The 55389-nt window shown below is 68.0% G+C and carries 55 protein-coding genes and 1 tRNA gene (2 of these 56 running past the window's edge); 28 read left to right on the top strand and 28 right to left on the bottom strand.

All coding sequences use genetic code 11. The features are described from left to right. Positions 1-843, top strand: the end of a protein-coding gene (locus ACYVG2_RS17795) for an acetyl/propionyl/methylcrotonyl-CoA carboxylase subunit alpha (RefSeq protein WP_460782201.1). 924 nt of this gene lie to the left of the window's left edge; only the last 843 of its 1767 coding nucleotides appear in the window; its start codon lies beyond the left edge, outside the window; its stop codon occupies positions 841-843. A 16-nt stretch (positions 844-859) separates the two neighbouring features. Here the strand turns inward: ACYVG2_RS17795 and ACYVG2_RS17790 are convergent, their stop codons facing one another. After that, positions 860-2308 (bottom strand): NAD(P)H-quinone dehydrogenase, encoded by a 1449-nt coding sequence (locus ACYVG2_RS17790; RefSeq protein WP_206476279.1) that lies wholly within the window; start codon positions 2306-2308, stop codon positions 860-862. 49 nt (positions 2309-2357) lie between these two features. On the opposite strand from ACYVG2_RS17790, the gene ACYVG2_RS17785 reads away from it, so the two are divergent. From ACYVG2_RS17785 to ACYVG2_RS17770, 4 genes are read left to right on the top strand one after another with little or no spacing between them, the layout of a single operon-like run. Next, entirely contained in the window at positions 2358-3191 is an 834-nt protein-coding gene (locus ACYVG2_RS17785; protein ID WP_206476277.1) for a purine-nucleoside phosphorylase, read from the top strand. Continuing rightward, positions 3188-4864 carry a phospho-sugar mutase gene (locus ACYVG2_RS17780; protein WP_460782200.1) on the top strand — a complete coding sequence of 559 codons (1677 nt, stop codon included), beginning with the start codon at positions 3188-3190 and terminating at the stop codon, positions 4862-4864. The genes ACYVG2_RS17785 and ACYVG2_RS17780 overlap by 4 nt, the downstream gene beginning before the upstream one ends. A 13-nt stretch (positions 4865-4877) precedes the next feature. After that, positions 4878-5603 carry a TSUP family transporter gene (locus ACYVG2_RS17775; RefSeq protein WP_460782199.1) on the top strand — a complete coding sequence of 242 codons (726 nt, stop codon included), beginning with the start codon at positions 4878-4880 and terminating at the stop codon, positions 5601-5603. 19 nt (positions 5604-5622) lie between these two features. Beyond that, positions 5623-5889, top strand: coding sequence for an HPr family phosphocarrier protein (locus ACYVG2_RS17770; protein WP_206476271.1), 267 nt, complete (start codon positions 5623-5625; stop codon positions 5887-5889). 5 nt (positions 5890-5894) lie between these two features. Here ACYVG2_RS17770 and ACYVG2_RS17765 read toward each other — a convergent pair whose 3' ends face one another. After that, a complete protein-coding gene (locus ACYVG2_RS17765) occupies positions 5895-7817 on the bottom strand; it encodes a BglG family transcription antiterminator (protein ID WP_448967669.1) in 1923 nt (640 codons plus the stop codon). A 126-nt stretch (positions 7818-7943) separates the two neighbouring features. Between ACYVG2_RS17765 and ACYVG2_RS17760 the strand changes: the two genes are divergently transcribed. The 7 genes from ACYVG2_RS17760 (at position 7944) to ACYVG2_RS17730 (ending at position 14802) form a co-directional block, all read left to right on the top strand. Beyond that, positions 7944-8273, top strand: a complete 330-nt coding sequence (locus tag ACYVG2_RS17760; protein WP_206476267.1) for a PTS sugar transporter subunit IIB — start codon at positions 7944-7946, stop codon at positions 8271-8273. Beyond that, entirely contained in the window at positions 8270-8554 is a 285-nt protein-coding gene (locus ACYVG2_RS17755; RefSeq protein WP_448967667.1) for an HPr family phosphocarrier protein, read from the top strand. The genes ACYVG2_RS17760 and ACYVG2_RS17755 overlap by 4 nt, the downstream gene beginning before the upstream one ends. Continuing rightward, on the top strand, positions 8551-10236 hold the full coding sequence (gene ptsP, locus ACYVG2_RS17750) for a phosphoenolpyruvate--protein phosphotransferase (RefSeq protein ID WP_460782198.1): 1686 nt from the start codon (positions 8551-8553) through the stop codon (positions 10234-10236). Before ACYVG2_RS17755 ends, ptsP begins: the two co-directional genes overlap by 4 nt. After that, on the top strand, positions 10233-11858 hold the full coding sequence (locus ACYVG2_RS17745; protein WP_460782197.1) for a PTS mannitol transporter subunit IICB: 1626 nt from the start codon (positions 10233-10235) through the stop codon (positions 11856-11858). Before ptsP ends, ACYVG2_RS17745 begins: the two co-directional genes overlap by 4 nt. Beyond that, complete coding sequence (locus ACYVG2_RS17740; RefSeq protein WP_448967664.1) at positions 11855-12289, top strand: PTS sugar transporter subunit IIA; 435 nt, start codon at positions 11855-11857, stop codon at positions 12287-12289. Before ACYVG2_RS17745 ends, ACYVG2_RS17740 begins: the two co-directional genes overlap by 4 nt. Continuing rightward, positions 12286-13431 carry a mannitol-1-phosphate 5-dehydrogenase gene (locus tag ACYVG2_RS17735; protein ID WP_460782196.1) on the top strand — a complete coding sequence of 382 codons (1146 nt, stop codon included), beginning with the start codon at positions 12286-12288 and terminating at the stop codon, positions 13429-13431. Before ACYVG2_RS17740 ends, ACYVG2_RS17735 begins: the two co-directional genes overlap by 4 nt. A gap of 78 nt (positions 13432-13509) precedes the next feature. Continuing rightward, positions 13510-14802, top strand: a complete 1293-nt coding sequence (locus ACYVG2_RS17730; protein WP_460782195.1) for a flavin-containing monooxygenase — start codon at positions 13510-13512, stop codon at positions 14800-14802. Positions 14803-14807: 5 nt separating this feature from the next. Here the strand turns inward: ACYVG2_RS17730 and ACYVG2_RS17725 are convergent, their stop codons facing one another. The 9 genes from ACYVG2_RS17725 to ACYVG2_RS17685 form a co-directional block, all read right to left on the bottom strand. Next, positions 14808-15668, bottom strand: a complete 861-nt coding sequence (locus ACYVG2_RS17725) for a carbohydrate kinase family protein (RefSeq protein ID WP_460782194.1) — start codon at positions 15666-15668, stop codon at positions 14808-14810. 11 nt (positions 15669-15679) lie between these two features. Further along, a complete protein-coding gene (locus ACYVG2_RS17720; RefSeq protein ID WP_460782193.1) occupies positions 15680-16798 on the bottom strand; it encodes an adenosine deaminase in 1119 nt (372 codons plus the stop codon). A gap of 57 nt (positions 16799-16855) precedes the next feature. Further along, positions 16856-18151 (bottom strand): thymidine phosphorylase, encoded by a 1296-nt coding sequence (locus ACYVG2_RS17715; RefSeq protein ID WP_460782192.1) that lies wholly within the window; start codon positions 18149-18151, stop codon positions 16856-16858. Continuing rightward, positions 18148-18546, bottom strand: coding sequence for a cytidine deaminase (locus ACYVG2_RS17710; protein WP_448967658.1), 399 nt, complete (start codon positions 18544-18546; stop codon positions 18148-18150). Before ACYVG2_RS17710 ends, ACYVG2_RS17715 begins: the two co-directional genes overlap by 4 nt. Before the next feature lie 21 nt (positions 18547-18567). Beyond that, positions 18568-19848, bottom strand: a complete 1281-nt coding sequence (locus ACYVG2_RS17705) for an ABC transporter permease (RefSeq protein WP_460782191.1) — start codon at positions 19846-19848, stop codon at positions 18568-18570. After that, positions 19845-21152: an ABC transporter permease gene (locus ACYVG2_RS17700; RefSeq protein ID WP_448967656.1), complete on the bottom strand. Its 1308-nt coding sequence runs from the start codon at positions 21150-21152 to the stop codon at positions 19845-19847. Before ACYVG2_RS17700 ends, ACYVG2_RS17705 begins: the two co-directional genes overlap by 4 nt. Next, positions 21149-22705: an ABC transporter ATP-binding protein gene (locus tag ACYVG2_RS17695; RefSeq protein ID WP_460782190.1), complete on the bottom strand. Its 1557-nt coding sequence runs from the start codon at positions 22703-22705 to the stop codon at positions 21149-21151. Before ACYVG2_RS17695 ends, ACYVG2_RS17700 begins: the two co-directional genes overlap by 4 nt. 112 nt (positions 22706-22817) lie before the next feature. Then, on the bottom strand, positions 22818-23909 hold the full coding sequence (locus tag ACYVG2_RS17690; protein ID WP_448967654.1) for a BMP family lipoprotein: 1092 nt from the start codon (positions 23907-23909) through the stop codon (positions 22818-22820). 166 nt (positions 23910-24075) lie between these two features. Beyond that, entirely contained in the window at positions 24076-24858 is a 783-nt protein-coding gene (locus ACYVG2_RS17685) for an SDR family NAD(P)-dependent oxidoreductase (protein ID WP_460782188.1), read from the bottom strand. An 83-nt stretch (positions 24859-24941) separates the two neighbouring features. Between ACYVG2_RS17685 and ACYVG2_RS17680 the strand changes: the two genes are divergently transcribed. Further along, positions 24942-25538, top strand: a complete 597-nt coding sequence (locus ACYVG2_RS17680; RefSeq protein WP_460782187.1) for a TetR/AcrR family transcriptional regulator — start codon at positions 24942-24944, stop codon at positions 25536-25538. Between the two features lie 66 nt (positions 25539-25604). On the opposite strand, the gene ACYVG2_RS17675 is transcribed toward ACYVG2_RS17680, so the two are convergent. Further along, positions 25605-26720 (bottom strand): mannose-1-phosphate guanylyltransferase, encoded by a 1116-nt coding sequence (locus ACYVG2_RS17675; RefSeq protein ID WP_460782186.1) that lies wholly within the window; start codon positions 26718-26720, stop codon positions 25605-25607. 167 nt (positions 26721-26887) lie between these two features. Here ACYVG2_RS17675 and sdhC point away from each other — a divergent pair, with 167 nt between their 5' ends. From sdhC to ACYVG2_RS17635, 8 genes are read left to right on the top strand one after another with little or no spacing between them, the layout of a single operon-like run. Beyond that, a complete protein-coding gene (sdhC, locus tag ACYVG2_RS17670; RefSeq protein ID WP_460782185.1) occupies positions 26888-27322 on the top strand; it encodes a succinate dehydrogenase, cytochrome b556 subunit in 435 nt (144 codons plus the stop codon). Next, positions 27322-27774, top strand: a complete 453-nt coding sequence (locus ACYVG2_RS17665) for a succinate dehydrogenase hydrophobic membrane anchor subunit (RefSeq protein WP_460782184.1) — start codon at positions 27322-27324, stop codon at positions 27772-27774. The genes sdhC and ACYVG2_RS17665 overlap by 1 nt, the downstream gene beginning before the upstream one ends. Positions 27775-27791: 17 nt before the next feature. Continuing rightward, entirely contained in the window at positions 27792-29597 is a 1806-nt protein-coding gene (sdhA, locus tag ACYVG2_RS17660; protein WP_460782182.1) for a succinate dehydrogenase flavoprotein subunit, read from the top strand. 1 nt (position 29598) lies between these two features. Further along, positions 29599-30360, top strand: coding sequence for a succinate dehydrogenase iron-sulfur subunit (locus ACYVG2_RS17655; protein WP_448967647.1), 762 nt, complete (start codon positions 29599-29601; stop codon positions 30358-30360). Positions 30361-30408: 48 nt separating this feature from the next. Further along, entirely contained in the window at positions 30409-31614 is a 1206-nt protein-coding gene (locus tag ACYVG2_RS17650) for a YihY/virulence factor BrkB family protein (protein ID WP_460782181.1), read from the top strand. A gap of 10 nt (positions 31615-31624) precedes the next feature. Beyond that, complete coding sequence (locus tag ACYVG2_RS17645; RefSeq protein WP_460782180.1) at positions 31625-32464, top strand: exodeoxyribonuclease III; 840 nt, start codon at positions 31625-31627, stop codon at positions 32462-32464. Positions 32465-32506: 42 nt separating this feature from the next. Next, positions 32507-33514 (top strand): tryptophan--tRNA ligase, encoded by a 1008-nt coding sequence (gene trpS, locus ACYVG2_RS17640; protein WP_460782179.1) that lies wholly within the window; start codon positions 32507-32509, stop codon positions 33512-33514. 35 nt (positions 33515-33549) lie between these two features. Then, positions 33550-34170, top strand: a complete 621-nt coding sequence (locus ACYVG2_RS17635; RefSeq protein ID WP_460782178.1) for a hypothetical protein — start codon at positions 33550-33552, stop codon at positions 34168-34170. Positions 34171-34179: 9 nt separating this feature from the next. Here the strand turns inward: ACYVG2_RS17635 and pth are convergent, their stop codons facing one another. Beyond that, positions 34180-34761 (bottom strand): aminoacyl-tRNA hydrolase, encoded by a 582-nt coding sequence (pth, locus tag ACYVG2_RS17630; RefSeq protein WP_460782177.1) that lies wholly within the window; start codon positions 34759-34761, stop codon positions 34180-34182. Between the two features lie 102 nt (positions 34762-34863). Beyond that, positions 34864-35487, bottom strand: a complete 624-nt coding sequence (locus tag ACYVG2_RS17625) for a 50S ribosomal protein L25/general stress protein Ctc (protein ID WP_448967642.1) — start codon at positions 35485-35487, stop codon at positions 34864-34866. 223 nt (positions 35488-35710) lie between these two features. Between ACYVG2_RS17625 and ACYVG2_RS17620 the strand changes: the two genes are divergently transcribed. Continuing rightward, positions 35711-35836: a hypothetical protein gene (locus tag ACYVG2_RS17620; RefSeq protein ID WP_448967641.1), complete on the top strand. Its 126-nt coding sequence runs from the start codon at positions 35711-35713 to the stop codon at positions 35834-35836. Here ACYVG2_RS17620 and ACYVG2_RS17615 read toward each other — a convergent pair. Continuing rightward, a complete protein-coding gene (locus ACYVG2_RS17615; protein WP_460782270.1) occupies positions 35821-36306 on the bottom strand; it encodes a gluconokinase in 486 nt (161 codons plus the stop codon). The genes ACYVG2_RS17620 and ACYVG2_RS17615 overlap by 16 nt on opposite strands. Positions 36307-36540: 234 nt before the next feature. Here ACYVG2_RS17615 and gndA point away from each other — a divergent pair, with 234 nt between their 5' ends. Continuing rightward, positions 36541-37995, top strand: coding sequence for an NADP-dependent phosphogluconate dehydrogenase (gene gndA, locus ACYVG2_RS17610; protein ID WP_460782176.1), 1455 nt, complete (start codon positions 36541-36543; stop codon positions 37993-37995). A gap of 54 nt (positions 37996-38049) precedes the next feature. Here gndA and ACYVG2_RS17605 read toward each other — a convergent pair whose 3' ends face one another. The 7 genes from ACYVG2_RS17605 to ACYVG2_RS17575 form a co-directional block, all read right to left on the bottom strand. Next, a complete protein-coding gene (locus ACYVG2_RS17605; protein ID WP_460782175.1) occupies positions 38050-39282 on the bottom strand; it encodes an FAD-binding oxidoreductase in 1233 nt (410 codons plus the stop codon). A 55-nt stretch (positions 39283-39337) separates the two neighbouring features. Beyond that, positions 39338-40576 carry a D-mannonate dehydratase ManD gene (gene manD, locus ACYVG2_RS17600; RefSeq protein WP_460782174.1) on the bottom strand — a complete coding sequence of 413 codons (1239 nt, stop codon included), beginning with the start codon at positions 40574-40576 and terminating at the stop codon, positions 39338-39340. A 24-nt stretch (positions 40577-40600) separates the two neighbouring features. Next, on the bottom strand, positions 40601-41752 hold the full coding sequence (gene dgoD / locus ACYVG2_RS17595) for a galactonate dehydratase (RefSeq protein WP_460782173.1): 1152 nt from the start codon (positions 41750-41752) through the stop codon (positions 40601-40603). Beyond that, positions 41749-42276: a gluconokinase gene (locus ACYVG2_RS17590; RefSeq protein ID WP_460782172.1), complete on the bottom strand. Its 528-nt coding sequence runs from the start codon at positions 42274-42276 to the stop codon at positions 41749-41751. Before ACYVG2_RS17590 ends, dgoD begins: the two co-directional genes overlap by 4 nt. 3 nt (positions 42277-42279) lie before the next feature. Continuing rightward, positions 42280-43161 (bottom strand): carbohydrate ABC transporter permease, encoded by an 882-nt coding sequence (locus ACYVG2_RS17585; protein WP_460782171.1) that lies wholly within the window; start codon positions 43159-43161, stop codon positions 42280-42282. Beyond that, a complete protein-coding gene (locus ACYVG2_RS17580; RefSeq protein WP_448967634.1) occupies positions 43161-44087 on the bottom strand; it encodes a carbohydrate ABC transporter permease in 927 nt (308 codons plus the stop codon). Before ACYVG2_RS17580 ends, ACYVG2_RS17585 begins: the two co-directional genes overlap by 1 nt. A gap of 68 nt (positions 44088-44155) precedes the next feature. Further along, positions 44156-45466 carry an ABC transporter substrate-binding protein gene (locus tag ACYVG2_RS17575; RefSeq protein ID WP_460782170.1) on the bottom strand — a complete coding sequence of 437 codons (1311 nt, stop codon included), beginning with the start codon at positions 45464-45466 and terminating at the stop codon, positions 44156-44158. A 135-nt stretch (positions 45467-45601) separates the two neighbouring features. On the opposite strand from ACYVG2_RS17575, the gene ACYVG2_RS17570 reads away from it, so the two are divergent. From ACYVG2_RS17570 to ACYVG2_RS17560, 3 genes are all read left to right on the top strand, one after another. Next, positions 45602-46369 (top strand): FadR/GntR family transcriptional regulator, encoded by a 768-nt coding sequence (locus tag ACYVG2_RS17570; protein WP_460782169.1) that lies wholly within the window; start codon positions 45602-45604, stop codon positions 46367-46369. Between the two features lie 76 nt (positions 46370-46445). Continuing rightward, complete coding sequence (locus ACYVG2_RS17565; protein WP_448967631.1) at positions 46446-47174, top strand: response regulator transcription factor; 729 nt, start codon at positions 46446-46448, stop codon at positions 47172-47174. An 11-nt stretch (positions 47175-47185) separates the two neighbouring features. Continuing rightward, on the top strand, positions 47186-48679 hold the full coding sequence (locus ACYVG2_RS17560) for a sensor histidine kinase (RefSeq protein WP_460782168.1): 1494 nt from the start codon (positions 47186-47188) through the stop codon (positions 48677-48679). 98 nt (positions 48680-48777) lie between these two features. On the opposite strand, the gene ACYVG2_RS17555 is transcribed toward ACYVG2_RS17560, so the two are convergent. The 6 genes from ACYVG2_RS17555 to ACYVG2_RS17530 form a co-directional block, all read right to left on the bottom strand. Continuing rightward, positions 48778-50298 (bottom strand): FAD-dependent oxidoreductase, encoded by a 1521-nt coding sequence (locus tag ACYVG2_RS17555; RefSeq protein WP_460782269.1) that lies wholly within the window; start codon positions 50296-50298, stop codon positions 48778-48780. A 69-nt stretch (positions 50299-50367) separates the two neighbouring features. After that, positions 50368-51234 (bottom strand): FAD:protein FMN transferase, encoded by an 867-nt coding sequence (locus ACYVG2_RS17550; protein WP_460782167.1) that lies wholly within the window; start codon positions 51232-51234, stop codon positions 50368-50370. A gap of 5 nt (positions 51235-51239) precedes the next feature. Then, entirely contained in the window at positions 51240-51695 is a 456-nt protein-coding gene (locus ACYVG2_RS17545; RefSeq protein ID WP_460782268.1) for an FMN-binding protein, read from the bottom strand. Positions 51696-51752: 57 nt separating this feature from the next. Further along, entirely contained in the window at positions 51753-52787 is a 1035-nt protein-coding gene (locus ACYVG2_RS17540) for a ribose-phosphate diphosphokinase (protein ID WP_448967628.1), read from the bottom strand. Positions 52788-52794: 7 nt separating this feature from the next. Continuing rightward, positions 52795-54225, bottom strand: a complete 1431-nt coding sequence (gene glmU / locus ACYVG2_RS17535; RefSeq protein WP_460782166.1) for a bifunctional UDP-N-acetylglucosamine diphosphorylase/glucosamine-1-phosphate N-acetyltransferase GlmU — start codon at positions 54223-54225, stop codon at positions 52795-52797. A 1-nt stretch (position 54226) separates the two neighbouring features. Next, positions 54227-54298: transfer RNA gene (locus ACYVG2_RS17530), tRNA-Gln, on the bottom strand. A gap of 91 nt (positions 54299-54389) precedes the next feature. Between ACYVG2_RS17530 and ACYVG2_RS17525 the strand changes: the two genes are divergently transcribed. After that, positions 54390-54884 (top strand): MarR family winged helix-turn-helix transcriptional regulator, encoded by a 495-nt coding sequence (locus ACYVG2_RS17525; protein WP_448967626.1) that lies wholly within the window; start codon positions 54390-54392, stop codon positions 54882-54884. Positions 54885-54920: 36 nt separating this feature from the next. Further along, a protein-coding gene (locus ACYVG2_RS17520) for a pseudouridine synthase (protein ID WP_460782267.1) crosses the window boundary here: on the top strand, positions 54921-55389 show its 5' portion. It continues 479 nt past the right edge of the window; 469 of the gene's 948 nt are visible here — the first part of the coding sequence; its start codon is at positions 54921-54923; its stop codon lies off the right edge, out of view.

The raw sequence follows: 55389 nt of genomic DNA, 5'->3' as shown, positions 1-55389 counted from the left end.
GATCTGGTGCGCGAGCAATTCCGCATCGCCGCCGGCGGGACCATCGCCTACGACGACCCGACGCCGAACGGTCACTCGTTCGAATTCCGCATCAACGGTGAAGACCCCGGTCGCGGCTTCCTCCCGCAGCCCGGTCCGATCCACGTGTTCAAGACCTTCGGCGGGCCGGGCATCCGCCTGGATTCCGGCGTCACGGCCGGCGATGCCGTCTCCGGCGCCTTCGACTCGCTGCTGGCGAAGATCATCGTCACTGGCCGGGACCGCGCCGAAGCGCTCGAGCGCGCCCGCCGTGCTCTCGACGAGTTCGAGGTCGCAGGCCTGCCGACCGTGCTCCCGTTCCACCGCAAGGTCGTGCGCGATCCCGCCTTCACCGCGGAGAACGGCACGTTCGGTATCTTCACGCGCTGGATCGAGACCGAGTTCGACAATGACATCCCGGCCTGGGACGGCGAGCTGGATGCTCCAGCACCCGCCGAGAGCCGCCACACGGTGGTCGTCGAGGTCGCAGGCAAGCGACTCGAGGTCAGCCTGCCCGATCGCGTGGCCGTCGCCTCAGGCGTCTCCGGCCGTCCGGCCGCCGTACCGCCGTCCAGGCGCAGCCACGCCACGTCGGTGTCGGCAGGCGCTTCGGGAGACGCGGTGAAGTCGCCCATGCAGGCCACTGTGGTCAAGATCGCCGTCGAGGAGGGCCAGCACGTCGTCAAGGGCGACCTGGTCGTCGTGCTCGAGGCGATGAAGATGGAGCAGCCCCTGCAGGCCCACAAGGACGGCGTGATCGGCGGCATCAACGCGACCGCCGGTGCGACTGTCTCTTCAGGACATCAGCTGCTGCTGATCTCCTAGCCGGGCGGAGCCGGCGTCAGCTGATGTTCACCAGATGCATCGCGCGCGACGCGTCGGTGATGCTCGACGACAGCGACGGGTACGCCGCGAACACACGCGAGACCTGGTCGACGGTGAGGCGGCGTTCGACGGCGACGGCGATCGGGTAGATCAGCTCCGACGCCTTCGGCGCCACGATCACGCCGCCGATGACGGTGCCGGAGCCCTTGCGGGCGATGATCTTCACGAAGCCGTCCTTGATGCCCATCATCTTCGCGCGCGGGTTCGCCGCGAGTGGCAGCTTGTAGACGAGTCCGTCGGCGACGCCGTCCTCGACGTCCTTCTCGCCCCAGCCGACCGTGGCGATCTCGGGAGCCGTGAAGATGTTCGAGGTGACCTTGATCTTCTCGAGCGGGATGACGATGTCGCCGAGCGCGTGGAACACCGCGGTGCGACCCTGCATGGACGCGACGGATGCGAGCGGCATGAAGTTCGTGCAGTCGCCGACGGCGTAGACGTTGGGCACCGATGCCCTGGCGACGCGGTTCACGCGCACGTGGCCGGACTCGGTGAGCTCGACACCAGCCTCCTCGAGACCGATGCCAGCGGTGTTCGGAACCGAGCCGACCGCCATCAGGCAGTGGCTGCCCTCGACGGTGCGCCCGTCGGAGAGAGTCACGAGCACGCCGGTCTCCGTGCGCTCGACCTTGTCGGCTCGCGACTTGGACAGCACGGTCATGCCGCCGCGCTTGAAGACCTTCTCCAGCACGCGGGCCGCGTCCTGGTCCTCGCCCGGCAGCACCTGGTCGCGACTGGAGATGAGGGTCACCTTGGCGCCGAGGTTCATGTACGCCGAAGCGAACTCGGCGCCGGTGACGCCGGAGCCGACGACGATGAGGTGCTCGGGCAGCGCCTTCATGTCGTACAGCTGCGTCCAGGTGAGGATGCGCGTGCCGTCGGGCTTCGCGCTGTCGAGCTCTCGCGGCGATGCACCGACCGACACGATGATCGTGTCGGCCTCCACGCGATCGAAATCGGTTCCACCGGGGCCGGTGGCCACCACGATCGCGTTCGGGCCCTCGAGTCGTCCGTGACCGGACAGGATGCGCACCCCCGCCTCGAGCAGGGTCTCGCGCATGTCCTCCGACTGCTGCCCTGCCAGGGCGAGCAGCCGCTTGTTGACCGCGGCGAGGTTGATCGCGATCTCGGGCTTGAGCGGTTTGCCGCTCGCACCCTTCGCGTAGAACTGCACACCGAGGTCGCTGGCCTCGGAGATGGCGACCGCGGCATCGGCCGTCGCGATCAGGCTCTTCGAGGGCACGACGTCGGTGAGCACGGCCGATCCTCCGACGCCGACGCGTTCGACGAGCGTCACCTCAGCACCGAGCTGGGCTGCGGCGAGCGCCGCTTCGTAACCGCCGGGACCGCCGCCGAGGACGGCGACCCGCTGAGTGCGCTCGAAAGGAGTGGAAGACATGACCCCCATTCTTCCGCAATCCTGAGTGCGTTGCCGTCACCACTCTTAGAGTGGATCCATGACCGACATTCACGACAACCCTCTCGACGACCCGAACGCCGATCCGTTCCAGGTCGCAGCCCTCGCCGCCGCGGACATCGCGCGGCTCAGCGGCGTCGAGAAGCACGACATCGCCCTCACGCTCGGAAGCGGATGGGGCAAGGCCGCCGACCTGCTCGGGGAGACCATCGCGACGATCCCGGCCACCGAGGTCACCGGCTTCTCCAAGCCGGCTCTCGAGGGCCACGTCGGCACGCTGCGCAGCATCCGCACGCCCGGAGGCAGGCACGTGCTCGTCATCGGCGCGCGCACCCACTACTACGAGGACCACGGCGTCCGCCGTGTCGTGCACAGCGTCCGAACCGCGGCCGCCACGGGTGCGGCGATCATGGTGCTGACCAACGGCGCCGGCGGAATCCGCGAGACGTGGAAACCCGGCCAGCCAGTGCTCATCAGCGACCACATCAACCTCACAGCGGACTCTCCGCTGGAGGGAGCGAACTTCGTCGATCTGACCGACCTCTACTCGGCGCGGCTGCGCGAGATCGCACGCACGATCGACCCGTCGCTGGACGAGGGCGTGTACACGCAGTTCCGCGGACCCCACTACGAGACCCCCGCCGAAGTGCAGATGGCGAAGACCATCGGTGGCCACATCGTGGGCATGTCGACCGCGCTGGAGGCGATCGCCGCCCGCGAGGCGGGCATGGAGGTGCTGGGCTTCTCGTTGATCACGAACCTCGCCGCCGGCATCCAGAAGACACCGCTCAGCCACACCGAGGTCATCGAGGCCGGTCGTGAGGCCGAGCCCGTGATCTCGGCGCTGCTGGCCAGAGTGGTGGAGGCGCTGTGAGCGAGCAGGCCGAGGCTCGACTGGCACAGGCGCGCGCGTGGCTGCGGCAGGATCCGGATCCCGCGACCCGCGACGAACTGGCCGGCATCGTCACCAGGGCGGCGTCCGGTGACGCCGCGGCGATCGCCGACCTGGAGGACCGCTTCGGCGCCCGCCTCGCCTTCGGCACCGCCGGACTGCGCGGCGCGCTCGGCGCGGGAAGCAACCGGATGAACCGGGTGCTGATCGCCCAGGCCGCCGCCGGCTTCGCCGAATACCTGCGTGAGCACGTGGCAGGCACCCCGACCGTCGTGGTCGGATACGACGGTCGCCGCAACTCCCGGCAGTTCGCCCTCGATTCGGCCGAGCTGTTCGCGGGCGCCGGCCTTCGCACGATCCTCCTGCCGCGCCTGCTGCCCACGCCGGTGCTCGCGTTCGCCGTGCGTCATCTCGACGCGGATGCCGGCGTGATGGTCACCGCGAGCCACAATCCGCCGGATGACAACGGCTACAAGGTCTATCTCGGTGGTGCGAACGCCGGGTCGCAGATCGTGGCCCCCGCCGACGCCGAGATCGCCGCGCACATCCAGCGCGTCGCCGACCGCGCTGATGTGACGGCTCTGCCGCGCTCGGCGTCGTACGAGACGGCCGCGGAGGATGTCGTGTCCGCCTACATCCGCGAGACGGCTGATGTCGCTCCTGCTCCGGATTCCGCGAAGGGCCTCAACTGGGTCTACACCGCAATGCACGGCGTGGGCTGGGAGACCTTCTCGCGCATTCTCCGCACCGCCGGCTACCCCCAGCCGAAGACGGTCGGCGAACAGCTGCACCCCGATCCGACCTTCCGCACCGTGTCGTTCCCGAACCCGGAGGAGCCCGGTGCGATGGATCTCTCCTTCGCGACGGCGAGGCGCACGCGCGCCGACTTCATCATCGCGAACGACCCGGACGCGGATCGCCTGGCCGTCGCGATCCCCGATGAATCGGCGGAGGGCGGATGGCGCCGGCTGAGCGGCAACGAGGTGGGCCTGCTGCTGGGCGCTCGCGCGGCACGTGCGGCGGAGGGCACGCCCGGCGCATCACTCGCGTGCTCGCTGGTCTCTTCGCCCGGCCTCGGGGCGATCGCCGCGCATCACGGGCTCGACTTCCACGAGACCCTCACCGGCTTCAAATGGATCTCGCGCGCCCCCGGCATGGTGTTCGGATTCGAGGAGGCGCTCGGGTACCTGGTCAATCCGGAGACCGTGCGCGACAAGGACGGGATCTCCGCGGCGATCGCCGTGCTCGGTCTCGCCGCAGAGGCTCGGGAGCGCGGAGAGACCCTTGCGACCCTCGTCGCGCAGCTCGGCGAGACGTACGGCCATTTCGCCAGTGGCCAGGTGTCGATCCGCGTCGACGATCTGTCGATCATCGACGGGATCATGCTCGCGCTGCGCACGCTGCCGCCGAGCCGTATCGGGAGCACGGCGATCGATTCCGCCGAGGATCTCCTGCAGGCGGCGGAGGGGCAACCGTCGGGAGACGTGCTGCGGTACCGCCTCGCCGACGGCTCGCGGGTGATCGTGCGGCCGAGCGGCACCGAGCCGAAGCTCAAGGTGTACATCGACGCACGGGCCGACTCGGCGGAGGACTCCCTACGCGCCGTCGCCGATCTCGAGGCCGGTGTGCGCGCACTGCTGGAGGAGCGCTCCTGATCAACGTCGTGCGATGACTCTCGCCCTTCTGTGCGTCGCGGCCGTCGTCGCGGCGGTGATCCAGCGCGTCACCGGTCTGGCGTTCATCCTCGTGCTGATCGGCCCTGCCGTGGTCGTGTACGGGCCGATCCAGGGTGTGACCGTCGCCGTACTGCTCGCGATCATCGCCTCGGCGATCGCGCTTCCCTCAGCCTGGAATCAGTTGGACTGGCGACGCATCCTGTGGCTGCTCGGCGCCGGACTCGTGGCCGCACCGTTCGGCGCGCTGCTGACCCGGCTCCTGCCGGAGCCGGCTCTGCTGCTCATGATCGCGGGCATGGCGGCGCTGGCGCTGCTCGCGCACCGGCTGGGCGGAGTCGTCGCCGCCTCTCTGCGCGGCAGACGGGGTGCGCTGCTCGCCGGCGGGGTGGCCGGCTTCATGCACGCCTCCAGCGGTCTCTCCGGCCCCGCCCTCGCCGCGTTCGCGGTCGGGGACCGCTGGGATCAGCGCCGCTTCGCCGCCAGCGCCCAGGTGATCCTCCTCGGATACGGGCTCGTCTCGGTGCTTCTGAGAGGAATGCCCTCGATTCCGGTGACCGATCTGGCCGTTCTCGGAGTCTGCACCGCGGCGGGAATCATCGGCGGTGCGCTTCTGACACGGGTCATCCCGCTCTCGCTCGCCAGATGGGCGATGCTGTCGTGCGCCTGGGCGGGGACGGTCGTCGTGTTCATCCGCGGGCTCCTCGCCCTCGCGGCGTGAGCCCGGCTAGCATCGCTGTATGCCCACCCGACACGTGATCATCAGCGCGCACAACGGTGTGCACGCCCGACCAGTCGCCGAGCTCGTGCGCTTGGCGCAGTCCCACCGGGATCCGATCACTCTTCGGACGAAGGGCGGTGCGGAGGTCGATCTCAGCAGCGTGCTCGCCGTGATGGATCTCGCGCTGGCGCAGGGTGATGAGGTCACGCTGTCCACGTCGGAGTCATCGGCGGCGGCGGGAGTGCTGGATGCCATGACCGAAGTGCTCGTGCGCCACGACCGCTGAATCGATCACCCGTCGATCACGGCGACCAGCTCATCCAGGAACGCCTCGAACGTCGTGCCACGGCGCACGATGCGCTGCACGCTCTCACGTTCACTGAAGACCTCGACCAGCTGTTCGAACACCGTCTGGAACGCGGTGCGGTCGCTCTCGCTGAACGCCGCGAGCGCCACCACCTGCACGCGTCCCTCGCCCCATGACACGGATCCGTCGGCGACTCCGATCGCGATCGCCGTGCGCTGCGCCGTCATCTGCAGTGCGTGCGGCACCGCCAGGGCATCGGTGAAGGCGGTCGACGACATCCGCTCCCTGACGATCGTGTTCTCGACGTAGTCACCGCCGATGAGTCCGGCGTCCACGAGCAGACCGCCGAGCCGACGGATGACGGCTTCCTCGCCCTCATCCGGCAACGGCCGCACGAACGCATCGGCGACGAAGTAACGCGACAGCTCCGCGCGCAGCCGGTTCAGGCGTCGCGCACGGCGCATGCGCGCGGCTGCCTGCGACACGCGCTCCACATCGGCGTCGGTGAGGAACGGCTGGATGCGCACGTAGCGGTCGCCGGTCGCACCGGGCTCGATCGTGCTCAGCACCAGGTCGGTGTCGATGGCATCCCAGTCCGGATCGACGCTCGTGACGACGCTGGTGACCTCGACCGACGAGCCGAGTGAGCGATCGACGCTCGAGCGCAGCAGCTCGTGCAGTTCGTAGTAGCCGGGGCAGACGATCGTCGCGGTGAGGATCGATTCGGCCTTGCGGCTGCGCTCCAGGCGCCCGCCGATGTGCATCGCGATGTAGGCGATCTCGTCGTCGTGGATCGGTGCGCCCAGCCGGTCGTGCAGACCGCTGGCGATCGACACGGCGACCTCGAAGATCATCGGGTAGGAGGATTTCAGCGACCGTGTGAGCGGATTGCGCGTCCATGCCTGCTCCTCGGCGCGCCGCAGGAGATTCTGCACGTGCAACGCGAGTCGCAGGATGAACGCCTCATCGACGAGGTCGACCTGATAGTCCGCCGCTGCCTGGACGATCTCGGCGCGCACAGCCGCCTCGACGAGCTGATCCACGCCGCTGCGCGCCGCATCGTGCCCGATGCTCTGACCCGGCGCGATCGCCCTCGTCAGCACGAGGGTCGCGAGGTGCGCACTGTCGCCCTCTCCGAGCGCCACGCCGAAGTGCTCCTCGGCGAGTTGCGTGATCACACCGCCCAGCTTCGGGATCTCCTCCGAGGCACCCGCCTGCGGGGTGTCGAGCGCACGCCCCGCCGAGACGCGATCGGCGGCGATCGCGATGTGCAGCAGCACGTCGGAGATCGCGAGCTCGTTGACGTAGTAGCCGAGGGCGCCGAGTTCGCGCACCAGCGCGGTCTTGAACGGCGCCACGGCATGCGCGGCGACCGCGCTGCCGGTGAGCGCGCGGCGGATGCTCTCGGGATGGAACGATCCGGCATCCATCTCGTCATGCGCGAGCCGGCTCAGCAGCCGGCGCTGCGCGATCTCGGTCCCCTGCAGGCGGACGATCTCACGATCGCGTCCGAGCCGGAGATCGGTGCCGTCGAGCAGGCCGCGTACACGGGCGAGATCGGATTCCAGGGTGGCCTCGCTGACGTGCAGCCGATCGGCCGTGGCGTACACATCGATGCCGTCGGACTCGTCGAGCAGCATCCGCACGACGGTGTGCAGGCGATCACGCGGTGCAGACTCCCCCGTCGCCCGCGCGCGCAGGGTCGCGTGCGCGCCCGCACCGGCGCGGTATCCGGCAGGTCCGGACTCGACCGCGTCGCCGCCTGCCGCGCGGGCGTTGAGGGCGGCCACGTAGGAGCGGATGCTGCGCGGCGTCACACCGAACAGATCGGCGAGGCTCGCCGCCGTCGCCCACTCGTCCTGCCGGAGAAGGGTCTGCAGGAGCTGATCCTGACGCTGGCGCGACATGCTCCCATGATGCCAGCACCGTCGCACGGCCGGGGCGCGGCGGAAGGTTCCGCAGGGGCGGAAAGGAACCTGGTGGCGCCGCTCACAGCCTCTTCCCAGAATGGAGGACAGGAAGAGGTGGCATCGATGAGGATCCTGGTGGTCTGCGGCGCTGGTGCGTCCAGCACATTCGTCGCACAGCGACTGCGGCGCGCGGCATCCGCCGCCGGCCTCGACTGGGACACCTCCGCCGGCACCGAGCAGACGATCTCCACCGCGTTCGCGGATCTCGTGCTCGTCGGTCCGCACCTCGCCGACCGGCTGGACGCCATCCGCTCCGCGTCGTCCGCGCCGGTGGCCGTACTGCCCGACGACGTCTTCGCCGACCACGACGGCGTCCGCACGCTCGCCGCCGCCCGTGCGTCGCTCCCCTCCTCGACGAACGAACCACCGTCCACCGCGAAAGGAACATCATGACCGAGATCTCACGCACCGTCCGCATCGGCTCCTCCCACGGGTTGCACGCGCGCCCGGCGAAGCTGTTCGCGCAGGCTGCCAAGGACTCCGGCATCTCCGTGACGATCGCCAAGGACTCCGGCAAGCCGGCCAACGCGGCGAGCATCCTCGGAGTCATCGCCCTGGCCGTCGAGTACGGCGACTATGTGACGCTCACGGCCGACGGCGAAGGCGCAGAGGGTGTGCTCGACTCGCTCACCGAGCTGCTGACGACCGATCACGACCAGGAGGCGGCCGGATGACCGAGCTGCGCGGCGTCGGTGTGGGCCGCGGTATCGCCCAGGGGCCCGTCGTACGCATGGCGGAGCCGCTTCCCGCCCCCGAGAACACGCCGAGCACGATCGGCGCGGATGCCGAGCGCACCCGTGCCAGGGAAGCCGTCGCCGCGGTCGCGACCGAGCTGCAGCAGCGTGCGGACACCGCGGGCGGCGCAGCGCAGGAGGTGCTCGAGGCGCAGGCGATGATCGCCGAGGATCCGACCCTGCAGGACGAGGTGGACTCCCGCATCGATGACGGCGGCACAGCCGAGTGGGCCGTGCACGACGCCTTCGCGGGGTTCCGCGCCACGCTGGAGGCCGTCGGCGGCTATCTCGGCGAGCGCGCTGCGGATCTGGATGACATCGCACAGCGCGTGCTCGCCCATCTGCGCGGCGTGGATGCGCCCGGCGTGCCTGATCCGGGGCATCCGTTCGTGCTCGTCGCTCGCGATCTCGCCCCCGCCGACACGGCGCTGCTCAACCTCGAGCAGGTGCTCGCGCTGATCACGACGGACGGTGGCCCCACCTCTCACACGGCGATCCTCGCGAGGGAGAAGGGCATCGTCGCGATCGTCGGTGCGACGGAGGCCGCGGCGCTGACCACGGGGACGACAGTGATCGTCGATGCCGCTGCAGGCACCGCCACGACCGACCCCACGACCGAACAGCTCGAACGCGCATCGCAGCGAGCAGCAGCGCTGGACGCCGCAGAAAGCGCCCCCCTCACGGCGGGTGCCCTCGCGGACGGCACCGCCGTCGCGCTGCTCGCGAACCTCGGCAAGCCGGCGGATGCGGCGGATGCCGTGGCGCGAGGAGCGGAGGGCGTCGGGCTGTTCCGCACCGAGTTCCTGTTCCTCTCCTCGGCCCAGGCGCCGACCGTGGCGGACCAGCGGAAGTCGTATCGCGAACTGCTCTCGGCGTTCCCCGGCAAGAAGGTCGTCGTGCGGATGCTGGATGCCGGTGCCGACAAACCGCTGGCGTTCCTCAACGATGCGCATGAGGAGAATCCCGCGCTGGGCCTGCGGGGCCTGCGGTCGCTGCGCGCCAGCGAGGACATCCTGCGCGAGCAGCTCACTGCCCTCGCCGAGGCCGACGCCGAGACCGACGCGGATCTGTGGGTCATGGCACCCATGGTGGCCACCGTCGAGGAGACGAAGTACTTCACGGCACTCGCCCGCGAGTACGGGGTGAAGACCGCAGGCGTCATGGTGGAGATCCCGGCCGCCGCGCTGCTGGCGGACCGGGTGCTCGCGCACACCGACTTCGCCTCCATCGGCACGAACGACCTCACCCAGTACACGATGGCCGCCGACCGCATGCTCGGCTCGGTCGCCGGCTTCCAGGACCCGTGGCACCCCGCGGTGCTGCGGCTGGTCGGAGAGGTGGGCGCGGCAGGCGCCCGCCTCGGCAAACCGGTCGGCGTCTGCGGCGAGGCCGCAGCGGACCCGCTCCTGGCGGCGGTGCTGGTCGGCCTCGGCGCCACCAGCCTGTCGATGGCATCGGCGGCCCTCGCCGATGTACGACTCGCGCTCTCCGAGCGCACCCTCGACGAGGCGAAGCACCTCGCCGAGGTGGCACTGGCGGCAGATGATGCCGCGAGCGCCCGCAATGCCGTGGCTGAAGCCGCCGCGGCCCTCCCTTCACACCAGAAAGAGACGACATCATGACGACGACGTCAACAGCGGCCCCGAAGCAGAACGGGCTCAGGGTGGGCGTGCAGCGACTGGGCACGTTCCTCTCGGGCATGATCATGCCGAACATCGCAGCCTTCATCGCCTGGGGCTTCATCACGATGCTGTTCATCCCCGCCGGGTTCTTCGGCGCCGACAGCCCGTTCGGATGGCACTGGGCTCCCGTGGCCGAGATCATCGGCGGCGGTGGCGACTCCGCGCTCATCAACTGGCCGGGCGCCATGACGGCGCTGACCGAGGGCGAAGGCGGCACCTTCCAGGGCTACGTCGGCCTGGTCGGTGCCATGGTGACCTACCTGCTGCCGCTGCTCATCGCGAACACGGCCGGCCGCCTCGTATACGGCGAACGCGGCGGTGTCGTCGCGACCATCGCGACCATGGGCGTCATCGTCGGCACCAACATCCCGATGTTCCTCGGCGCGATGATCATGGGCCCGCTCGCGGCATGGATCACCAAGCAGATGGACCGCCTCTGGGACGGCAAGATCCGCCCCGGCTTCGAGATGCTGGTGAACAACTTCTCCGCAGGCATCCTGGGAATGATCCTCGCGATCGCCGGTTTCTTCGCGTTCGGTCCCGTGATGCTCGGCATCAGCACCGTGCTCGGCGCAGCCGTCGACTGGCTCGTGCAACTGCAGCTGCTGCCGCTCGTCTCGATCATCGTCGAGCCGGCGAAGGTGCTGTTCCTGAACAACGCCATCAACCACGGTGTGTTCACCCCGCTCGGCATCGAGCAGGCTAGCGAGACCGGCAAGTCGATCCTGTTCCTCATCGAGGCGAACCCCGGCCCCGGCCTCGGGCTCCTGCTCGCGTTCACCTTCTTCGGCGTCGGCGCCGCCAAGGCATCGGCACCCGGTGCCGCGATCATCCAGTTCTTCGGTGGAATCCACGAGATCTACTTCCCGTACGCACTCAGCAAGCCGACCACGATCCTTGCTCTGATCGCCGGAGGCGCAGCAGGCGTCACCACCAACATGCTCCTCGGTGGCGGACTGGGCTTCCCCGCCGCTCCCGGCAGCATCATCGCCGTGACCGCAGCGGCGATCGGCGGCGGCATCTGGAACCTGGTGGTCGTGTACCTGTCGGTCATCATCGCCGCTGTCGTGACGTTCCTGATCACCGCGGTCATCCTGCGGGCATCGCGCAAGCGTGATCTGGCCGCCGAGGGCGACACGTTCGGCGCGGCGATCGCGCAGACCGAGGCGAACAAGGGCAAGAAGTCCGAGCACCTGTCCAACCTCGCCGCCTCCGCGGCCGCGGGTGGTGCCGGTGCGACGACGACCACCGCCGTGGCCACGACGCCGATCCAGAACATCGTGTTCGCGTGCGACGCCGGCATGGGCTCGTCCGCGATGGGTGCGAGCGTGCTGCGCAACAAACTGAAGAAGGCGGGCATCGAAGACGTGAAGGTCACCAACCAGGCCATCGCGAACCTCGACGGCACCGCCGATCTGGTGATCACCCAGCAGCAGTTGACCGATCGAGCGAAGGGCAAGTCCCCGAATTCACTGCACGTCTCGGTCGACAACTTCATGAATGCGCCGCAGTATGAAGAGGTCGTCGAGATGGTCAAGTCTCAGAAGGAGGAAGAAGCATGAGCGTGCTTTCCATCGGACAGGTCCGCATCCACCCCGGCTCCGCCACCCAGGAGGAAGCGCTGCAGGAGGCGACCGACATCCTGGTCGCCGCCGGCGCCGTCACCCCTGCCTACGTCGACGCCATGCGTCAGCGCGAGGAGACGGTGTCGACGTTCATGGGCAACGGACTCGCGATCCCGCACGGCACGAACGAGACGAAGGACGCCATCCTCGACTCCGGCCTCTCGGTCGTGCGGTACGACGGCGGAGTGGACTGGGCTGGAGAGAACGCCACGTTCGTGATCGGCATCGCTGGGCGCGGTGACGAGCATCTCGAGATCCTCTCCCAGATCGCGATCCTGTTCTCCGACGAGGACGACGTCGCGAAGCTCAACGCCGCTGCGACGCCCGACGAGCTGTACGCACTGCTTTCGGCGGTGAACGAAGGATGAAGGCCGTCCACTTCGGCGCCGGCAACATCGGGCGCGGCTTCGTGGGGATGCTGCTGCACGAGGGCGGCTATGAACTCGTCTTCTCCGACGTCGCCGGCGCCCTGGTGGACGCCATCAACGCCACGCAGTCCTATACGGTCCACGAGGCGGGTCCGGGAGGCGTCGACCGGACGGTCACCGGGTACCGCGCCGTGAACAGCGGCACAGACCCTGAAGCCGTGGCCGAAGAGGTCGCGACCGCCGACGTCGTCACGTGCGCCGTCGGTCCGACCGTGCTGCGCTTCATCGCGCCCGCGATCGTCGCCGGCCTCAGCCGTCGCTCCCCCGAACTCCCTCCGCTGACGATCATGGCGTGCGAGAACGCGATCGGCGCCACCGATCAGCTGCGCGCCGAGATCGAGAAGCTCGACACGTCGGTGAGCGAGCGCGCCGTCTTCGCGAACACCGCGGTCGATCGCATCGTGCCGGCGCAGCCCGCAGGCGGCGGCGTGGACGTGACCGTGGAGCCGTACTTCGAGTGGGCGATCGAGTCGCGCCCGTTCGGCGGCGATCTGCCGAACATCCCTGGTGCGCACTTCGTCGACGACCTCGGCCCGTACATCGAGCGCAAGCTCTTCACCGTGAACACGGGGCATGCGGCGACCGCGTACTTCGGGGCGCAGGCCGGCCACGAGCGCATCTCGGATGCCCTCAGCGATCCGTCGATCGCCGCACGTGTGGGCGCGGCGCTGGAGGAGACCTCCGCGGTGCTCAGCGCCGTGCACGGGCTCGACCCGGCAGAGCTCGCCGAGTACCGCGCCACGATCCTCGAGCGCTTCCGCAACCCGGAACTGGTCGACACGGTTCAGCGCGTCGGGCGCCAGCCGTTGCGCAAGCTCTCGCGCAACGAGCGCTTCATAGGTCCTGCGGTCCAGGCGGCGGAACACGGGCTGTCGACGTCGGCACTCGTCGTCGCCGTCGCCGCCGCCATCGCCTTCGACGATGAGACGGACGAGCAGTCGGTGGAAATGCAGCGGATGCTGCGCACCGAGGACGCCGACGTGCTCACCGCCACCGTCACCGGGCTGGAGCCGGAGCATCCGCTCTTCGACGCCGTGCACGCGGTCTTCGCCGCGCGGCAGGAGGAGCTGCACACACTCTGACGACTTCCCGCACGACGGTGCCGCTACGATCGAGCCTGGGGGGCGACAGATCGAGCACAGCGTCGTGCGGGGAGCACCATGAGCAGATACGCCGTCATCGGCGCAGGGCCGTCCGGCCTGGCTGTCGCGCGTGCACTGCAGATGCAGGGCATCGAGGTCGACGGCTTCGAGGCGTCGCACGACGTCGGCGGACTGTGGGACATCACCAACCCGCGCAGCACGGTGTACGAGTCGGCGCACCTCATCTCCTCCCGCACGACGACCGAGTTCGCCGAGTTCCCGATGGCTTCGAGCGTGGACTATCCGAGCCACCGCGTGCTGCGGGATTACTTCCGCTCCTACGCGGAGCGCTTCGGGCTCGCCGGGCTGTTCCGCTTCGACACCAGCGTCACCCGGCTCGACCCGCGTGACGGCGGATGGGACCTCACGTGCATGGGATCCGACGGTGTCGGAACGCACCGGTACTCGGGCGTCATCATCGCCACCGGCACTCTCGCCGAGCCGAACACGCCCGCCTTCGAGGGAGAGTTCGCCGGTGAGCTCATGCACACCAGCGCGTACAAGGACGCATCGCAGCTCGACGGCAAGCGGGTCCTCATCGTGGGTGCGGGCAACTCGGGGTGCGACATCGCCGTGGACGCCGTGCACCACGCGGCATCCGTCGACATGAGCGTGCGTCGCGGCTACTACTTCGTGCCGCGCTACCTGTTCGGCCGGCCGAGCGACACGCTCAACCGGGGCAGGCCGTTACCCGCACGCATCAAGCAGGCCGTCGACTCGCGCGTGCTGAAGGCGTTCACCGGCGATCCGGTCCGTTTCGGATTCCCCGAACCCGACTACCGCATCTACGAGTCGCACCCGATCGTGAACACGATGGTGCTGAACCACCTCGGGCAGGGCGATCTGCACGTGCGCGCCGACGTCGACAGGTTCGACGGGCACACCGTACGTTTCCGCGACGGATCGAGCGGCGACTACGACCTCGTGCTGCTCGCGACGGGCTACCGACTGGACTATCCGTTCGTCGATCGGGAGCACCTGCAGTGGCGCGGCTCCTCGCCGAGGCTTTTCCTGAACATGTTCCCTGCGAGTTTCAACGGCCTGTACATGATGGGCATGATCGAGGCTTCCGGGATCGGATGGCAGGGCCGCTTCGAGCAGGCGGAGCTGCTGGCGAGCTACCTCGCCGCCGCCGACCGCGCACCCGAGAGCGCCGAGCGGTTCCGCGAGCGGGTGACCGGCAGCCGGTGGCCGGACGTCACCGGGGGCTACCGCTACCTCGGCCTCCCCCGGATGTCGTACTACGTGAACAACCACGCCTATCGGGCTGCGGTACGCCACGAGCGCGACGCACTGGAGCGGTCACGATGAGCTGCTCAGAGAACGATGCCGTCCAGCAGCGGATGCAGGTGCCTGCTGCCGAGGGCTCTCGAGGCCGCTGCCGCGCCGGATTCCAGGGCCTGCGGCAGCGCCGCACCGGCCAGCCGTGCGGCCAGCACTCCGGCGAAGAACGCGTCGCCGGCACCGTTGGTGTCGAGGACCTCGACCTGCACGGCATCCACGCGGTGCGTCTCGCCGTCGGCATCCACGGTCACGGCGCCCTCGGCGCCGAGCGTGCAGACCGCGAACGACGCCCCGGCGTCGACGCGTGATCGCAGGAATGCCACGGGATCGCTCAGCCTGTCGGCGTTGCAGAAGACCGCATCGGCCGCTTCGAGGAACGGGCGATGGAAGTCCGCCTCACCGTCGTAGTCGTGCACGTCGACCCACACGGGTCTGCCGCTCGCCGTCGCGAAGGGCAGCAGCCGCAGCGGCTCCGCCGCGAGATCGAGCACGACGACCTCGGCATCCGTCATCGCTGCGCGCACGTCGTCGGGTACCGGCCCTGTCTGCGCGGACACTCCGGACAGGTAGAGCGACACGCGCTCGCCCGCCGGCGTCATCAGGTTGAGGTGCCGCTCGGTCGTGGCGCTCGATCCCCACAGCACGTCGAGTCCGGCGGCGCTCAGCGCGGCGTCGATCCTGCGTCCGTGCTCGTCGTCGCCGATGAGCGCGTACAGCACGGCCGGCGTCGCGAGCGCCGCGAGGCTCAGCGCCTTGCCCGCACTCGTCCCACCGACCGTCTCCCAGCTCGCCTCCGCGAACTGCATGTGCGGCGACGGCTCCGGCAGCCGATCCAGGACGACGATCGAGTTCCAGGAAGCAGGGCCGGCGATGAACACGGCGGGCGCGGGCATGATTGCGCCCGTCAGTCGTTCTGGAAGCCCTCGGCGATCATCTCCACGAGTTCCTCGCGCTCCTCGACGGGGAGGAACGCCGCCGACGCCGCGTTGAACTGGAACGCCTCGAGATCATCGAGGTCGTACCCGAAGGCGTCGACGAGCAGCGCGAGCTCGCGGGTCAACGAGGTGCGGCTCATGGTGCGATTGTCGACGTTCACCGTGACGGAGAATCCGAGCTGATACAGCAGATCGAACGGGTGATCGGCGAGCTCGGTGCCCCAGGCCTCGATCGCACCGGTGTGCACGTTCGACGAGGGCGACAGCTCGAGAGGGATCTCGCGGTCGCGCACCCACCGGGCGAGATCGCCGAAGCGCACCTGGACCTCATCGCCCTCGCGTTCGATCACGTCGAGATCACTGACGATGCGCACGCCATGACCGAGGCGGAGGGCACGACCGTCGAGCAGCGCGCTGCGGATCGACGCGAGACCGGCCGCCTCTCCCGCGTGCACGGTGACCGGGAAGAAGTTCTCGGCGAGCAGTTCGAACGCCTCACGATGATCGGAGGCGGGGTATCCGTCCTCCGGACCCGCGATGTCGAAGCCGACGACGCCGGCCTCGCGGTTGTCGAGCGCGAGCTCGGCGATCTCGAGCGATCGGTCGCTCTGGCGCATCGCACTGAGGATCTGCCCGACGCGGATGCTGCGCCCAGAGCGATCCACGGCATCCTCGCCGTCCTCGATGCCCTGCTGCACCGCCTCGACGGCCTCGTCGAGAGACAGTCCCCCTGCGAGGTGCTGCTCGGGCGCCCATCGCACCTCGCCGTAGATCACGCCGTCGTCGGCGAGGTCCTCCACGAACTCGCGGGCGATGCGCGTGAGGTTCTCGGCGGTCTGCATGACGCCGACGGTGAGCTCGAACGTCTTCAGGTAGTCCACGAGCGATCCGGAGTCGCTCTGCGCGGCGAACCAGTCTCCGAGCGAGCGCGCATCGGTCGCGGGCAGCTGCAGCCCCGCGTCGGCAGCGAGCTCGACGATCGTCGACGGGCGCACGGCACCGTCGAGGTGGTCGTGCAACGAGATCTTCGGCAGCGAGCGCAGCGAGACTCCCTGCACCTTCTTGTCACCGTCGGCGGCGATCGACATGGGATGGTGTCCTCTCGGAATCGGCGCCTCGACAGACTCGGCGAAGGCGCCTCCAGCCTACGCGGTGATGCGCTCGCGGACGAGTGGCCCGATCTCGGGCGCGGTGTCTCCGATCGACCATGCGTCCTCGAGCGCCTCGAGGGCACGGGGGAAGCGTGCCGCATCCTCCGCGGAGAGCGTGAACAGCGCCTGACCTGCGGTCACGCGCTCTCCTGGCTTGACGTGCAGATCGATGCCGGCCGCGTGCACCACCTGGTCTTCGGCGCGAGCCCGCCCCGCACCCAGGCGCCACGCCGAGATGCCGAACGGCAGGGCGTCCATGCGCGTGACGACGCCGTCGGCATCGGCCGTGACGACATGGCTCTCACGAGCGATCGGCAGCGCGGCATCCGGATCGCCGTCCTGTGCGCGGATCATCGCCTTCCAGCTGTCCATGGCGCGGCCGTCGTCCAGCGCCGCCTCGACGTCGGCGTCCGGCTGACCGGCGAGGGCGAGCATTTCGCGCGCCAGCGCGACGGTCAGCTCGCGCACGTCTGCAGGTCCTCCCCCTGCGAGGATCTCGACGGACTCCCGCACCTCGTTGGCGTTGCCGATCGCGAGGCCGAGAGGCACGTTCATGTCGGTGAGGAGCGCCGTGGTGGCGACACCGGAATCGGTGCCGAGCGCGACCATGGTCTGCGCGAGCTCGCGAGCGCGGTCGATGTCCTGCATGAACGCGCCAGAGCCGAACTTGACGTCGAGGACGAGCGCATCCGTACCCTCCGCGATCTTCTTCGACATGATGCTCGACGCGATGAGCGGGATCGCCTCGACAGTGCCCGTGACGTCACGCAGCGCGTAGAGCTTCTTGTCCGCCGGCGCGAGACCCGAGCCCGCCGCGCAGATCACGGCGCCGACGTCGCCCTGCATCTGCGCGAACATCTCCTCGTTGCTGAGCGCCGCGCGCCAGCCGGGTATCGACTCGAGCTTGTCGAGCGTGCCTCCCGTGTGCCCGAGGCCGCGGCCGCTGAGCTGCGGGACTGCGACGCCGAAGCACGCCACCAGGGGTGCGAGCGGCAGGGTGATCTTGTCACCGACGCCACCGGTGGAGTGCTTGTCGACCGTCTTCTTGCCCAGGGATGCGAAGCTCATCCGCTCGCCCGATGCGATCATGGCGTCGGTGAGCACGCGGATCTCATCGCGCTGCATGCCGCGCTGGAACACCGCCATCGCGAACGAGGCCATCTGCGCGTCCGAGACGTAGCCGCGCGTGTACGCGTCGACCATCCAGCGCAGTGCCGGCTCAGGGACCTCGCCGCCGTCGCGCTTGGCGCGGATGACGTCGATGGCGTCGTACGGCTCCGGTGCGCTCATCGGACATCCTCCAGGTCACGCGGACCGAACGCGTCGGGCAGCACCTCGTCGATCGTGCGGATGCCGGAGACGGTCTCCAGCAGCATCTCCGGCATGGAGTGCTCGAACAGCAGCTGACGGCAGCGGCCGCACGGCATGATCGTCTGCCCGTCGTTGTTGACGCACACGAACGCCACGAGCCGCCCGCCGCCGGACATGTGCAGGTCGCCGACCAGGGCGCACTCCGCGCACAGTCCGACGCCGTACGAGGCGTTCTCCACATTGCATCCGGCCACGATCCGGCCGTCGTCCACGAGGGCCGCGGCCCCTACCTTGTAGCGCGAGTACGGCGCGTAGGCCTTGCGCATGGCGTCGGTGGCGACCTGACGCAGCTCGTCCCAGTCGATGTCAGTCATTGTTCCTCAGGTCTCGATGCTTCAGCTCTTGATGTACGGTTCGCCGGATGCCGCAGGTGGACGCGATCGGCCGACGAGCCCCGCGACGGCGAAGATGGTCACGACGTACGGCAGCATCAGCATGAACTGGCTGGGCACCGGCGAACCGATGACCGACAGCACGCCCTGCAGGTTGGTCGCGAAGCCGAACAGCAGCGCGGCCAGCGTGGCGCGCACCGGGTCCCACTTGCCGAAGATCACGGCGGCCAGCGCGATGTATCCCGCACCGGCCGTCATCTCGCGGCCGAACTGCGGGTTGGTGACCAGCGTGTAGAACGCGCCGCCCATGCCGGCGATGGCGCCGGCGAGCATCATGTTCCAGTAGCGAGTGGGGGCGACCTTGATGCCCACGGTGTCCGCGGCCTGCGGGTGCTCGCCCACTGCGCGAAGGCGCAGTCCCCACCGAGTGCGGTACAGCCCGAACCAGACCAGGAACACCGTGATGTACATCAGGTACACGATGATCGTCTGGCGGAACAGCACCGGACCCAGCACCGGGATCTCACTGAGCAGCGGGATCGGGATCACCGGGAACAACGGCGGGGAGTTCAGCCTGGCGGGGTCGGCGCCCAGCACCTGGCGGTAGAGGAAGGTCGTCAGGCCCGCCACGAGCACGTTCAGCACGACACCGACGATGACCTGGTTGACGTAGTAGGTGATCGCGAACACCGCGAGCACGAGCGAGACCAGCACGCCGGCGACCATCGCGGCGATGAGGCCCGCCCACGGGCTCCCCGTGGCCGAGCCGACGAGTGCGGCCATGAAGGCTCCGGCCAGCAGCTGCGCCTCGATCGCGATGTTGACGACGCCGACCCGCTCGCCGATCACGCCGCCCAACGCACCGAAGATCAGAGGCGTCGCGAGCGCGAGTGCACCGCCGAGCAGACCGATCATCGGGAGGGTGCCGCCCGCGGATGCCCAGGCGAGGAACCCGACGAGCAGCACGATCACGTAGACGACCGTGAGCCACAGCGGCAGTCGGCGCTGCGCGCGCGTCCACACCGCGGACAGCGCAGTGATCGCGGCGAGCACGACGACCGCGACCCACGCCGTGGCGTTGGCCGGCAGCACGAGCTCCGGCAGCTGGATGGCCGCGTCGGCGGAGCGCACGAGCCGGAAGGTGCTGTCGCCCTCGCGCGGCACGATCAGAGGCAGCAGCGCGAACAGCACGGTGAACAGCCCGAAGATGATCGGGGTCTTCCAGGAGGTGATGGTGACGCGACGCTGTTCGTCGCTGACCACAGCTTCAGCCGTGACGGTCATGCGGACACCTCCTCGGTGATCTGCGCCGCGTTCTTCTTCGGCTTCCTGGGTTTCGTCGGCTTCTTCCTCGCGCCAGGCTGCGGCAGCCCGAAGATCGCGCGCACCAGCGGCGGAGCAGCGATGAACAGCACGATCAGCGACTGGACGACGAGCACGATCTCGATCGGCACGTTCTCGGATGCCTGCATCGCGAACCCGCCGGCCTTGAACGCGCCGAACAGGATGCCCGCAGCCAGGATGCCCAGCGGCGTCGAGCGCCCCAGCAGGGCGACCGTGATCGCATCGAACCCGATGCCCGCGTCGATGTCACCGCCGAACCCGCTCGTGACGGTGCCGAGCATCTGGCTGACGCCGGCGATGCCGACGAGTCCTCCGGCGATCAGCATGACGTAGAAGTACATCCTGCCGACGCTGATGCCGGCCACCTTCGCGGCGCTGGGGTTCTCCCCCACCGCGCGGAATCGGAAGCCGAGGCTCGAACGCTCCAGCAGCCACCAGGTGAAGGCGACGGCGATCAGGGCGAGGATGAAACCGGCGTGCAGCTTGTACTGAGGGCCGAGGATGCCGGGCAGCACGGCGGAGTCCGCCATCGCCGCCGTCTTCGGGTTGTTGGATCCTGGCGCCTGCAGGATCCCCTGCGTCGCCAGCATCCACGCCAGCAGGTATACCGCGATGTGGTTGAGCATGATCGTCACGATCACCTCGTGCGCACCGGTGCGCGCCTTCAGGATGCCGGCGATACCGGCCCACACGCCTCCGGCGACGACACCCGCGGCGATGGCGACCAGCATGTGCAGCGGCCACGGGAGGTCCATGCTCGTGCCGACCCAGCCGGCGGCGGCGGCGGCCATCAGCATCTGGCCCTGACCGCCGATGTTGAACAGACCGGCACGGAAGGCGAGGCCGACGCCGAGCCCTGCGGCGATCAACGGCGTGGCGAACTTCAGGGTCTCGGTGAGCGGGCGGATGCCTGCGGCGAAGCCGTCGACGCGGAAGTTGTAGATCGCCCCCTGGAACAGGGCGACATAGGCGCCGGAGATCGAGCTCCACACCGCGGCGAGCATGTCGCCCGGCCGCGCGAAGAAGTACCCTGCGGTGCTCTGCACCTCTGGATCGGTGAAGGCGATCATGATCGAGCCGGCGATGAGTGCCAGGATGACCGACAGCACAGAGATCAGACCGTTGCCGGTGACGATGCGGCGGAAGGCGCCGTGCCACCGGGAGGGCTCTGGGTCCGCGACCTTGGAGTCGCTGCCGAAGTCCGCGGGGGCCGAGGGGATCGGCTTCAGCTCTGGGCCGGTCATGCGCTCGTCTCCTCGGTGTCGGCTGACGTCGCGGCGGCCACGGCCGTCGTATCGGTCTCGATCATGCCCGCCATCATCAGGCCGAGCTGCTCGCGCGTGGTGTCGCCCGGAACGATGCCGACGACCTTGCCTCGATACATCACCATGATGCGGTCGGCGAGCGCGGCCGCCTCGTCGAGCTCGGTCGAGATGACGATCACGGGGATGCCGGAGTCGCGGGTCTCGATGATGCGCTTGTGGATGAACTCGATCGAGCCCACGTCGACGCCGCGCGTCGGCTGCGCCGCGACGAACAGTGAGAGCTCGCGGCTGAGTTCGCGGGCCAGCACGACCTTCTGCTGGTTTCCGCCGGACAGGCGTCCCGCCTGCTGCGCCGGTCCCTGCGTACGGATGTCGAACTCGGCGATCTTCTCGCGTGCGAACTCGTCCAGCGCGCCCAGCTGCAGCGTGCCCGCCTTGACGAAGGGAGCGCCGACAGAGCGATCGAGCATGAGGTTCTCGGCGATCGAGAACTCCTTCACGAGACCGTCGACGCTGCGATCCTCGGGCACGAAGCCGACACCGTCGTCGAGGATGTCGCGCACGGAACGCCCGACAAGCTCCTCGCCGTTGAGCCGCACACTGCCCTCGACGCGTGGCTGCAGTCCGACGATGGCCTCGGTGACCTCGGTCTGGCCGTTGCCCTGCACACCGGCGATCACCAGCACCTCGCCACCGCGCACCGAGAACGAGACGTCGTCGACGAGCACCGTCCCGAGCGGATCGGTGACAGTGAGCTCTTTCACGACGAGCGACTCCTCGCCGAGCTTCGGGGCGTCCTTGTGCACCTTCAGCTCGACGGCGCGGCCGACCATGAGGGACGCGAGTTCTTCGTTGCTGGCCGTCGGCGACGCCTCGCCGACGACCTTGCCGAGACGGATGACCGTGATGCGGTCCGCGACCTCGCGGACCTCGCGCAGTTTGTGGGTGATGAACACGATCGAGGTGCCGCTTTCCTGGAGCTGACGCATCGTCGCCATCAGCTCGTCGGTCTCCTGCGGAGTGAGCACCGCGGTCGGCTCATCGAACACGAGCACCTTGGCGTCGCGCGAGAGCGCCTTGATGATCTCCACGCGCTGCTGCACGCCGACGGGGAGGTCTTCGACCACGGCATCCGGGTCGACCTGGAAGCCGAAGCGGTCGGAGATCTCGCGCACCATCGCGCGAGCCGCGGCGAGGTCGAGGCGTCCTCCGAAGGTCGTCTTCTCGTGGCCGAGCATGACGTTCTCGGCGACGGTGAACACGGGGATCAGCATGAAGTGCTGGTGCACCATGCCGATGCCGGCCGCCATCGCGTCGCCGGGTCCGGCGAAGTGCTGCTCGACGTCGTCCAGCAGGATCTCGCCCTCGTCGGCCTGGTAGAGGCCGTAGAGCACGTTCATCAGCGTCGACTTCCCGGCGCCGTTCTCCCCGAGGAGGCAGTGGATCTCCCCCGGTTCGATGGTGAGATCGATGTGGTCGTTGGCCGTCAGCGCGCCGAACCTCTTCGTGATGCCGCGCAGTTCTAGCTTCATGTGTCAGATCCTAATCAGCAAAGGTGCTTCGTCCCAGGTTCCTGTGGGAGCCCGGGCAACGGCGAGGGGAGGTCGGCGGGTCGCCGACCTCCCCCTGTGTCTCGTTACTCGATCAGCCGAGGTACGAGGTGACGGTGACCTCACCGTCGATGATCTGCTGCTGCAGGTCCTGGACAGCGGTCCACAGCTCGGGGTCGACCTTGTCCTCGAAGTTGTGCAGCTCGGCGATGCCGACGCCCTTGTTCTCGAGCGTTCCGACGTACGCCTCGGCGTCGAACTCCTCGTTCGCGCTGCTCATGGTCGCCTCGTAGACCGAGAGCTTCATGTCCTTGAGGATCGAGGTGAGCACGAAGTCCTCGGTCGTCGGGTCGGTGACGAACAGGTCGGCGTCCGCGCCGATCAGTGCGATGTCACGGCCGGACTCCTTGATGGCCTGCAGACCCGACTGGTAGATCGGTCCGCCGACCGGCAGGAGCACGTCGACGCCCTGGTCGATGATGTTCTGCGCGACCGTCTTGGCCTCGGGACCGGCTTCGAAGCCACCCGTGAACGAACCGGCCTTGCCGTCCCATCCGACGACCTCGACGGCGGTGCCGTTCTGCTCGTTGTAGTAGTTGACGCCCTGGTAGAAGCCGTCCATGAAGATCGTGACGGTCGGGAACTCCATGCCGCCGTAGGTGCCGACCTTGCCGGTCTCCGAGTATCCGGCGGACAGGTAGCCGGCGAGGAACGCGGCCTGAGCCGTGTCGTACAGCAGGGGCTTGACGTTCTCGGCATCCTTCTCGCCGTCGAAATCGTTGTCGGCGGCGTCGTCGACGAGGATGAAGTCGACGCCCTCGTTGGCGGTCGCGGCCTCGACGGTCGCCGCCGACAGCGCGAAGCCGACCGAGACGATGGCGTTGCAGCCCTGCGAGACGAGGCTCTCCAGGTTCGGTGCGAAGTCGGTCTCGCTGTTGGACTCGACGTTCTTGTATTCGACGCCGAGTTCGTCGGCGGCCTGCACGACGCCTTCGAACGAGAGCTGGTTGAACGACTTGTCGTCGAATCCGCCTGCGTCGGAGACGATGCAGGGCAGGAAGTCGATCGTCTCGCCGCCGGCGCCGGCGCCGTCGTCCTCCGGAGCGGCTCCGCAGCCTGCGAGTGCGACGGCGACGCCTGTCGCCACGAGCGCGGCGAGAGCGCGCTTCTTGGTGGAAATGGTCACGTAAGCCTCCACGACTACTGGCCTGCGCCAATCGCAATGCCCGTTGAGACAAGTTACCCAGTGTTACGGCATCCGACATCACGGTTGCGGTTAATGGTTACAAACTCGCAATAGACCCGTGACCCGGGGCCGGGTGCGGGCCCTGTGGGCCACAGACCGGCCGTCACTACGCGGTCTTCGAGACGCCGGCATCGACCACCCAGTTCGCGCCATGCACGCTGACCGCCAGTGGCGAGGCGAGGTAGGCGATCGCGGTCGCGACCTCGCGGGGTTCGATCAGGCGCCCCGTGATCATCCCGGACTGCACCGGGAGGGCGGCCACGAGCTCTTGTCGCGTGAGGTTCATCGCCTCCGCCAGGTCGGCACCGAAGCTCTGCTCTCCCTCCCAGAGCGCCGTTCGCGTCGACGACGGGGTGATGGTGTTGAACCGCACGCCCCGCGGCCCGAACTCCTCCGACAGCCCCTTCGTCACCGCGTTGAGCGCGGCCTTGGCTGCGCTGTAAGGAAGCGGAGCGGTATGCGGCCTCCGAGCACTGTCGGAGGAGACGTTCACGACCGCGCCACCGGATGCCAGCAGCGCGGGAAGAGCTGCGCGCGTCGTACGCACGGCGGCTGCGAGGTTGAGGGCGAGGGCCCCCGTCCACGCGTCGTCATCGAAGTCGAGAAAGCCTGCGCCAGGGGTGGCGGCGCCGCCTCCGACATTGTTGACGAGGATGTCGAGCGACCCGAGGGCCGTGAGCGCCTCCGCCACGACAGCGGCCGGAGCCTGCGACTGCGACAGGTCACCCGTCACCGTGATCGCCCCCGTCGCCGCCAACTCCGCGGTGACTGTTCGTGAGACGGCTGCCACCGTGACGCCCTCCTCCTGGAGGACACGGACGGTCTCGAGCCCGATTCCCTTACTCGCCCCCGTGACGAGCGCCTTCTTTCCTGCAAGGTGAAGCTCCATGATTTCCTCTCGATTTCGATCAGCACGTTAACTGTTACAGCGATGACACAGTTAAGTCAATATCTGCGCCTTAGACTGTTCAGATGTCGAACCGAAGAACTCCCGTCGCACGCCCATTGCGTGCCGATGCCGAGAGATCGATCGGCCTCATCCTTGAAGCGGCGGATGCGGTGTTCACTCGAAATCCCGGCGCGAGCATCGAAGAGGTCGCCAAGGCGGCCGGAGTCGCCCGCGCGACCGTGCATCGGCGCTTCACCTCTCGCGATGCGCTGTACGACGCGCTCGCTCAACAGCTCGACGAGAAGCTTCGCCAGGCCCTGAACGCGGCCGACGTGCGCACGGCACCGCCGCTGGTGGCGCTGTATCAGCTGACGGTCACCACGCTCGACCTGAAGACCGACTGGCGAGCGTCCTGGCGGCACGTCGACCAGAGTGGCCTCGCCCCGGAGGTCGTCGCCGACCTTGATCTCCTCTTCCATCGCGCCCGCGATGCCGGGCTGCTGCGCGAAGCGGTCGACCCGCTCTGGGCGCGCGGCGTGTACACGGCCTTGGTCCACGAGGCGGCACTCGCCCGGTCCGACGGGTCATCGTCATCCGAGTGGGCTCAGCGGATCCTGCACACGCTCTTCACCGGGCTGGGTGACGTCGACCAGCCGCTGGGGATCCCCGCGCCGATCTGACCGGCACCCGGGCGCGACGGATCGGCGCTGTGCCGTCGGCGTGCGATCACACCCGGAGAAGTGGGGTCAGAGAACGTCGCCGCGGCCGGTGAGCTTGAGGGATTCCACGACGCCCTTGACACGCTGCGCGTGCTCGGTGGTCGTGACGAGCAGGGCGTCCGGTGTGTCGACGACCACGATGTCCTTCACGCCCACGAGGCTGATCACCCGCGAGGTCTGGCTGACGAGGATCCCCGTGGCCGCATCCGAGAGCACCCTCGCCTTCGGGCCGAGGACGGCGAGATCGTTCTTGCGGCCGTTGCTGATGAGTTTCGTCAACGACGCGAAGTCTCCGACGTCGTCCCAGTCGAAATGGCCAGGGATCACCGCGAGGCGGCCCCGGTCGGCCGCCGGTTCGGCGACGGCGTAGTCGATCGCGATCTTCTTCAGCGATGGCCACACGCGGTCGACGACCGGGCCCCGACGGTCGCGGTCGTCCCACGCCTCGGCGAGTTCCATGAGACCGGCGTGCAGCTCGGGCTCGTTCGCGGCCAGTTCGTCGAGCAGCACACTCGCCTTCGAGATGAACATGCCGGCGTTCCAGAGGTAGGAGCGGTCGGCGTAGTACTGCTTGGCGGTCTCGAGATCCGGCTTCTCCACGAAGCTCTCCACCGTCGCCGCCTCAGGAGCGCCGTCGACGATGAGCTCGTCGCCCTTGCGGATGTATCCGAATCCGACGGAGGGCTCGGTGGGCTGGATGCCGATCGTGCAGATGTAGCCGGCGCGCGCGACCTGGACCGCCTGCTGCACGGCGAACTCGAACGTGCGCGTGCCGCGGATGACGTGGTCGGCGGCGAAGGAGCCGATGATCACGTCGGGATCCCTGCGGTGCAGGATCGCGGCGGCGAGCCCGATGGCGGCGGCCGAGTCGCGCGGCTCCGATTCGAGGAACACGTTCTTGTCGGCGATGCCCGGCAGCTCCCCCTCGACCGCGGCGCGGTGCGCCCGGCCCGTCACGACCGAGATCCGGTCCGTGCCGGTGAGGGGCTCCAGACGGTCCCAGGTGTCGCGCAGCAGCGAGTTGCCCGACCCGGTGAGGTCGTGCAGGAACTTCGGCGCGTCAGCGCGCGACAGCGGCCAGAGCCTGCTTCCGATCCCTCCGGCGGGGATCACGGCGTAGAAGTCATCGATCGGCTCGCTCATGACCCCAGCGTAGCCGTCCGAAACAATCTCGACGTCGAGAGAGTTAGGCGACCCTTCGTCGCTCCGGACGATCGAACGGGAATAGGATGGAGCACGATCGGGCACGTCTGCGGTCAGCTCAGACCCAGTACGCGCTGCCGACCTCGTATCGATCAGGGAGGACGACCGTGTCCGCAGGCACTCGCTTGGCACCGTCGATTTCGGAGACCACTTCCAAGACGCCACGCGGAACCCTCTACCGGGGTCGCGAAGGCATGTGGTCATGGGTGCTTCATCGCATCACCGGAGTCGCGATCTTCTTCTTCCTGTTGGTGCATGTGCTGGACACCGCACTGATCCGCGTCTCCCCCGAGGCGTACAACGCGGTCATCGGCACATACAAGAACCCGATCATGGCTCTCGGCGAGGTCGTCCTCGTCGCCGCCATCGTGTTCCACGCCATCAACGGGCTGCGCATCATCCTCGTCGACTTCTGGTCCAAGGGCGCGCGCTTCCAGCGTCAGCTGTTCTGGGGAGTGATCGCGGTGTGGATCGTCCTCATGGCCGGCTTCGTGCCGCGTCACCTGATGCTCGCGTTCGCCGGCTTCGGAGGAGGTCACTGATGTCCGACCAGACCGTCGCCGCACCGGCGCGCCGCCGCCGCGGGATCAACCTCGAGAAGTGGGGCTGGCTGTTCATGCGCGGCTCCGGCGTCGTGCTGATCGTGCTGATCTTCGGCCACCTGTTCGTCAACCTCATGGTCGGCGAAGGCATCCACGCCCTCGACTTCGCCTTCATCGCCGGCAAGTTCGCCACGCCGTTCTGGCAGTGGTGGGACGTGCTGATGCTGTGGCTGGCGCTCCTGCACGGCGGCAACGGCATGCGCACGATCATCAACGACTACGTCACGCACGAGAAGGTGCGCAAGACCCTGGTCTGGGCGGTCGGCCTCGCAGCCGGGCTCCTGATCGTGCTGGGCACGCTGGTCGTCTTCACCTTCGACCCCTGCCTCGGCGTGACCGAATCCAGCACGCTGTGGGACACCTGCGTGGCCGCAGGCGTCGTCGGGAACTGAGAAGAGAGCAACGAGAAGTGACTACTGAGACCCAGGATTCCGTCGTCCGCGACGGCGTGCACTACCACCAGTTCGACGTCGTGATCGTGGGTGCCGGCGGCGCCGGCATGCGTGCGGCGATCGAGGCGGGGCCCGGCGCCAAGACAGCGGTGATCTCCAAGCTCTATCCGACCCGCTCGCACACCGGCGCAGCGCAGGGCGGCATGGCGGCGGCCCTCGCGAACGTCGAGGAGGACAGCTGGGAGTGGCACACGTTCGACACGGTCAAGGGCGGCGACTACCTCGTCGACCAGGATGCCGCCGAGATCCTCGCCAAGGAGGCCATCGACGCGGTCATCGACCTCGAGAACATGGGCCTGCCGTTCAACCGCACGCCAGAGGGCAAGATCGACCAGCGCCGTTTCGGCGGTCACACGTCCGAGCACGGCAAGGCCCCCGTTCGCCGTGCGTGCTACGCCGCTGACCGCACCGGTCACATGATCCTGCAGACGCTGTTCCAGAACTGCGTCAAGCTCGGCATCAACTTCTTCAACGAGTTCTACGTGCTCGACCTGATCACGGTCAAGGGCGATGACGGCGGCACTCAGGTCGCGGGCGTCGTCGCGTACGATCTCTCCACCGGCGAACTGCACGTGTTCCAGGCGAAGGCGGTGGTCTTCGCGACCGGTGGCTTCGGCAAGATCTACAAGACCACCTCCAACGCGCACACCCTCACCGGTGACGGCGTCGGCATCGTGTGGCGCAAGAACCTGCCGTTGGAGGACATGGAGTTCTTCCAGTTCCACCCCACAGGCCTCGCCGGTCTCGGCATCCTCCTCACAGAGGGCGCGCGCGGTGAGGGAGCGATCCTCCGCAACGAGTCCGGTGAGCGCTTCATGGAGCGCTACGCCCCCACCATCAAGGACCTCGCGCCGCGCGACATCGTGGCGCGGTCGATGGTGCAGGAGGTCCTCGACGGCCGCGGCGCCGGCCCGCACAAGGACTACGTCTACCTCGACTGCACCCACCTGGGCGCCGAGGTGCTCGAGACGAAGCTTCCGGACATCACCGAGTTCGCCCGCACGTACCTCGGCGTCGACCCGGTGACCGATCCCGTGCCCGTGATGCCGACCGCGCACTACGCGATGGGCGGCATCCCCACCAACAACAACGCCGAGGTGCTCGCCGACAACGACACCGTCGTCCCCGGGCTGTACGCCGCCGGCGAGTGCGCCTGCGTCTCCGTGCACGGCTCGAACCGCCTCGGCACCAACTCGCTCCTCGACATCAACGTGTTCGGCAAGCGCGCGGGCAACAACGCCGTCGCATACGCCAAGACCGCGGAGTTCGTCCCGCTGCCGGAGAATCCTGCCGGCTTCGTCTCCGGCCTTCTCGAGCAGCTGCGCGACAGCAAGGGCACCGAGCGCGTCGCGGTCCTCCGCAAGAAGCTGCAGGAGGAGATGGACCTCAACGCTCAGGTGTTCCGCACCCATGATTCGCTCGAGCACATGCTCGGCGTCATCGCCGAGCTGCGCGAGCGGTACAGGAACGTCTACGTCGACGACAAGGGCCATCGCTTCAACACCGACCTGCTCGAGGCGGTCGAGCTGGGCTTCCTGCTCGACATCGCCGAGGTCGTCGTGTACGCGGCGCAGAACCGCGAGGAGAGCCGTGGCGGTCACATGCGCGACGACTTCCCCAAGCGCGACGACGAGAACTACATGAAGCACACGATGGCCTACCTCACCGGCGACCCGCACTCCTCGACGCCGGCCGACCACATCAAGCTCGATTGGAAACCCGTCGTCATGACCCGTTACCAGCCGATGGAGAGGAAGTACTGAAATGTCGAATGCTGTCGCAGAGGCGCCCGCCGCGGCTGACCCCGCCATCCAGTCCTTCCTGGTCACCTTCACCATCCGTCGGTTCGACCCGGAGAAGGACGCCGAGCCGCGCTGGGTCGACTACGACGTGGAGCTGTTCTCCACCGACCGCGTGCTCGACGCGCTGCACAAGATCAAGTGGGAGGTCGACGGCTCGCTGTCGTTCCGACGCTCGTGCGCGCACGGCATCTGCGGCTCGGACGCCATGCGCATCAACGGCCGCAACCGCCTCGCCTGCAAGACGCTGATCAAGGACCTCGACATCTCGAAGCCGATCTACGTCGAGGCGATCAAGGGCCTGCCGCTCGAGAAGGACCTCATCGTCGACATGGAGCCGTTCTTCGCCTCCTACCGTGAGGTGCAGCCCTTCCTGGTCGCGAACTCCACCCCTGAGAAGGGCAAGGAGCGCGTCCAGACGATCGCCGACCGTGCGATCTTCGACGACACCACCAAGTGCATCCTGTGCGCCGCCTGCACCTCGTCGTGCCCGGTGTTCTGGACCGACGGTCAGTACTTCGGACCGGCCGCGATCGTCAACGCGCACCGCTTCATCTTCGATTCGCGCGACGACAACGCCGACGTGCGTCTGGACATCCTCAACGACAAGGAAGGCGTGTGGCGCTGCCGCACGACCTTCAACTGCTCGGAGGCCTGCCCTCGCGGCATCGAGGTCACCAAGGCCATCGCAGAGGTCAAGCAGGCCGTTCTTCGCGGACGCCGCTGATCGACCTCGCGTCCCGGACACGCCCTCGCCCTTGGATAGGGTGAGGGCGTGTCTGATTCTGAGGCGGATGCGCCTGCGCGGCGCCTTGATGCGGCCGTCGAGCGCGCGACGAGGCTGAGCAGACGCACGCTCGCGCTGTTCCCGGTCAGGGTGTGGCGCCACTTCCTCCAGAACAACGGGTTCCTGCTCGCGGCCGGGGTGAGCTACCAGGCGCTCTTCGCGATCTTCGCGGCCATCTACCTCGCCTTCGCGATCTCCGGGCTGTGGCTCGGAGGGAGCACCGAGGCCGTCGACGCGCTGATCGGCGTCGTCAACAGCTACGTGCCCGATCTGATCAGCGACGACAGCGACCTGCTCACCCCGAGCCAGGCGCATGAGATCGCCGCGAACATGACCGGTGTCCTCAGCATCACCGGTCTGATCGCTCTGATCGCCGTCGTCTGGACCGCCATCGGCTGGGTGACGTTCTCACGGCGCGCGGTGCGCGACATGTTCGGCCTCCCGCCCGACAGGCGCAGCTACGTGCTGCTGAAGGCCCGCGACTTCTTCGCCGCGCTCGTCTTCGGAGTGGCGCTGATAGCGGGATCGGCGCTCAGCTACATCAGCGCCGCCGTACTGACGTGGCTTCTCGAACTGCTGGGGTGGGATGCCGTCTCCGGATCGGTGAACCTGCTGATCCGCCTCGGGACGGTGCTGGTGTCCTTCGCCCTGCTCTCTACCGCGTTGGCAGCGATGGTCCGCTTCCTCACCGGTACTTCGCTGCGGTGGCGCACGATCTGGCCAGGCGCGCTGCTCGGCGGCGGCGCCATGACGGTGCTGCAGTTCGGCGCCGGGTTCCTGCTGAGCTACACGCCGAGCAATCCGCTGCTCGCCACGTTCGCGATCTTCGTCGGCCTTCTGCTGTGGTTCCGCATCAACGGAGTCGTCATGCTGGTGGCCGCGGCGTGGATAGCCGTCTCGGCCAAGGATCGCGACCTTCCGCTGCTTCAGCAGTCGGAGGAGGATCGCATCATCGCGGAGTATCAGGCACTGATCATCGCCGCGCGGATACGCCTGCGCGATGCCCGCGACGCACAGCAGCGCGCCCCCTGGTACCGCGCCTGGAGTGCGAGGCGAGCCGTGCACGCCGCGGAGAGCGAACTGGACGAGCTGCTCGCGGATCCACCGACGCCCGCGACGCCGGAGGCCCCGGCCGCTCATCGCCTGCTCGCCGAGCTGTCGGGCGCGCGACGCGATGTCGGACGCGCTGGCTAGGCTTGATCCCATGCCTCATCTGCGTATCGCCTCGGTCAATGTCAACGGGATCAGGGCCGCGGCCCGCAACGGGATGAGCAGCTGGCTCGACACCGCAGACGTCGACATCCTGACCCTGCAGGAGGTGCGCGGTCAGGACGAGCATCTGGAGGCCGCACTCCCCGGTTGGTCGTTCATCCACGACGAGGCGACCGCGAAGGGTCGCGCAGGCGTGGCCATCGCGAGCCGTACCCCCGCGCTGGCCAGTCGCACCGCGTTCGGCGCCGACGACTTCGACTCGAAGGGCCGCTGGATCGAAGGCGACTTCCTGATCGGCGATCGCACGCTCACCGTGGTGAGCGCGTACGTGCACTCCGGCGAGGCCGACACACCGAAGCAGGAGGAGAAGTGGAAGTTCCTCGACGCCTTCGGCACTCGGCTCACGGATCTGGGCCAGGATGACGCGCTCGCACTCGTCACGGGCGACCTGAACGTCGGCCACCGAGAACTCGACATCAAGAACTGGCGGGGCAACCGCAAGAAGGCCGGCTTCCTCCCGCGCGAGCGCGCCTACTTCGATCGATTCCTCGGTGCCAGGGACGCAGAGGTCACGGGTGTCGACGGAACCGTCGGTCCTGGACTCGGATGGGTCGACGTGGGCCGCCGCTTCCATGGCGAGGTGGAGGGTCCGTACACCTGGTGGTCGATGCGAGGGCAGGCCTTCGACAACGACAGCGGCTGGCGCATCGACTATCACCTGGCGACTCCCGCGCTCGCGGAACGCGTCACGGCGTACAGCGTGTCACGCGCCGCGACCTACGCCGAACGGTGGAGCGATCATGCACCGGTGATCGTGGACTACTCGTACTGAGCGCGGCGGAGCGTTCGCCGGCATCCCCGTAGGATTGACAACGTGACCGACAAGCCTCGCCTTTACTCAGGAATGCAGCCCTCCGCCGACTCCCTCCAGATCGGCAACTACATCGGGGCCCTCCTGCAGTGGCGAGACCTGCAGAATTCCTACGACGCGTACTTCTCGGTGGTCGACCTGCACGCTCTGACGGTCGCTCAGGATCCGAAGGAGCTGCGGGAGAAGACCCGCCGTACGGCCGCGCAGTACATCGCGGCCGGTATCGAGCCCTCTCAGTCGACGCTGTACGTGCAGTCGCACGTGCGCGCGCACGCCGAGCTCGCGTGGATCCTCAGCACGATCACGGGGTTCGGCGAAGCCGGACGCATGACGCAGTTCAAGGACAAGTCGTCGCGCTACGGTGCGGATGCCACCTCCGTCGGCCTGTTCACCTATCCGGTGCTGATGGCCGCCGACATCCTGCTGTACCAGACCGATGTGGTGCCGGTCGGTGACGACCAGAAGCAACACGTCGAGCTCACCCGCGATCTGGCAGAGCGCTTCAACTCCCGCTTCGGCGAGACCTTCACGGTCCCCATGCCGGTGATCCAGAAGGACACCGCGCGTATCTACGACCTGCAGAATCCGACGGCCAAGATGTCGAAGTCCGCCGAGAGCGACGCCGGCGTGCTCTGGATGCTGGACGACCCGGCCAAGTCCGCGAAGAAGGTCATGCGCGCTGTGACCGACAACGAGGGCAGCGTCCGTTTCGACCGCCAGGAGAAGCCCGGTGTGTCGAACCTGCTGACGATCTATGCGGCGCTCTCCGGCCGTCAGGTCGCCGCGATCGAGGACGAGTACGCCGGTCGTGGCTACGGCGACTTCAAGAAGGGCCTCGCCCAGGTCGTCGTCGCGGAGTTCGAACCGGTGCGCGCACGCGCGCTCGAACTCCTCGACGATCCCGCCGAACTCGACCGCATCCTCGCCGCGAACGCCGCCCGTGCCGACGCCGTGGCCGATGCGACGCTCGCCGATGTCTACGACAAAGTCGGACTGCTGCGTCGAGTCTGACCGGCAGTCCCCGCCTGCACTCTAGGATGGTGTGCGTGACCGACCCGCAGTTCCCGCCGCCCTCGCCTGACGGCGTCCCCTCCGGCAGTCCCGTGCCCCCGGTTCCTGTGGCGCCGGGGTATCAGCCGCCTGCCGGTCCGGCGTACCCGAATCAGGGACCTCCTGCCCCGCAGTATCAGGCACCCCCCGGCGCATATCCAGCACCGGTGGGCGGATACGCGGCGCCGGCGGGAGGCTACCAGCCGTCGGAGGCACCGAGCTCACCCAGGTCCTCTGCGCTGGGCATCATCGCGTTCGCGCTGTCGGTCGTCGCGGCCGTCGTGGCCACGATCATCGCTGGTGCGGCCGGCTACCAGATCGGCTTCGAACTGCCGACCGTGGCGCAGCAGATCGACGGGACCACGAGCGACCTCTCGTTCCTCGCACCGGTGCGCGAGCAGGTGCTGATGGGCGAGATCTCGTTCTGGGTGGGCACCCTCGCCGGCATAACGGCGATCGTCCTCGGGATCATGGCGATCGTGAAGCGCGCGGGTCGCGCATGGGGTATCACCGCTCTGATTCTCGGCGTGCTCGGGCCCGTGATCTTCTTCACGGTCCTGGTCGTGACGCTCGGACTCGGTGCCGGTGCAGGCTCCGCCTCCTACCTCGGCTCGTGACGCCCCTGTTCAGCGCGGGGCGTGATGCTTCTGCTGAGCGGCCAGAAGCCCCTCGCTGACGAGCAGCTCGACGGCATCCGCTGAATCGGCGACGAGGATCGCGAGCGTCTCGCGCTCCGCTTTGCCGAACGGCGACAGCACCCAGTCCGCGGGATCCTGGCGGCCGGGTGGCCGGCCGATGCCGACCCGTACCCGCGGGAAGTCGGCCGAACCGATCGCACGCGCGACGTCGCGCACGCCGTTGTGTCCGCCGTGTCCGCCGCCGATCTTCAGCTTGAGCGTGTCGAAGGGGATGTCCAGCTCATCGTGGATCACCACCGTGCGCTCGGGCGGTACGGAGTAGAACCGCGCCAGAGACGCGACCGGAGTGCCGGAGACGTTCATGAACGAGTTCGGTTTCGCGAGCACGAGCTTGTCCCCGCCCGGTCGCACCCAGGTCTCGACGACGCGCGCTCCGCCCTTGTGCTCACGGAAGCTCTCGCCGCGACGGGCGGCGAGCTCATCGACGACCATCTGACCGACGTTGTGCCGGGTCGCCTCGTAGCGGGGTCCTGGGTTTCCCAGTCCCACGATCAGCCAGGTGTCGGCCATGACTCTCATGCCTTTCGAACGTCGTCAGGATACGACAGAGGGGACGCGATGCGCTCGCGTCCCCTCTGCGTAGGAATCACCTGTGCACGAAGTGCGGGTGGATCACTCCGAGGCGGCCTCTTCGGTCTGAGCCTCTGCGGCCTCGCCCTCGGCGGAGACCTCTTCGGTCTCGTCCTCGGCAGCCTCGGCGGTCGGGACGTAGATGGCGACGATGAGCGTCTCGGGGTCGGCGAGCAGAGTCGCACCCTTGGGAAGCTTCACATCGGCGGCCGTGATGTGCTGGCCCTCTTCCAGGCCCTCGATCGAGACCTCGAAGTTCTGCGGGATGTGGGTGGCCTCGACCTCGACGGCGATGGAGGTCGCGTCGAGGTTGGCGACGGTACCGGCGAAGGACTCGCCGACGACGACGATCGGGACGTCGACCTGGATCTTCTCGCCCTTCTTCACGACGAGGAGGTCGATGTGCTCGATGATCTGACGCACCGGATCACGCTGCACGTCCTTCACGAGGGCGAGCGATGCCTTGCCCTCGATGTCGAGCTCGAGCAGCGCGTTCGCACGGCGGATGATGAGCGCGACCTGGTGGCCCGGCAGTGCGACGTGCACCGGCTCGGTGCCGTGGCCGTAGATGACGGCGGGGATCTTGCCGGCTGCGCGCAGGCGACGGGCGAAGCCCTTGCCGAACTGGTCGCGGACCTCGGCGTGGACCTTGGTGTCCTCAGACATGGATTCTCCTTCGGGGCACACGACGAACTGCTCGCCGCGTGGTGGTCTATTGGTCGGCTTCCCGGACGCAGACGTGCGAAAAAGCCACGAGGCTTGGTTCGCCGCGTCGATAACGGATGCCGCGCACGCGAAGCATCCCTCGCCGAGGAACTCCTCTATCGTACCGGATGACCGAGTAGGCTGAAACTCAGCTCATTCCCCCTCGCAGAACATGGAGTCCGGCATGCTCGACGGCGCCTTCCTCTCACACGTCATCCTCTGGCTCATCGGCGCCATGGCGGTGTGCGCGACGGTGTTCACCATCGGCGCCCTGTTCTCGATGGGCCGCACCGGCTACCGCAAGGACTGAGGCGCGAGCCCCGCAGCCGCCATGATCGCCGCCACTGCCGTGGCCACGTCGCCCGACGCGATGACCCTGACGCCGCGTTCGTCGGCGCCCAGAGGCTCCAGCGTGCGCAGTTGCGATCCGAGCAGCGCCGGCGGCATGAAGTGGTCCGGACGCCTGCGCATCCGCTGCTCGAGCACTGCGCGATCCGTCACGAGTTCGGCGAAGTAGGCCTCCGGCTCCTCCCCGCGGATGACGTCGCGGTACTCGCGCTTGAGCGCGGAGCACGCGATGACGATGCGCGGTTGCGCGTGAAGCGCCTGCCCGACGAGGCGCAGCCACGGCATCCGATCCACGTCGTCCAGAGGCGTGCCCGCCGCCATCTTCACGACATTCGCCTCCGGGTGCAGGTCGTCGCCATCGATGAAGCGCGCACCGACGGCCTCTGCCAGCTCGACGCCGACGGTGGACTTGCCTGAACCACTCGGGCCCATCACGACGATGCGCACGCCGTCCTCCTCGGGGGTCTCTGCGACGACGTTCTCCACCTGCGGTCCTTAGCGTTGAGTCAGCGGCGTCAGGATCGCCGATCCTGATCCACCCAGTCTGCCCTGCTTTCCATGACGGCCGTGCGAGGTTTCGCGGCCTCTCGTTCCGCCGACGCGTAATCAGACCGCTGAGCGCGATAATCTGAGAGCATCCCTAACTTCACGACCGAGGAGCAGTCTGTGCCCGAAGCATCAGCGAACATCGGAGTCGTCGGACTCGCCGTCATGGGTTCGAATCTCGCCCGCAACCTCGCCTCGCGTGAGGGGAACACGGTGGCGATCTTCAACCGCAGCTATGAGAAGACGCAGGGCGTGCTCGATGCGCACCCCGAGGCGGGATTCATCCCGGCATCCACCTACGAGGAGTTCGCCGCGTCGCTGCAGAAGCCGCGCACCGCGATCATCATGGTCAAAGCCGGTGCGGGCACGGATGCCGTGATCCAGGCGCTCACCGAGGTGTTCGAGCCGGGCGACATCATCGTCGACGGCGGCAATGCGTACTTCCCCGACACGATCCGCCGCGAGAAGGCCGTCCGTGAGACGGGCATCAACTTCGTCGGCGCCGGGATCTCCGGCGGCGAGGAGGGCGCGCTCCTGGGCCCGTCGATCATGCCGGGCGGCTCGGACGAGTCCTGGGTCACGCTGGGCCCGATCCTGAAATCCATCGCCGCGGTCGCCGAGGGCGAGCCGTGCGTCACCCACATCGGACACGACGGTGCCGGCCACTTCGTGAAGATGGTCCACAACGGCATCGAGTACGCCGACATGCAGCTCATCGCCGAGGCGTACGACCTCATCCGTCGCGGCACCGGCAAGACGCCGGCCGAGATCGCCGAGATCTTCGCCGAATGGAACACGGGCGAACTCGAGTCGTACCTGATCGAGATCACCGCGGAGGTGCTGCGCCAGGTGGACGCCTCGACCGGCACGCCGCTGGTCGATGTGATCCTCGACCAGGCCGGAGCCAAGGGCACCGGTGCGTGGACCGTGCAGACCGCCCTGTCGCTGGGCGTGCCGGTCTCCGGCATCGCCGAGGCCACCTTCGCCCGTTCGCTGTCCTCGCACCCCGAGCAGCGCGCCGTCGCGGGTGCTCTCCCCGGCCCCGACGACGCGTTCACCGTGCCGGCGGAGCAGCACGACGCGTTCATCGAAGACGTGCGCCTGGCCCTCTACGCGTCCAAGATCGTCGCGTACAGCCAGGGCTTCGACGAGATCCGTGCCGGTGCCGCAGAATACGGCTGGAACATCGACCTCGGCGCGGTGTCGAAGATCTGGCGCGGTGGCTGCATCATCCGTGCGCAGTTCCTCAACCGCATCGCCGACGCGTACGCCCACAACCCCGATCTGCCCGTGCTGATGACCGCGCCGTACTTCGCGGAAGCACTCACCCGCGGCCAGGCGTCATGGCGACGCGTCGTCGTCGCGGCCGCGCAGTCCGGCATCCCCGCCCCGGCGTTCTCGTCGTCGCTGTCGTACTACGACGGCATCCGCGCCGACCGCCTCCCCGCCGCGCTCGTCCAGGGACAGCGCGACTTCTTCGGCGCGCACACCTACAAGCGCATCGACAAGGAAGGCACCTTCCACACCCTCTGGTCCGGAGATCGCACCGAGATCGAAGCCGAAGACACCCACTGAGAGACTGCTCCGCGAGAAGGGCCGGCGACCGCGAGGTCACCGGCCCTTCTCGCATCACAGGACGATGTTGTGGTTGCGCCGGAAGCGGTTCTGCGGGTCCCACTTCGCCTTGACCGTGCGCAGCCTGTCGTACGCCTCCGGGGTGAACATCCCCGGCACAGCGGCGGGGCGCTCCGTGTCGGCGAAGTTGCCGTACTCGGCGAGGCGGCCCGATTCGATCCGGCGCCAGTCGGCGAGGATCGCCGCCCGGGTGCCGTCATCGATCATGCCGGGGATGTCGAAGCCTCCCGCCATCACGAACCATGTGGCCGACCGGGCGGGGAACGCCGTCGCGTCCTGAGGCACATCGGAATACGCACCGCCGAGGGAGCGCAGGAAGACCACCGAAGCCGGGTAGGCCGCACGGAACGCGACGAGCCGGTCGATCATCTCGTCGTCCAGCTCGGCGAAGAGGCCGTTGCCTCCGATGAAGCCGGGAGGAGCGGGCGCCTCCTCCCCCGCATCAGGCGCGGGCATCTCGAGCAGGATGTCCCGGTACGCCGGAGTCGTCACCGTCGCATCGATGCCGTCCAGCGCCGCGATCGGTGCGAGCGTCTCCTCGAGCGCGTCGACGTCGTCGCCCGCCCATACCGCGGCCAGCCGCGCGCCGGCCGGTGCACTCGGATCCATCGCGGGGACATCCATGAACGTCACCGTCAGCTCACGCGCCGCCGTGCGCATCACATCGCGAGCGGCGCGCAGTGCCGCCGCCGGGTCGCCCCCGATCGCGTACTCCGCGTACACGATGCCCGGGATACGATGCGCTTCGAAATCGAACCGGGTCACGACACCGAAGTTGCCGCCCCCTCCGCGCAGCGCCCAGAAGAGGTCGGGGTTCTCGGTCGCTGAGGTCTCGACGATCTCCCCTGACGCCGTCACGACCTGCGCGCCGCGCAGCTGATCCACCGCGAGCCCCCAGTCGCGCACCATCCAACCGATCCCGCCGCCGAGGGTGAGGCCGCCGACGCCGACCGTCGCGGTGTCACCGGAGCTGATGGCGAGCCCCTCCCCTGCGAGGGCTGCGGCGACCGCTCCCCATGTCGCGCCGCCGCCGACATGCACTGCAGTGCCGTCGATGCGGATGTCGGCGAGCTCTGCGAGTTCCATGCGCAGACCGGGCGATTCATCGTGCGACCACGGCCCGTGGCCGCCCGAGACCACGGTGATGGGTTCATGGTGCGCGCGGCGCACCAGTGCGGCAACGTCCTCCGGGGTCGCCGGACGTACTGTCTGTGGACTTTCTGTCATGCGCCGATCGTATGCCGGTGCCCGGACATTCGGGCCACCGTCGCGCGCCGCTCACTCACCAATCGTGGACGGTGCCGTCGGCCAGGCGGTTGTAGGGCAGGTAGGCCTGCTCGTACGGGTACCTGCCCGCTTCGTCGACGTCGAGCTCGACCCCCAGCCCCGGTGCGTCGCCGGGGTGCAGCAGGCCGTCGTCCCAGGTGAATGACTGCTGGAAGACCTGGTTCGTCCGTTCGCCGTGCTGCATGTACTCCTGAATGCCGAAGTTGTGGATGCTGAGCCCGAGGTGCATCTGCGCGGCCATCCCCACCGGCGAGATGTCCGTCGGCCCGTGGAAGCCCGACTTGATCTGATACTGCGCCGCATAGTCGATCGTCTTCTTCAGCGCGGTGATGCCGCCCATGTGCGTGACGGCACCGCGCACGTAGTCGATGAGCTGCTCGCGGATCAGGTCCTTGAAATCCCAGACCGTGTTGAAGATCTCGCCGATCGCGAGCGGCGTCGTCGTGTGCTGACGCACCAGGCGCAGCGCCTCCTGGTTCTCGGCCGGCGTGCAGTCCTCGAGCCAGAACAGGTCGTACGGCTCGAGGTCCTTCCCGAGCTTCGCCGCCTGGATCGGCGTCATCCGGTGGTGCCCGTCGTGCAGAAGCGGGATCTCGGGGCCGAACTCGGCTCGTACGGCCTCGAAGACGCCGGGAAGATGGCGCAGGTACGACCGGGTGTCCCAGTCCTCCTCCGTCGGCACCGCACCGCGGCGCGCCGGTTCATGGTCGTAGCGGGCCTCGCCCCCACCGGCGTCGGCGGCCTGCGACGCGATCCCGTAGATCGCCTTCAGCCCCGGAACCCCGGTCTGGATGCGGATCGCCTTGTAGCCCTGATCCAGGTGCGCACGCACACTGTCGAACAGTTCCGGCAGCTCCTTGCCCGACGCGTGCCCGTACGCCATCAGTCCGATACGGCTCGCACCGCCCAGCAGCTGGTACAACGGCATCCCGGCGGCCTTCGCCTTGATGTCCCACAGCGCCATGTCCACGGCGGCGATCGCCGCCATCGTCACCGGCCCCCGCCGCCAGTAGGCCGATCGGTACAGGAACTGCCAGGTGTCCTCGATCCGATGCGCATCACGGCCAGCCAGCAGCGGAACCACATGCTCGGTCAGGTATGCGACGACCGCGAGCTCACGCCCGTTCAGCGTCGCATCCCCCAGTCCGCTCAGCCCGTCATCCGTCGTCAGCTTCAACGTGACGAAGTTGCGGTCCGGACTGGTCACGATGACCTCGGCCTTATCGATCTTCACTGCGCACTCCATTCTCGTGGACCTTCACCATTCCGCCACCGATCCGTCGGCATGACGCCAGATCGGGTTCTGCCACGTCTCCCAGCGGGATGAGGCTTCGCGCACCGCGCGCTCGTCGATCTCGACACCCAGACCCGCCCCGGTCAACCGCTCGAAGCCGCCGTCGACGAACTTCAGCGGGGAGGTGTCCAGCACGTAGTCGAGCACCTCGGCGCCCTTGTTGTAGTGGATGCCGATCGACTGCTCCTGGATCAGGTGGTTCGGCGTCGCGAAGCCGACCTGCAGGCATGCGGCGAGCGCCAGCGGACCGAGCGGGCAATGCGGAGCGATCACCGCGTCGAACGTCTCGGCGAGCGCGGCGATCCGACGCACCTCGGAGATGCCGCCGGCGTGCGAGAGATCCGGCTGCGCGATCGCGATGCCGGCCTGCAGCACCGGAAGGAACTCCTGCCGGCTGTACAGCCGCTCCCCCGTCGCGATCGGGATGGTCGTCGCATCGACCATCCTTCCGATCATGTGGGAGTTCTCGGGGACGACCGGCTCTTCGATGAAGAACGGATGCAGCGGCTCCAGCAGCGGCGCCAGCCGACGGGCGGTCGCGAGCGTGAACCGGCCGTGGAGATCGACGGCGACATCGCGATCGGGCCCCAGGGTGGCGCGCGCGCTGGCGACCCTCGCGACGACGCCGTCGAGCTCGGCCACCGAGCCGTTGCGGCTCATCTTCCCGGATCCGTTCATCTTCACGGCGGTGAGGCCGACATCGAGCTGCGCCGAGATCTGGTCGGCGATCTCCGCCGGGTCGTCACCGCCCACCCATCCGTATGCGCGGATCCGGTCCCTCACCGCGCCGCCGAGGAGATCGTGCACCGGCACGCCCAGTCGCTTGCCCTTGAGGTCCCACAGCGCCTGGTCGACGCCGGAGACCGCACTCGCGAGCACTGCCCCTCCGCGGTAGAACTGGCTCTTGGTGAGCACCTGCCAGTGGTCCTCGATCAGGCCGGGATCGGTGCCGATGAGGTACGCGGCGAACTGATCGACCGCCGCACGCACGACGTCGGCGTAGCCCTCGAGCGACGCCTCTCCCCACCCGACGAGTCCGTCGCTGGTCTCGATGCGCACGAAGAGCCAGCGCGGCGCGATCGGGAACGACTCCACGCGATCGATCACGGCGGTCATTCGTCTCGTCCTGTCTTCGGGGGGAGATCGGCCACGACCGCGTCGACGATCGTGTCCGGCTCGGCTGTCACGCTGACCCGGATGCCGCGTTCGTCGGCGTCGAGCGGCTCGAGGGTGTCGTACTGCGACTGCAGCAGTGAGGCCGGCATGTACTCGTGCGTGCGCGAGCCCACCCGCTCCCGCACCAGTTCGATGGGTGCCCATGGCTCGACGAAATAGACCGCGGGGTCGTGCTCGCGGATGATCTCCCGATACTCGCGCCGCAGTGCGGAGCACGCCACGACAGCCCCGCCGTCGCTGACATGCGCGGTGAGCTGCTCGCCCACCGCATGCAGCCACGGCACGCGATCCTCGTCCGTGAGCGGCGTCCCCGCCGCCATCCGTTCAATGTTCCGCTCGGAATGCAGTCGGTCGCCCTCCACGAAACGGACGCCGAGCCGTTCAGCGAGTCTCCTGCCGATCGTCGATTTGCCGATGCCCTGCACCCCCATGACCACGATGGAGATCGTCGATGTCGCCTGCATGGTTCAGCCCTTCGTCGCGCCGGCGGTGAGACCGGTCACGATGTACCGCTGGGTGAACAGTGCGATCAGCATGATCGGCGTCGTCACGACCACGGAGGCCGCCATCAGCGCACCCCAGTCGATCGAGGCATAGCCGATGAAGTCGAAGATCGCGACGGGGAGCGTCTTGGTGGAGTTGCCGGAGAGGACCAGGGCGAACATGAAGTTGTTCCACGAGAAGATGAACGACAGGATCGTCGCGGTCGCGATGCCGGGTACCGACAGCGGAAGAGTGATGCGGAAGAACGCCCCGATCGCGGTGAGTCCGTCGACCTGGGCCGACTCCTCCAGCTCCTCTGGCAGCTGATCGAAGAACGACATCATGATGTAGAGGATCAGCGGCAGCGAGACGAACATGTGCGAGAGGATCAGTGGCAGGTAGCCGCCGGTCATCTTCAGCTGGGCGAAGATGAAGTACCACGGCACGAGAAGACTCACGCCGGGGATGATCCGAGCCAGCAGCACGACCATCGCGGATTTGTTCATCAGGAAGCGGCTCATCGCGTACGCGGCAGGAACGGCGAGCACGAGCGAGAGCGCGGTGGCCATGAAGGCGACGAAGAACGAGTTCCAGATGTAGACGAGGTAGTTGCCACGACGCGGGTCGAACACCGTGCCGTAGTTCTCGAGCGTCGGATCGAAGAGGAACGCCTTGGTGGGATCGTAGATCTGCACGTTGAGCTTGAAGCTCGCCAGCACCATCCACACGATGGGTCCGAGGAAGGCGAGCACGATGAGTGCCAGCCCGACGAAGCGTCCCACCGGACCCCAGCGGAACTTGCGTCGGCGCAGCATCGGCGGCCTCGCGCCACCGGTGACGAGCGTGCGGGTGTCTGCCGTGGTCATCATGAGTCCTTGCCCTTTCGCTGCATCTGGAGAACCCAGATCACACCCAGGATCAGCAGGAAGAACAGGATGAGAACCGCCGACGCCAATCCGTACTCGTTGTAATCGAAGCTCAAGCCGTACGCGTAGACGTTGAGCGTCTCGACGTCGTGGAACGCGCCACCGCCCTTGCCCTTGGTCGCGTAGAGGATGTCGAAGGTCTTCAGCGCGTCGATGCCTCGAAGCAGCACGGCCGCGACGATCACCGGGCGCATCAGCGGCACCGTCACGTACCAGAACCGCTGCCACCCGTTCGCCCCGTCGACCTTCGCCGCCTCCTGCGGCTCCTCCGACAGACCGGTGAGTCCGGCGAGCAGGATCAGCGCCACCATGGGCGTCCACTGCCAGATGTCGACGAATGTGAGGGTCGCGAGCGACGTGGCGGGGTCTGCCAGCCACGGCTGCGGCGGGATGCCGACCCAGGAAAGCATCTCGTTGACGAAGCCGATGTTCGGCTCGAACAGCAGCCGCCACATCATGCCGACCGCCACCGGCGTCGCCACCAGCGGCAGCAGGATGATGGTCCTCACTACGCCCTGGCCGCGGAACGGCTTCCACAGCAGCAGCGCGATGATCATTCCGAGGATCAGCTCGAAGAACAGCGCTCCTCCCGTGAAGGCGAAAGTGCGCCACACCGCGGGCCAGAAGCGCTCGGTGTCGGTGAGGACCTCGGCGTAGTTCTCCAGCCCGTTGAAGTCGAACTTGCGCCTGACGGAGCGTTTGGCGTCGGTGAAGCTCAGGAACAGCGTCCAGCCGAGCGGGATGGCGAGCAGAAGGGCGGTGAACGCGATCGAGGGTCCTGCGAACAGCCACTTGCGGTGCCGGTTGGCCCAGCGGCTGAAGTTCTCCCTCGCCCCGACATCCTCGGGGGTGCGCAGTGCAGTCATGAGTGCTTCCGTGAGGGTCCGCCGTCGCCGCCCCGATCGGGACCGGGGCGGCGACGGACTGAGGATGGTTATTCGGCGTCTTCGAGGAGGAACTCGTCGAATGCCTCGTTCGAGCTCTCGGCGGCGGCATTCACATCGTCGCCGGCGATCGCCGCGACGATCGGCCCGCCGACGATCTCACGCGCCTCTGCCACCTGGATCACGAGCGGACGATCCTCACCGACGCCGTTCTCGCCGTTGATCTTGATCGCCTCGACCAGTTCCGCCGGGTATTCGGCGGTCGCCTCCTCGTCCTCCCAGACGGAGGTGCGCGCACCCATGACACCGAGCGTGGACATCTCGAGGGTGATCTCCTTCGACGTCGCCCATTGGATGAACTGCCACGCCGCCGACTGATTCGCTGAGCTCTCGTTGATCGCGAGCGCCCACGCCGCCACGTTGTACGGCTTCGACCCTGCTTCACCCTCGGGGAAGGCCGCGAACCCGACCTGATCGGAGACCGTCGACTGCGACGGATCGGTCATGTTCTTGTAGAGGCTGTCCGCATCGGCGATGAACGCGGCCTGCCCCTGCTGGAAGACGGCGAACGCCTCCGGCCAGCTCATCTCGGGGTTGACGGTGGCGTCGGTGTGCGTGCTGATCAGGTCGCCGTAGTACTGGTAGGCGGCGCGCGCCTCCTCGCTGTCGATCGCCGACGTGCCGTCTTCGTTGATCCACTTGCCGCCCGAGCTGAACAGGAACGCACTGAACTGGGTCACGGCGGCGGACTTGCCGGTACGGCCCACGTAACCGGCGACCTCTGGATGAAGCTCGTGGATCGCCGCGGCGGCGGCATCGAGTTCTTCCAGGGTGGTCGGCACTTCGAGCCCTGCCTCTTCGAGGAGGTCCTTGCGGTAGTAGAGCACCGTGCGCTCCGTGATGATCGGCACACCGACGACGGCATCCTCGTAGGTGGTGAGCGAGGCCGGGCCCGACTGGAAATCGGACCAGTCCCATTCCTCGTCGCCCTCGACCTGCTCGGTGATGTCCGAGAGGTAGCCGTTGCTGGCGAAGAGCTTGTTCTCCTGAAGCGGACGGTACATGAGCACGTCGATCTCGTCGGTGCCGGCGTTGAGCTTGACGTTGTACTGGTCGGAGAGCTGGTCCTCCGCGAGCTGCGAGATCTCGACCTTCGCGCCGGTCTCCTCCTCGAACTCGGGGATGAGTTCCTTGATCGTCTCGGTCCACACGTGGTTGGCGAGGGTGACACGGATCGTCGTGCCCTCGATCCCTTCGCTCTCGTCGATCTCCGAGCCGGAACTGCAACTGACGAGCGTTCCCGCGACGACTGCGGTTGTTGCCGCCGCGAGGAAGCGGGCGGTCTTGGATCGGTACTTCACTGTGACTCCGTCCTGAACCGCGCGCCGTCGCGTGGTTCCCTGGTGCAGACGTTCCGTTACATCTGCTCAGTGGCCAAGATTGCCACCACAAGTCAGACTTTTCAATATCTGTGACCAGAAAGATATGATCAAGGCATGACCTCGCTCCCCGGCGCCGAGGCCGCTCCGGCCTCCCCCGCCGCATCAGCCCCTGCGGTCGATCGACGCAACCTCGTGTTCGACACACTGGGTCGAGAGATCTGCGCGGGTGTCATCGCACCGCAGGCGACGTTCACGACGGAGTCCATCGAGAGCCGATTCCAGGTGTCGCGATCCGTCGTCCGCGAGGCGCTCCGCGCTCTCGAGGCGCAGGGGCTCATCACCCCGAAGCGACGCGTGGGCGTGCGGGTGCTCCCCCTCACCGACTGGAACGTGTACGACCTTCAGGTCATCCGCTGGCGACTCGCCGGCCCCAGCAGAGTCGCCCAGTTGCGCTCTCTCACCGAACTGCGCGGAGCCATCGAGCCGGCCGCCGCGCGGATGGCGGCGATGCGCGCCCCGCTGAATCAGGCGAGCGACCTCGTCGGCCTCGCAGGGAGGCTGTGGGCGGCCGGACGAGAAGGAGACGCCGAGAAGTTCCTCGATCTGGACAAGGAGTTCCACTCCCTCATCCTGACCATGAGCGGAAACGAGATGTTCGCACAGCTGCATCACCTCGTCGCAGAAGTGCTCACCGGCCGCAGTCAGTACGACCTCATGCCCCAGTACCCGGCGCCGGAGGCGCTGCAGATGCACGTCGACATCGCGACGGCCATCCAGACCGGCAACGCCGACAAGGCCGCAGCCTCGATGGTGTCGATCATGGACCGCACGCTCACCGAGATGAGTTCGATCTGGGAGCAGGAAGCGCCGATCATCCACTGATCGCCGCCCCGTGATTCACAGGCCACCCATAGCGCGCTCCATAGAAATCCCATAGCTGATTCCTCAGAATGGGTCCATGACCACTGATCAGCCCGAACTGCGCCGCCCCGATGGCTCGCCCCTGCGCATCCTCGCCGTGGACGATGAGCAGATGCTCACCGATCTGCTGGCGATGGCGCTGCGCATGGAGGGCTGGGAAGTGCGCACCGCGTCATCCGGCCTCGAGGCACTCCAGGTCGCTCGAGACTTCGAGCCGGACGCGCTGCTGCTCGACATCATGATGCCCGACCTCGACGGCATGAGCGTGCTGCGGCGCCTGCGTGAATCCGGCAATCTCGTGCCGGTGCTGTTCCTGACGGCGAAGGACGCCGTGGTCGACCGCATCGCCGGGCTCACCGCCGGCGGCGACGACTACGTCACCAAACCGTTCAGTCTCGAGGAGGTGATCGCCCGTCTGCGCGCGATCATCCGTCGCACCGGGCTCGCCAGTACCGAGGACGGGCAGTCGATCCTGCGCGTCGGCGACCTCACCCTCAACGAGGACAGCCACGAGGTCGAGCGCGACGGCACCGAGATCGAACTGACGGCGACCGAGTTCGAACTGCTGCGCTACCTCATGCGCAACGAACGCCGCGTGCTCTCCAAGGCGCAGATCCTCGACCGCGTGTGGAGCTACGACTTCGGAGGCAAGTCGTCCGTCGTCGAGCTCTACATCTCCTACCTGCGCAAGAAGATCGACGCCGGTCGCGCACCGCTGCTGCACACCGTTCGCGGTGTGGGATACATGATCAAGGCCCCGCATTGATCGAGCCGGGGATGACGCACCGACCGCTGACCCTTCAGACGCGGCTGATGGCCGCGGTGATCGGCTTCGTCTCGCTCATCCTCATCATCGTGGCCGTCATCACCAGCACACTGCTGGGAACGGCGCAGGAGGGACAGCTCGCCGGGCAGTTGAACTCGCTGTCGCTGCGCACGACCAGCCTCGTCGCACAGGCGTCGAAGCCGGCGGCGATCTACAACCGGCCGCTCACAGCGCAGTCGGCGATGGAGAACGTCGCCCCGCCCGCCACGGGGATACTGCTGGCGGTGTCCCCTCCCGACAGCGCTGCGAGCGGCGTCATAGTCGACGGTTCGGGCCAGGTGCGAGACCTCAGCGACGAGCAGCTCGCCGCCATCAACGAGGCATTGAGCGGGCGAGCATCCGGGACGATCACCTTCCCAGGACCGGGCGGCCGTTCGTATCAGCTGATCGTCACGCAGACCTCGGTGACCCAGTACTCGGACAAGATCAACGTCGTCACCGGCCTGCCCCGTGATGCGATCCAGAGCAGCATCGCGCAGCTGTTCACCGTGATCACGCTCGCCACCCTCGGCGGACTCATCCTGCTCGCTCTGACGACGGCGATCACGATCAGGGTGAGCCTCAGGCCCCTGCGGGCGGTCGCCGGCACGGCCACCCGGGTGGCCAACCAGCCGCTCGATCGCGGCGAGGTGAGCATCACGGAGCGAGTACCGGCGTCCGAAGCGGACCCCCGCACCGAGACCGGGATGGTGGGTGCCGCGTTGAACACGCTGCTGGACCACGTGAACGATTCACTCGCATCCAGACAGAAGAACGAAGAGCGGATGCGACGGTTCGTCGCCGACGCGAGCCACGAGCTGCGCACGCCGTTGGCATCCATCCGCGGGTACTCCGAACTGTCCCTGCGGGATCGAGAGCTGCCAGAGACGGCGCAGACGGCCCTTGAGCGCATCCAGGCGCAGTCGCTGCGGATGACGCGCCTCGTGGAGGATCTGCTGCTGCTCGCCCGGCTCGACGAGGGGCAGGAACTCGTGCACGGCACGGTCGACCTCACCCAGCTGGCGCTCGAGGGCCTCGCAGATGCGCGGCCCACCGCGCCGGGGCACCATTGGATCATCGAGGTCCCTGAAGAGCCCGTCGTCATGCTGGGCGATGCGGGTCGGCTGCATCAGGTCGTGGCCAACCTGCTCGCCAATGCGCGCACGCACACACCCGAGGGCACCACGATCACTCTGAGCGTCGCCAGGGAAGGCGAGGATGCCGTGATCCGCGTGCACGACGACGGACCCGGGATCGACCCGCAGGTGCGCGATGAGCTCTTCGCCCGCTTCGCCAGAGGAGACAGCTCCCGCGCACGTCAGACCGGCGGGACCGGTCTCGGCCTCGCGATCGCGAAGGCCATCGTGGAGGGCCATCACGGCACGATCGGCGTCGACTCCGAGCCTGGCAGCACGACCTTCACGGTGCGATTCCCCGTCTCGCCGGCCTCAGCACCCGCTGCCTGAACAGGTTCGCGCTACACGTTTCAGCAGCCGCGCCATCGATCGATGGCGCGGCTGTCAAGAAGTGGCGCGGAGCCGCGGCCCGCGCAGCAGGGAGGCTCTCAGTATCCTGCGAAGGCGTCGGTGGTCAGCGACCGCGCCTTCTGCAGCGCGGGAGCGAGATCGGCGATGAGCCGCGGAGGGCCGGAGATGAAGGCGTGCCTGGCCGAGATGTCGGAGACGACCTGCTCGAGTCCTGCCGCGTCCAGGCGCACGCCCTGAGCCCAGGTCCACTGCGCCGGGAGACCGGAGGGGGCGTCCCTGGTGAACACGACCGTGCGCACGCCGGTCTCGGCGAGTTCGGGGCGGAACGCGAGCTCTGACGCCTCGGCCGCGACGTAGACCAGCACGACGTCGCGGGCGCGCCCCTCGGCGTGCAGCTGGCGCAGCTGCGAGACGAACGGCGTCACTCCGATGCCGGCGGCGACCATGAGCACTGGCGCCTCGCCCTTGGGCAGCACGAAGTCGCCCCAGGTGCCGGTGACGGCGAGAGTCGCGCCGGGCTCTGCCGCCGCGAGCGCGCGTTTGTAGCTCGACGGGTGCTTCTGATCGCCGTTCTTGTACGCGATGCGCAGCGTCGGCAGGTCGGCCGGGGCCGAGACGATGCTGAACTCGCGCCGTGTGCCTCGTGCGTCAGGATGACGATGGGGCACGTCGAGCTCGAGGTACTGCCCCGGGAGGAAGCGCAGCTTCCCCCTGGCACGGAAGGTGAGCTCCTGCGCGGTCGGGGTGATGAACTCGCGCTTCTCGAGCGTCAGACGCACAGAACCGCGCAGCGCGAAGGCGAATGCGAGGAGGTTGCCGATCAGCAGGGCGCGCTCCTGACCGAGGGTGAACAGCCCGCCGACGAGGATCGGCCATCCCGCGAGCACGCCGACCAGTGCGGCGACCCAGAACTGCTGCCAGCGCCGCGGCGGGCTCGTGAGGGGCTCGGACACCATGAATGCGCCGAGGAACAGGAACGGACTCTGCAGTACCGCGAACTGCAACGCGCTCGCGATGTCGAAGTCGATGTCGAACTGCTGCGCCTGCACCGCCTGGCGCACGACCGCCGTGGCGATCGCGATGAGGAGGAAGACGAGCACGACCCGCACCTTCTCCGTGCGCCAGAGCACCGCGAGTCCGAGCACGGCGACGGGGATCGCGAGCGCACCGTTGCCGACCCACCACGAGGCCGATGTGCCCAGCCACTCGAAGGCGCCGAACGAGCCGATGATCGAGACCACCGCCGCGCCGAAGGCCGCGGGGTTGAGGATGTGACGCCCGCGCCAGGCGATCAGGTACTTCGAGACGCTGGCGAGCAGGCCGGCCAGCGCGAGCCCGATGAGAGCGGTCGGTTCCGCGCCAGGGCGCATCACGAACAGCATGATCAGCGCGGTCACGAGTGACGATTCCACGCGCCACGGCAGGTGCAGGATCTTCTGGACCCCCGCATCGACGGCGGAGATCACGACCGTGAGCACGACGAACGACGCCAGCAGCTCGAGGGGCGTCGGCGACACGATCACTCCGACGAACGAGAGCACCAGAGCGATCAGCGCGAGCGCGACGAGCGCGAACAGCACGAGACGGTACATCGACATCGCCCCGAGGACGGCCAGAACCCGCTGCCGGATGGTTGTGAATGAGAACGTCACGAGTACAACTCTTCCCTATCTGCGGATGCCGGGGGTCGTGAAGAGTTCCACCGGGCAGTTCGGCGATCGCTCGGCCATGCCCGCCGTGCTCATGCGCACCCATTCCACGCCCCAGCGCGCGGCGAGTTCGGGCCCGCCGTCGAAGAACAGCGCAGTGGCCACGGCATCCGCACGCATCGCATCCGGCGCGATCGCCCACGTCGCGGCCCACGTGCGCACCGGTGCCCCGGTGCGCGCGTCGAGCACGTGGTGCAGGCCGTCGCCCCAGGCCCGCCTGTTCACGGCCGAGGCGCACAGCGCCTGGTCGCGGATGCTCGCCACCCCGATCGCCTTGGTGAGATCGAAGGGGTGCTCGAGACCTATGCGCACCTCGGCGCCGCGGACGGCGATGTCACCACCCGCATCCACGATCACTCCGCCGGCGACGCCGGCGAGCTCTGCGAGCACGAGGTCGACGAGACGGCCCTTGCCGATCGCACCGACATCGATCAGGGCGGGAGCCGCCAGCGACACGCGCGCGTCGGACCAGGTGAGGATGCCCCTCCAATCGGCGGGAGCCGGCCGAGCGGCGCCGGCGATGAGCGAGACCGCGGCGTCGTAGCCGAGCGCGCTGAGGCTCTCCCCCACCAGCGGATTCACGGCGCCCTGCGTGGCGTCGGAGAGCTCGGCGTACGCGTCCAGCATCGCCACGGCGTCCGCCGGGCTGGGCGCGTCACCGCCGCTCGCGAGCGAGGAGACGAGCGAATCGGCGCGGAATCGCGACCAGGTGCGGTCGAAGTCGTCGATCACCGCGCCCACGCCCGCGCGTTCGGCGTCGCTCAGCGGGTCCGCGGTCTCGAACTCCCACCGGGTGCCGATCGCGTCGAAGCCCCAGGAGGACACGGTGCTCAGGCTGCCGCCTGCTCCTTGATGTCCTCGACCGCATCGTTGAATCCGCCGCTCGTGAGCGAGGACCCGGCGACGCGGCTGACGTCGAGCTCATCGATCGCGACGCCGACGACCTCTTCGGCGATGCCGTCGATGAACTGTCCCTGGTACTGCTCGGTCTCGCGCGCCTGCGGGTCGCCGGTCACCTCGACCTCGGTGACGACCCCGTCCTCAAGCGTGAGCGTGACGGAGATCTGCTCGACGGTCTCCGGCGTCTGGTACGAGCCGTCGGCGGAGTAGGTGCCGTCCGTGTATTCCCCTGACCCCGACGAGTCGGAGCCCGTCGCACTGTCGGACTCCGTCCCGGTGCCCGTGGAGTCCTCCGCATCGGCGGTGCCGGAGCATCCTGCCAGGACGAGGAGGCCGGCGACGCCGGCGACGGCGGCGCCCTTTCGAACGGAGGACGCGACGCTCATGCTCTTCACGTTCCCGAGGTTAGGGTGCCCTACTATGAGCGGGCTGTGTGTTCTCGACTACGCGTCGCCGCCGAACATGCTCGTCACCGAGCCGTCCTCGAACACCTCGTGGATCGCGCGTGCCAGCAGCGGAGCGATCGGGAGGATCTTGAGCCCGTCCCAGCGACGCGACTCGGTGAGCGGGATCGTGTCGGTGACGACGACCTCGTCGATCGATGCGTCCTGCAGACGCTCGTTGGCCGGGTCGCTGAAGATCGCGTGCGTGGCGGCGACGATGACTCGACGCGCGCCGTTCGCCTTGAGCGCCTGCGCGGCCTTCACGATCGTGCCGCCCGTGTCGATCATGTCGTCCACGAGCAGGCATGTGCGCCCGTCGACCGTGCCGACGATCTCGTGCACCGACACCTGATTGGCGACCTTCGGGTCGCGACGCTTGTGGATGATCGCCAGCGGCGCATCCAGGCTGTCCGACCACGTGTCAGCCACCCGGACGCGCCCCATGTCGGGTGAGACGATCGTCAGGGTCTCGCGGTCTTCCGCGGTGAGGTTCTCGCGGAAGTACTCGAGCAGGACCGGCTTCGCGAAGAGGTGGTCGACGGGGCCGTCGAAGAACCCCTGGATCTGCGCGGCGTGCAGGTCGACGCTCATGACCCGGTCGGCGCCGGCGGTCTTGAGGAGGTCGGCGACCAGGCGCGCACTGATGGGCTCGCGCCCGCGCCCCTTCTTGTCCTGCCGCGAGTACGGGTAGTACGGGGCGACGACGGTGATCCGCTTGGCCGATGCGCGCTTGGCGGCATCGATCATGATCAGGGTCTCCATGAGCCACTCGTTGACCGGCTCACCGAAGGTCTGGATGAGGAACAGATCGCACCCGCGGATCGACACCTCGAAGCGGGAGTAGATCTCGCCGGAGGCGAAGGTGCGATGCTCGGTCGGAGCGATCTCCGTGCCGAGCGCCTCTGCGACGGCCGATGTCAGCGCGGGGTGAGAGCGTCCGCCTGCGATGACGAGTCGCTTCTTCGTCTTCGCGACGAGTCCCGGCGCGACACCGTTGTCCCGATCCAGTTCAACGGTCTTCTTCTTGCGCGCCATGCTCCGCCTATTCCGCCGATTGTTCGCGGGCTGCGGCGTCCGCCGCGCCCGTTCCTGCTCTGTTCTTCTCGACCCAGCCCTCGATGTTGCGCTGCGGGGCCACGCTCACGGCCAGCGCTCCAGCGGGGACATCCTTGCGGACGACGGCGCCTGCACCGGTCTTCGCACCTGCACCCAGCTTAACGGGCGCGACCAGCACCGTGTGCGAGCCGGTGTGCACCTCATCCCCGATCTCGGTGCGGTGCTTGTTGACGTCGTCGTAGTTCGCCGTGATCGTGCTCGCGCCGAGGTTCACGCCACGACCGACCGTCGCGTCGCCGACGTACGAAAGGTGCGGCACCTTGCTGCCGTCGCCGATCTGGGCGTTCTTGGTCTCGACGTACGCGCCGATCTTGCCCTTCGCCCCCAGCGACGTGCCGGCGCGGAGGAAGGAGAACGGACCGACGGTCGCACCAGCGCCGATGACGGCGAGCGTCGCCTCGGAACGGCGCACGACCGCATCCTCACCGACCTCGCAGTCGACGAGCGACGTGTCGGGGCCGATGACGGCACCGGATTCGATGACAGTCGCACCGACGATGTGCGTGTTCGGCAGGATCGTCACATCCGCCGCGAGCTTCGCGTCGTCGTCGATCCAGGTGGTCGCGGGATCCACGATCGTGACGCCCCCGAGCTGCCAGCGCCTGACGATGCGGGCGTTCAGGAGGCGGCCCACCTCTGCGAGCTGTGCGCGGTCGTTGACGCCGTAGGTCACCGTGACATCGGAGACGACGGATGCCGCCACCCGGCCGCCGTCGCGGCGGAGGAGTCCAGGCACGTCGGTGAGGTACATCTCGCCCTGCGCGTTGTCGACGCCGATGGCGGGGAGGTATTCGCGCAGCGTGGAGGCGCGGAACACGTACATTCCCGCGTTGATCTCCGTGACGGATGCCTCGTCGGCGGTGGCGTCCTTCTGCTCGACGATGCGATCGACTCCGCCGTCGGCGTCACGGATCACGCGGCCGTAGCCGTTCGGGTCGTCCACGACCGCCGTCATCAGCGTCGCGGCGGCGTCGGCCGCCCTGTGCGCCGCGATGAACGAGGTCAGCGTCTGCGCGTCCGCCAGCGGGCAGTCGCCGGAGAGCACCAGCACATCGCCGTCGAAACCGCTGGGCAGCGCATCGACGGCGACCTGGACAGCACGTCCTGTCCCGGGAACCTCGTCCTGATCGACGAACGTGACGTGCGGGTAGTCCGCGGCGAGCGCGGTCACCACCTGGTCGCGTTCATGGCGTACGACGACCTCCACGTGCGCGGCGTCGAGCGCGGTCGCCGTCGTCAGCACGTGCCCCACGAGCGGGCGACCGCTGATCGGGTGCAGCACCTTCGGCAGTCTGGACTTCATCCTGGTGCCCTGGCCTGCGGCGAGCACGATGATCGCGAGCTTGTTCTCCGTCATGCTCCGCCGCCAGGATTCGAACCTAGACCTAACAGCTCCAAAGGCTGTCGTGCTGCCATTACACCACGGCGGACCGTGACCGTCAGGGTCACCAGACAAGTCTGCCATGCCGGATCGTCTGCCTCGCGCGTATGCGTTCGGCGGCCCTGACCGATAATAGGAGGATGAGCGAGGTAGATGAGGTCGACCGCATCGTCGGCGCGTGGAACACCCAGCGCCCCGATCTCGACTTCTCCCCTCTGGAGGTGCTCTCACGGATGGATCGCCTCTCCAAGCACCTGGACCGTGCGCGCCGCGACGTGTTCCGCCGCAGCGACATCGAGCCGTGGGAGTGGGATGTGCTCTCCGCGCTGCGGCGTGCCGGCACCCCTTTCCAGCTCTCCCCCAAGCAGCTGCTGCAGCAGACGCTGGTCTCGAGCGGCACCATGACGAACCGGATCGACCGGCTGGTGGGGCGCCGGTTCGTCAGGCGCGAGGCGGATCCCGGTGACGGACGCAGCGTGCTCGTCACCCTGACCGAAGACGGCCAGATGCGCGTGGATGCCGCCATCACGCGCCTCGTCGATGTCGAGGCGGAGCTGCTGCAGGCGCTCTCGCGCGCCGATCGCGACCGGATGGCGTCGCTTCTGCGCAAGCTCAGCCTGAGCTATGACTCCTGATGGCGGCGCTCCGATGGTGAGCCTGTTCTGATGGCGATGCGCTCACCCCTCCCCGTTCGCGACGGCGTCGGTGCCACCCGACTGCACGTGCCGCTCACCGGCCCCTGGCCCACCGTGAGCGCGTACATGGTCGAGCGGTTCTTCCACCTCGATCCGCAGCGTCTGCTGTCGCGGTTCGACGACGGCGAGATCGTCGCCTTCGACGGCTCCACCGTCTCCCGCGACGCGCCGCTCGGTGCCGAGGAGTTCGTCTGGTACTACCGCGAGCCGCCGGCGGAGACGCACATCCCGTTCGACATCGAGATCCTCCATCAGGACAGGGATCTCGTCGTGATCGACAAACCGCATTTCCTGCCCTCGACGCCTGCGGGCAGGTATGTGCAGAACTCCGCGCTCGTGCGCCTGCGCCGCCTGCTCGACAACGCCGATCTCGCCCCGGTGCACCGGCTGGATCGCGCCACGGCAGGCCTGCTGATGTTCTCGGCACGCGCAGTGACGCGCGGCG

The sequence above is a fragment of the Microbacterium shaanxiense genome (genome assembly GCF_054779995.1).
This window is presented reverse-complemented; position numbering and strand designations above follow the sequence as displayed.

Excerpts from the sequence above, each read along its gene's own strand:
- ACYVG2_RS17790 (WP_206476279.1), bottom strand. The coding sequence starts at position 2,308 with ATGGGGGTCATGTCTTCCACTCCTTTCGAGCGCACTCAGCGGGTCGCC.
- ACYVG2_RS17785 (WP_206476277.1), top strand. The coding sequence starts at position 2,358 with ATGACCGACATTCACGACAACCCTCTCGACGACCCGAACGCCGATCCG.
- ACYVG2_RS17775 (WP_460782199.1), top strand. The coding sequence starts at position 4,878 with ATGACTCTCGCCCTTCTGTGCGTCGCGGCCGTCGTCGCGGCGGTGATC.
- ACYVG2_RS17770 (WP_206476271.1), top strand. The coding sequence starts at position 5,623 with ATGCCCACCCGACACGTGATCATCAGCGCGCACAACGGTGTGCACGCC.
- ACYVG2_RS17765 (WP_448967669.1), bottom strand. The coding sequence starts at position 7,817 with ATGTCGCGCCAGCGTCAGGATCAGCTCCTGCAGACCCTTCTCCGGCAG.
- ACYVG2_RS17760 (WP_206476267.1), top strand. The coding sequence starts at position 7,944 with ATGAGGATCCTGGTGGTCTGCGGCGCTGGTGCGTCCAGCACATTCGTC.
- ACYVG2_RS17755 (WP_448967667.1), top strand. The coding sequence starts at position 8,270 with ATGACCGAGATCTCACGCACCGTCCGCATCGGCTCCTCCCACGGGTTG.
- ptsP (WP_460782198.1), top strand. The coding sequence starts at position 8,551 with ATGACCGAGCTGCGCGGCGTCGGTGTGGGCCGCGGTATCGCCCAGGGG.
- ACYVG2_RS17745 (WP_460782197.1), top strand. The coding sequence starts at position 10,233 with ATGACGACGACGTCAACAGCGGCCCCGAAGCAGAACGGGCTCAGGGTG.
- ACYVG2_RS17740 (WP_448967664.1), top strand. The coding sequence starts at position 11,855 with ATGAGCGTGCTTTCCATCGGACAGGTCCGCATCCACCCCGGCTCCGCC.
- ACYVG2_RS17735 (WP_460782196.1), top strand. The coding sequence starts at position 12,286 with ATGAAGGCCGTCCACTTCGGCGCCGGCAACATCGGGCGCGGCTTCGTG.
- ACYVG2_RS17730 (WP_460782195.1), top strand. The coding sequence starts at position 13,510 with ATGAGCAGATACGCCGTCATCGGCGCAGGGCCGTCCGGCCTGGCTGTC.
- ACYVG2_RS17725 (WP_460782194.1), bottom strand. The coding sequence starts at position 15,668 with ATGCCCGCGCCCGCCGTGTTCATCGCCGGCCCTGCTTCCTGGAACTCG.
- ACYVG2_RS17720 (WP_460782193.1), bottom strand. The coding sequence starts at position 16,798 with ATGTCGATCGCCGCCGACGGTGACAAGAAGGTGCAGGGAGTCTCGCTG.
- ACYVG2_RS17715 (WP_460782192.1), bottom strand. The coding sequence starts at position 18,151 with ATGAGCGCACCGGAGCCGTACGACGCCATCGACGTCATCCGCGCCAAG.
- ACYVG2_RS17710 (WP_448967658.1), bottom strand. The coding sequence starts at position 18,546 with ATGACTGACATCGACTGGGACGAGCTGCGTCAGGTCGCCACCGACGCC.
- ACYVG2_RS17705 (WP_460782191.1), bottom strand. The coding sequence starts at position 19,848 with ATGACCGTCACGGCTGAAGCTGTGGTCAGCGACGAACAGCGTCGCGTC.
- ACYVG2_RS17700 (WP_448967656.1), bottom strand. The coding sequence starts at position 21,152 with ATGACCGGCCCAGAGCTGAAGCCGATCCCCTCGGCCCCCGCGGACTTC.
- ACYVG2_RS17695 (WP_460782190.1), bottom strand. The coding sequence starts at position 22,705 with ATGAAGCTAGAACTGCGCGGCATCACGAAGAGGTTCGGCGCGCTGACG.
- ACYVG2_RS17685 (WP_460782188.1), bottom strand. The coding sequence starts at position 24,858 with ATGGAGCTTCACCTTGCAGGAAAGAAGGCGCTCGTCACGGGGGCGAGT.
- ACYVG2_RS17680 (WP_460782187.1), top strand. The coding sequence starts at position 24,942 with ATGTCGAACCGAAGAACTCCCGTCGCACGCCCATTGCGTGCCGATGCC.
- ACYVG2_RS17675 (WP_460782186.1), bottom strand. The coding sequence starts at position 26,720 with ATGAGCGAGCCGATCGATGACTTCTACGCCGTGATCCCCGCCGGAGGG.
- ACYVG2_RS17665 (WP_460782184.1), top strand. The coding sequence starts at position 27,322 with ATGTCCGACCAGACCGTCGCCGCACCGGCGCGCCGCCGCCGCGGGATC.
- ACYVG2_RS17655 (WP_448967647.1), top strand. The coding sequence starts at position 29,599 with ATGTCGAATGCTGTCGCAGAGGCGCCCGCCGCGGCTGACCCCGCCATC.
- ACYVG2_RS17645 (WP_460782180.1), top strand. The coding sequence starts at position 31,625 with ATGCCTCATCTGCGTATCGCCTCGGTCAATGTCAACGGGATCAGGGCC.
- pth (WP_460782177.1), bottom strand. The coding sequence starts at position 34,761 with ATGGCCGACACCTGGCTGATCGTGGGACTGGGAAACCCAGGACCCCGC.
- ACYVG2_RS17625 (WP_448967642.1), bottom strand. The coding sequence starts at position 35,487 with ATGTCTGAGGACACCAAGGTCCACGCCGAGGTCCGCGACCAGTTCGGC.
- ACYVG2_RS17620 (WP_448967641.1), top strand. The coding sequence starts at position 35,711 with ATGCTCGACGGCGCCTTCCTCTCACACGTCATCCTCTGGCTCATCGGC.
- ACYVG2_RS17615 (WP_460782270.1), bottom strand. The coding sequence starts at position 36,306 with ATGGGCCCGAGTGGTTCAGGCAAGTCCACCGTCGGCGTCGAGCTGGCA.
- ACYVG2_RS17605 (WP_460782175.1), bottom strand. The coding sequence starts at position 39,282 with ATGACAGAAAGTCCACAGACAGTACGTCCGGCGACCCCGGAGGACGTT.
- dgoD (WP_460782173.1), bottom strand. The coding sequence starts at position 41,752 with ATGACCGCCGTGATCGATCGCGTGGAGTCGTTCCCGATCGCGCCGCGC.
- ACYVG2_RS17590 (WP_460782172.1), bottom strand. The coding sequence starts at position 42,276 with ATGCAGGCGACATCGACGATCTCCATCGTGGTCATGGGGGTGCAGGGC.
- ACYVG2_RS17585 (WP_460782171.1), bottom strand. The coding sequence starts at position 43,161 with ATGACCACGGCAGACACCCGCACGCTCGTCACCGGTGGCGCGAGGCCG.
- ACYVG2_RS17580 (WP_448967634.1), bottom strand. The coding sequence starts at position 44,087 with ATGACTGCACTGCGCACCCCCGAGGATGTCGGGGCGAGGGAGAACTTC.
- ACYVG2_RS17570 (WP_460782169.1), top strand. The coding sequence starts at position 45,602 with ATGACCTCGCTCCCCGGCGCCGAGGCCGCTCCGGCCTCCCCCGCCGCA.
- ACYVG2_RS17565 (WP_448967631.1), top strand. The coding sequence starts at position 46,446 with ATGACCACTGATCAGCCCGAACTGCGCCGCCCCGATGGCTCGCCCCTG.
- ACYVG2_RS17560 (WP_460782168.1), top strand. The coding sequence starts at position 47,186 with ATGACGCACCGACCGCTGACCCTTCAGACGCGGCTGATGGCCGCGGTG.
- ACYVG2_RS17555 (WP_460782269.1), bottom strand. The coding sequence starts at position 50,298 with ATGTCGATGTACCGTCTCGTGCTGTTCGCGCTCGTCGCGCTCGCGCTG.
- ACYVG2_RS17545 (WP_460782268.1), bottom strand. The coding sequence starts at position 51,695 with ATGAGCGTCGCGTCCTCCGTTCGAAAGGGCGCCGCCGTCGCCGGCGTC.
- ACYVG2_RS17540 (WP_448967628.1), bottom strand. The coding sequence starts at position 52,787 with ATGGCGCGCAAGAAGAAGACCGTTGAACTGGATCGGGACAACGGTGTC.
- glmU (WP_460782166.1), bottom strand. The coding sequence starts at position 54,225 with ATGACGGAGAACAAGCTCGCGATCATCGTGCTCGCCGCAGGCCAGGGC.
- ACYVG2_RS17525 (WP_448967626.1), top strand. The coding sequence starts at position 54,390 with ATGAGCGAGGTAGATGAGGTCGACCGCATCGTCGGCGCGTGGAACACC.